General features: G+C 68.3%; 57 protein-coding genes (1 of these 57 only partly in view). 26 read left to right on the forward strand and 31 right to left on the reverse strand.

The window, feature by feature from the left end:
• The 7 genes from RM543_RS01415 to RM543_RS01445 all read left to right on the forward strand — a co-directional run.
• A protein-coding gene (locus tag RM543_RS01415) for an electron transfer flavoprotein-ubiquinone oxidoreductase (RefSeq protein ID WP_311688922.1) crosses the window boundary here: on the forward strand, positions 1-649 show its end. It extends 1004 nt beyond the left edge of the window; 649 of the gene's 1653 nt are visible here — the last part of the coding sequence; its start codon lies beyond the left edge, outside the window; it ends in the stop codon at positions 647-649.
• 232 nt (positions 650-881) lie between these two features.
• Positions 882-2594: a tetratricopeptide repeat protein gene (locus RM543_RS01420; RefSeq protein WP_311689839.1), complete on the forward strand. Its 1713-nt coding sequence runs from the start codon at positions 882-884 to the stop codon at positions 2592-2594.
• Complete coding sequence (locus RM543_RS01425; protein ID WP_311688924.1) at positions 2581-3426, forward strand: 4-(cytidine 5'-diphospho)-2-C-methyl-D-erythritol kinase; 846 nt, start codon at positions 2581-2583, stop codon at positions 3424-3426. Before RM543_RS01420 ends, RM543_RS01425 begins: the two co-directional genes overlap by 14 nt.
• Positions 3427-3606: 180 nt before the next feature.
• Positions 3607-3987, forward strand: coding sequence for a 4-carboxymuconolactone decarboxylase (pcaC, locus tag RM543_RS01430; protein WP_311688926.1), 381 nt, complete (start codon positions 3607-3609; stop codon positions 3985-3987).
• Entirely contained in the window at positions 3984-4823 is an 840-nt protein-coding gene (locus tag RM543_RS01435; RefSeq protein ID WP_311688928.1) for a 3-oxoadipate:acetyl-CoA acetyltransferase, read from the forward strand. The genes pcaC and RM543_RS01435 overlap by 4 nt, the downstream gene beginning before the upstream one ends.
• Positions 4820-5599, forward strand: a complete 780-nt coding sequence (gene pcaD, locus RM543_RS01440) for a 3-oxoadipate enol-lactonase (RefSeq protein WP_311688929.1) — start codon at positions 4820-4822, stop codon at positions 5597-5599. Before RM543_RS01435 ends, pcaD begins: the two co-directional genes overlap by 4 nt.
• Positions 5596-6639 carry a 3-carboxy-cis,cis-muconate cycloisomerase gene (locus RM543_RS01445; RefSeq protein WP_311688931.1) on the forward strand — a complete coding sequence of 348 codons (1044 nt, stop codon included), beginning with the start codon at positions 5596-5598 and terminating at the stop codon, positions 6637-6639. Before pcaD ends, RM543_RS01445 begins: the two co-directional genes overlap by 4 nt.
• Here RM543_RS01445 and RM543_RS01450 read toward each other — a convergent pair.
• Genes RM543_RS01450 through RM543_RS01460 form a run of 3 tightly spaced genes read right to left on the reverse strand, consistent with a single transcriptional unit; the run spans position 6636 to position 8976 of the window.
• Positions 6636-7499: an NAD(P)-dependent oxidoreductase gene (locus RM543_RS01450; protein ID WP_311688933.1), complete on the reverse strand. Its 864-nt coding sequence runs from the start codon at positions 7497-7499 to the stop codon at positions 6636-6638. The two genes, RM543_RS01445 and RM543_RS01450, sit on opposite strands and share 4 nt — an antisense overlap.
• 29 nt (positions 7500-7528) lie before the next feature.
• Positions 7529-8248 (reverse strand): GNAT family N-acetyltransferase, encoded by a 720-nt coding sequence (locus RM543_RS01455; RefSeq protein ID WP_311688935.1) that lies wholly within the window; start codon positions 8246-8248, stop codon positions 7529-7531.
• The gene (locus RM543_RS01460; protein WP_311688937.1) at positions 8245-8976 is read right to left on the reverse strand and encodes a competence/damage-inducible protein A; all 732 of its coding nucleotides are present in this window, start codon (positions 8974-8976) and stop codon (positions 8245-8247) included. Before RM543_RS01460 ends, RM543_RS01455 begins: the two co-directional genes overlap by 4 nt.
• Before the next feature lie 68 nt (positions 8977-9044).
• On the opposite strand from RM543_RS01460, the gene sfsA reads away from it, so the two are divergent.
• Together sfsA and map are read left to right on the forward strand one after the other, a co-directional pair.
• On the forward strand, positions 9045-9752 hold the full coding sequence (gene sfsA, locus RM543_RS01465; RefSeq protein ID WP_311688939.1) for a DNA/RNA nuclease SfsA: 708 nt from the start codon (positions 9045-9047) through the stop codon (positions 9750-9752).
• Positions 9753-9831: 79 nt separating this feature from the next.
• Complete coding sequence (gene map / locus RM543_RS01470) at positions 9832-10644, forward strand: type I methionyl aminopeptidase (RefSeq protein ID WP_311688941.1); 813 nt, start codon at positions 9832-9834, stop codon at positions 10642-10644.
• Positions 10645-10724: 80 nt separating this feature from the next.
• Here map and RM543_RS01475 read toward each other — a convergent pair whose 3' ends face one another.
• Positions 10725-11294 (reverse strand): transglycosylase SLT domain-containing protein, encoded by a 570-nt coding sequence (locus RM543_RS01475; RefSeq protein WP_311689840.1) that lies wholly within the window; start codon positions 11292-11294, stop codon positions 10725-10727.
• A 245-nt stretch (positions 11295-11539) separates the two neighbouring features.
• Between RM543_RS01475 and hspQ the strand changes: the two genes are divergently transcribed.
• The 4 genes from hspQ to RM543_RS01495 all read left to right on the forward strand — a co-directional run bounded on the left by hspQ (position 11540) and on the right by RM543_RS01495 (position 14423).
• Positions 11540-11866, forward strand: coding sequence for a heat shock protein HspQ (gene hspQ / locus RM543_RS01480; protein ID WP_311688943.1), 327 nt, complete (start codon positions 11540-11542; stop codon positions 11864-11866).
• 297 nt (positions 11867-12163) lie between these two features.
• Positions 12164-12394, forward strand: coding sequence for a DUF6732 family protein (locus tag RM543_RS01485; RefSeq protein ID WP_311688945.1), 231 nt, complete (start codon positions 12164-12166; stop codon positions 12392-12394).
• 977 nt (positions 12395-13371) lie between these two features.
• Positions 13372-13929: a precorrin-8X methylmutase gene (locus RM543_RS18920; protein WP_432280428.1), complete on the forward strand. Its 558-nt coding sequence runs from the start codon at positions 13372-13374 to the stop codon at positions 13927-13929.
• A gap of 143 nt (positions 13930-14072) precedes the next feature.
• Positions 14073-14423, forward strand: coding sequence for a hypothetical protein (locus RM543_RS01495; RefSeq protein WP_311688948.1), 351 nt, complete (start codon positions 14073-14075; stop codon positions 14421-14423).
• Between the two features lie 3 nt (positions 14424-14426).
• Here RM543_RS01495 and RM543_RS01500 read toward each other — a convergent pair whose 3' ends face one another.
• The 3 genes from RM543_RS01500 to RM543_RS01510 all read right to left on the reverse strand — a co-directional run bounded on the left by RM543_RS01500 (position 14427) and on the right by RM543_RS01510 (position 18138).
• On the reverse strand, positions 14427-15596 hold the full coding sequence (locus RM543_RS01500; RefSeq protein WP_311688950.1) for a MalY/PatB family protein: 1170 nt from the start codon (positions 15594-15596) through the stop codon (positions 14427-14429).
• A gap of 78 nt (positions 15597-15674) precedes the next feature.
• On the reverse strand, positions 15675-17729 hold the full coding sequence (recQ, locus tag RM543_RS01505) for a DNA helicase RecQ (RefSeq protein ID WP_311688951.1): 2055 nt from the start codon (positions 17727-17729) through the stop codon (positions 15675-15677).
• Positions 17730-17850: 121 nt separating this feature from the next.
• On the reverse strand, positions 17851-18138 hold the full coding sequence (locus RM543_RS01510; RefSeq protein WP_116085070.1) for a YggT family protein: 288 nt from the start codon (positions 18136-18138) through the stop codon (positions 17851-17853).
• 142 nt (positions 18139-18280) lie between these two features.
• Between RM543_RS01510 and RM543_RS01515 the strand changes: the two genes are divergently transcribed.
• Complete coding sequence (locus tag RM543_RS01515) at positions 18281-18814, forward strand: acyl-CoA thioesterase (RefSeq protein WP_311688954.1); 534 nt, start codon at positions 18281-18283, stop codon at positions 18812-18814.
• On the opposite strand, the gene RM543_RS01520 is transcribed toward RM543_RS01515, so the two are convergent.
• Together RM543_RS01520 and ribA are read right to left on the reverse strand one after the other, a co-directional pair.
• The gene (locus tag RM543_RS01520; protein WP_311688956.1) at positions 18811-19305 is read right to left on the reverse strand and encodes a L,D-transpeptidase family protein; all 495 of its coding nucleotides are present in this window, start codon (positions 19303-19305) and stop codon (positions 18811-18813) included. The two genes, RM543_RS01515 and RM543_RS01520, sit on opposite strands and share 4 nt — an antisense overlap.
• Positions 19302-20375 (reverse strand): GTP cyclohydrolase II, encoded by a 1074-nt coding sequence (gene ribA, locus RM543_RS01525; RefSeq protein ID WP_311688958.1) that lies wholly within the window; start codon positions 20373-20375, stop codon positions 19302-19304. Before ribA ends, RM543_RS01520 begins: the two co-directional genes overlap by 4 nt.
• A 172-nt stretch (positions 20376-20547) precedes the next feature.
• On the opposite strand from ribA, the gene RM543_RS01530 reads away from it, so the two are divergent.
• From RM543_RS01530 to RM543_RS01550, 5 genes are all read left to right on the forward strand, one after another.
• The gene (locus tag RM543_RS01530; RefSeq protein WP_116085063.1) at positions 20548-21234 is read left to right on the forward strand and encodes a response regulator transcription factor; all 687 of its coding nucleotides are present in this window, start codon (positions 20548-20550) and stop codon (positions 21232-21234) included.
• 212 nt (positions 21235-21446) lie between these two features.
• On the forward strand, positions 21447-22235 hold the full coding sequence (locus tag RM543_RS01535; RefSeq protein WP_311688961.1) for an exodeoxyribonuclease III: 789 nt from the start codon (positions 21447-21449) through the stop codon (positions 22233-22235).
• An 86-nt stretch (positions 22236-22321) separates the two neighbouring features.
• A complete protein-coding gene (trxA, locus tag RM543_RS01540) occupies positions 22322-23248 on the forward strand; it encodes a thioredoxin (protein WP_311688962.1) in 927 nt (308 codons plus the stop codon).
• Between the two features lie 26 nt (positions 23249-23274).
• On the forward strand, positions 23275-23922 hold the full coding sequence (locus tag RM543_RS01545) for an LON peptidase substrate-binding domain-containing protein (protein ID WP_311688964.1): 648 nt from the start codon (positions 23275-23277) through the stop codon (positions 23920-23922).
• A gap of 86 nt (positions 23923-24008) precedes the next feature.
• Positions 24009-24164 (forward strand): Trm112 family protein, encoded by a 156-nt coding sequence (locus RM543_RS01550; RefSeq protein ID WP_232830824.1) that lies wholly within the window; start codon positions 24009-24011, stop codon positions 24162-24164.
• Positions 24165-24276: 112 nt separating this feature from the next.
• Here the strand turns inward: RM543_RS01550 and RM543_RS01555 are convergent, their stop codons facing one another.
• The 4 genes from RM543_RS01555 to RM543_RS01570 all read right to left on the reverse strand — a co-directional run bounded on the left by RM543_RS01555 (position 24277) and on the right by RM543_RS01570 (position 27397).
• A complete protein-coding gene (locus RM543_RS01555; RefSeq protein ID WP_311688966.1) occupies positions 24277-24843 on the reverse strand; it encodes a L,D-transpeptidase in 567 nt (188 codons plus the stop codon).
• Positions 24844-24966: 123 nt separating this feature from the next.
• Positions 24967-26010, reverse strand: coding sequence for a succinylglutamate desuccinylase/aspartoacylase family protein (locus RM543_RS01560; RefSeq protein ID WP_311688968.1), 1044 nt, complete (start codon positions 26008-26010; stop codon positions 24967-24969).
• On the reverse strand, positions 26010-26915 hold the full coding sequence (gene rimK / locus RM543_RS01565; protein WP_116085052.1) for a 30S ribosomal protein S6--L-glutamate ligase: 906 nt from the start codon (positions 26913-26915) through the stop codon (positions 26010-26012). The genes RM543_RS01560 and rimK overlap by 1 nt, the downstream gene beginning before the upstream one ends.
• Entirely contained in the window at positions 26912-27397 is a 486-nt protein-coding gene (locus RM543_RS01570; RefSeq protein ID WP_311688971.1) for an ATP-dependent zinc protease family protein, read from the reverse strand. Before RM543_RS01570 ends, rimK begins: the two co-directional genes overlap by 4 nt.
• A gap of 161 nt (positions 27398-27558) precedes the next feature.
• On the opposite strand from RM543_RS01570, the gene RM543_RS01575 reads away from it, so the two are divergent.
• Positions 27559-28191, forward strand: coding sequence for a DedA family protein (locus tag RM543_RS01575; protein ID WP_311688973.1), 633 nt, complete (start codon positions 27559-27561; stop codon positions 28189-28191).
• Positions 28192-28228: 37 nt separating this feature from the next.
• Here the strand turns inward: RM543_RS01575 and RM543_RS01580 are convergent, their stop codons facing one another.
• Both RM543_RS01580 and RM543_RS01585 read right to left on the reverse strand, forming a co-directional pair.
• Positions 28229-28885: a peroxiredoxin gene (locus tag RM543_RS01580; protein WP_311688975.1), complete on the reverse strand. Its 657-nt coding sequence runs from the start codon at positions 28883-28885 to the stop codon at positions 28229-28231.
• Between the two features lie 225 nt (positions 28886-29110).
• Positions 29111-29782, reverse strand: a complete 672-nt coding sequence (locus RM543_RS01585) for an RluA family pseudouridine synthase (RefSeq protein ID WP_311688977.1) — start codon at positions 29780-29782, stop codon at positions 29111-29113.
• A gap of 298 nt (positions 29783-30080) precedes the next feature.
• On the opposite strand from RM543_RS01585, the gene RM543_RS01590 reads away from it, so the two are divergent.
• Positions 30081-31673, forward strand: coding sequence for an alpha-amylase family glycosyl hydrolase (locus tag RM543_RS01590; RefSeq protein ID WP_311688979.1), 1593 nt, complete (start codon positions 30081-30083; stop codon positions 31671-31673).
• Positions 31674-31732: 59 nt separating this feature from the next.
• Here the strand turns inward: RM543_RS01590 and RM543_RS01595 are convergent, their stop codons facing one another.
• Positions 31733-32203 (reverse strand): GAF domain-containing protein, encoded by a 471-nt coding sequence (locus RM543_RS01595; RefSeq protein WP_311688981.1) that lies wholly within the window; start codon positions 32201-32203, stop codon positions 31733-31735.
• 79 nt (positions 32204-32282) lie between these two features.
• Between RM543_RS01595 and RM543_RS01600 the strand changes: the two genes are divergently transcribed.
• Together RM543_RS01600 and RM543_RS01605 are read left to right on the forward strand one after the other, a co-directional pair.
• Entirely contained in the window at positions 32283-32642 is a 360-nt protein-coding gene (locus tag RM543_RS01600; protein WP_311688982.1) for an STAS domain-containing protein, read from the forward strand.
• Positions 32643-32646: 4 nt separating this feature from the next.
• Positions 32647-33156, forward strand: coding sequence for an ATP-binding protein (locus RM543_RS01605; protein ID WP_311688984.1), 510 nt, complete (start codon positions 32647-32649; stop codon positions 33154-33156).
• A 51-nt stretch (positions 33157-33207) separates the two neighbouring features.
• On the opposite strand, the gene RM543_RS01610 is transcribed toward RM543_RS01605, so the two are convergent.
• Positions 33208-33696, reverse strand: a complete 489-nt coding sequence (locus RM543_RS01610; RefSeq protein ID WP_311688986.1) for a peroxiredoxin — start codon at positions 33694-33696, stop codon at positions 33208-33210.
• Between the two features lie 80 nt (positions 33697-33776).
• Here RM543_RS01610 and RM543_RS01615 point away from each other — a divergent pair, with 80 nt between their 5' ends.
• A complete protein-coding gene (locus RM543_RS01615; RefSeq protein WP_311688988.1) occupies positions 33777-35000 on the forward strand; it encodes an NAD(P)/FAD-dependent oxidoreductase in 1224 nt (407 codons plus the stop codon).
• A gap of 4 nt (positions 35001-35004) precedes the next feature.
• The gene (locus RM543_RS01620; protein ID WP_311688989.1) at positions 35005-35574 is read left to right on the forward strand and encodes an RsmD family RNA methyltransferase; all 570 of its coding nucleotides are present in this window, start codon (positions 35005-35007) and stop codon (positions 35572-35574) included.
• 11 nt (positions 35575-35585) lie between these two features.
• Here the strand turns inward: RM543_RS01620 and RM543_RS01625 are convergent, their stop codons facing one another.
• The 5 genes from RM543_RS01625 to RM543_RS01645 all read right to left on the reverse strand — a co-directional run bounded on the left by RM543_RS01625 (position 35586) and on the right by RM543_RS01645 (position 43122).
• Entirely contained in the window at positions 35586-36608 is a 1023-nt protein-coding gene (locus RM543_RS01625) for a TRAP transporter substrate-binding protein (RefSeq protein ID WP_311688991.1), read from the reverse strand.
• Positions 36609-36780: 172 nt separating this feature from the next.
• Positions 36781-37395 carry a LolA family protein gene (locus RM543_RS01630; protein WP_311688993.1) on the reverse strand — a complete coding sequence of 205 codons (615 nt, stop codon included), beginning with the start codon at positions 37393-37395 and terminating at the stop codon, positions 36781-36783.
• 113 nt (positions 37396-37508) lie between these two features.
• Positions 37509-40433 carry a DNA translocase FtsK gene (locus RM543_RS01635; protein ID WP_311688995.1) on the reverse strand — a complete coding sequence of 975 codons (2925 nt, stop codon included), beginning with the start codon at positions 40431-40433 and terminating at the stop codon, positions 37509-37511.
• A gap of 14 nt (positions 40434-40447) precedes the next feature.
• The gene (locus RM543_RS01640) at positions 40448-41632 is read right to left on the reverse strand and encodes an aminotransferase class I/II-fold pyridoxal phosphate-dependent enzyme (protein WP_311688997.1); all 1185 of its coding nucleotides are present in this window, start codon (positions 41630-41632) and stop codon (positions 40448-40450) included.
• Positions 41633-41784: 152 nt separating this feature from the next.
• Entirely contained in the window at positions 41785-43122 is a 1338-nt protein-coding gene (locus RM543_RS01645; protein WP_311688999.1) for an amidase, read from the reverse strand.
• A 96-nt stretch (positions 43123-43218) separates the two neighbouring features.
• On the opposite strand from RM543_RS01645, the gene RM543_RS01650 reads away from it, so the two are divergent.
• A complete protein-coding gene (locus RM543_RS01650) occupies positions 43219-44439 on the forward strand; it encodes a UbiH/UbiF/VisC/COQ6 family ubiquinone biosynthesis hydroxylase (protein ID WP_311689002.1) in 1221 nt (406 codons plus the stop codon).
• Here RM543_RS01650 and RM543_RS01655 read toward each other — a convergent pair.
• The 9 genes from RM543_RS01655 to truB all read right to left on the reverse strand — a co-directional run bounded on the left by RM543_RS01655 (position 44436) and on the right by truB (position 54460).
• A complete protein-coding gene (locus tag RM543_RS01655; RefSeq protein WP_311689004.1) occupies positions 44436-45749 on the reverse strand; it encodes an FtsX-like permease family protein in 1314 nt (437 codons plus the stop codon). The genes RM543_RS01650 and RM543_RS01655 overlap by 4 nt on opposite strands.
• On the reverse strand, positions 45746-46423 hold the full coding sequence (locus RM543_RS01660; RefSeq protein WP_311689006.1) for an ATP-binding cassette domain-containing protein: 678 nt from the start codon (positions 46421-46423) through the stop codon (positions 45746-45748). Before RM543_RS01660 ends, RM543_RS01655 begins: the two co-directional genes overlap by 4 nt.
• A 4-nt stretch (positions 46424-46427) precedes the next feature.
• Positions 46428-46847 carry a hypothetical protein gene (locus tag RM543_RS01665; protein ID WP_311689008.1) on the reverse strand — a complete coding sequence of 140 codons (420 nt, stop codon included), beginning with the start codon at positions 46845-46847 and terminating at the stop codon, positions 46428-46430.
• A 106-nt stretch (positions 46848-46953) separates the two neighbouring features.
• The gene (locus tag RM543_RS01670; protein WP_311689010.1) at positions 46954-48528 is read right to left on the reverse strand and encodes an alkaline phosphatase; all 1575 of its coding nucleotides are present in this window, start codon (positions 48526-48528) and stop codon (positions 46954-46956) included.
• A gap of 224 nt (positions 48529-48752) precedes the next feature.
• Positions 48753-50885: a polyribonucleotide nucleotidyltransferase gene (gene pnp / locus RM543_RS01675; protein WP_311689012.1), complete on the reverse strand. Its 2133-nt coding sequence runs from the start codon at positions 50883-50885 to the stop codon at positions 48753-48755.
• Between the two features lie 267 nt (positions 50886-51152).
• Entirely contained in the window at positions 51153-51422 is a 270-nt protein-coding gene (gene rpsO / locus RM543_RS01680) for a 30S ribosomal protein S15 (protein WP_116085017.1), read from the reverse strand.
• A gap of 242 nt (positions 51423-51664) precedes the next feature.
• On the reverse strand, positions 51665-52915 hold the full coding sequence (locus RM543_RS01685; RefSeq protein WP_311689015.1) for a calcium-binding protein: 1251 nt from the start codon (positions 52913-52915) through the stop codon (positions 51665-51667).
• A 124-nt stretch (positions 52916-53039) separates the two neighbouring features.
• The gene (locus tag RM543_RS01690; RefSeq protein WP_311689017.1) at positions 53040-53558 is read right to left on the reverse strand and encodes a DUF1643 domain-containing protein; all 519 of its coding nucleotides are present in this window, start codon (positions 53556-53558) and stop codon (positions 53040-53042) included.
• Complete coding sequence (truB, locus tag RM543_RS01695) at positions 53555-54460, reverse strand: tRNA pseudouridine(55) synthase TruB (protein ID WP_311689841.1); 906 nt, start codon at positions 54458-54460, stop codon at positions 53555-53557. The genes RM543_RS01690 and truB overlap by 4 nt, the downstream gene beginning before the upstream one ends.
• Positions 54461-55265 lie beyond the last annotated feature (805 nt).

The raw sequence follows: 55265 nt of genomic DNA on the forward strand, positions 1-55265 counted from the left end.
GGGCAACCACAATGCCATGCTCTCGGGCAAGGCGGCGGCCGAGGCGGCCCATGCCGCGCTGAAGGAGGGTCGCGAGGGCGACGAGCTGACAGCGTACGACACCGAGCTTCGGGACGGCCCCGTCGGCAAGGACCTTCGCCGCGTGCGCAACGTGAAGCCGCTGTGGTCCCGCTACGGTCTCGCTGGCGGCCTCGCACTCGGCGGCATCGACATGTGGCTGAACAACATCTTCGGCGGCGGCATCTTCGGCACGCTGAAGCACGGCAAGTCCGATGCCGAATGCACCGGCGAGGCGAAGGACTTCGCGCCGATCGAGTATCCCAGGCCCGATGGCAAGCTCTCCTTCGACCGGCTCACCTCCGTCAGCTTCACCGCGACGAACCACGAGGAAAGCCAGCCCTGCCATCTCAAGCTGAAGGATCCCGCGCTCCCGGTGGAGGTGAACCTGCCGGTCTATGCCGGCCCCTCGGCGCGGTATTGCCCCGCCGGCGTCTACGAGTTCGTGGAGGAGGACGGCGCGGATCCCCGTTTCGTCATCAACTTCCAGAACTGCATCCACTGCAAGACCTGTGACATCAAGGATCCGCGGCAGAACATCGTCTGGACCGTGCCTCAGGGCGGCGACGGGCCGAACTACTCGGGGATGTGATCCGGGCGGCGCCCGCCCGGCCCTTTCGCCGGGCTGGCGGCTGCGCGCGGACCGCCCGCCTGCAAGGTCAGGGGCCGCCCTCCGGGACGCGCCCCCGACTGAAACGTCCCCGCCCGTCGTCACCATTTCGTGCGAACCGAACCGCCCGGACCCGGCCGTTATTGTTTCACAGCGGGTGCGGGGCTACGCTCTGCCCCGATCTGCTCGTCAAAGGACCGGTATTTTCGTGCCCATGTTTTCCGCGTCTCGCCTCCGCCCCGTGCTCGTAGCCGCCGCGCTCGGACTTTCCGCACTGCCGGCCTCCGCTCAGGAGGATCGTGGCCTTGCCGGCGCCTATCTCGCCGCGCGGCATGCCAGCGCCTTCAGCGATTTCGAGGCGGCGGCGACCTACTACACCCGCGCCCTGACCCGCGATCCCGGCAATGCCGAGCTGATCGAGAACGCGATGCTCGCCTATGTCGGCCTCGGGCAGGTGAACCGGGCCGTGCCACTCGCGCGCAAGCTTCAGGACGGCGGCACCGACAGCCAGATCGCCAGCATGATCCTGCTGACCGAACAGCTCGGCGAAGAGGATTACGAGGGCGCCCTCGCGGCGATCGAGGACGGCGCGACGGTCGGGCCGCTCGTGGACGGGCTCGTGACCGCGTGGGCACAGATCGGGACCGGTGATACGGACGCGGCCCTCCGGGCCTTCGACGAGGCGGCATCGACCACCGGACTGCAATCCTTCGGCCTCTACCACAAGGCGCTCGCCCTCGCCGTGACCGGCGACTTCGAAGCGGCGCAGACCATCCTGTCCGGCGAGGCGGGCAGCCCGCTGCGCCTGACCCGCCGCGGCGCGATGGCACAGGCCCAGATCCTGAGCCAGCTTGGACGGAACGCGGACGCGATCGAGTTGATCGACAGCGGCTTCGGCGACGATCTCGACCCCGGTCTCGCCGAGCTCCGGTCGAGGCTGGAGAACGACGATACGGTCCCGTTCACCCTCATCGGCGATGCGAAGGACGGTCTGGCCGAGGTCTTCTACACAGTTGCCGGCGCGCTCAACGGCGAGGCGACGGACAGTTACACCCTGCTCTACACCCGCATCGCGGAATTCCTCCGCCCCGATCATGTCGACGCGATCCTGCTCAGCGCCGCCCTCCTCGAAGCGCAGGACCGCCACGCGCTGGCTACCGCAGCATATGACCGCGTCCCGCGCGACGATCCGGCCTTCCACGCCGCCGAGATCGGCCGCGCGGCCGCGCTTTCGGCGCAGGGCAAGGCGGATGCGGCCATCGAGGTGCTGGAGCAGTTGTCCGAAACCCGTGGCGACCAGCCCCCGGTCTGGGTGACGCTGGGAGACTCGCTTCGCAGCGAGGAGCGCTACGCGGAGGCGGTCGAGGCCTATGACCGCGCGATCGAGCTGTTCGGCGAGCCGGAGCCCGCCCACTGGATCGTCTATTACGCCCGCGCCATTTCCTACGAGAGGATGGACGATTTCGCCTCCGCGGAGCCCGATTTCCGCATGGCGCTGGAGCTGAACCCCGGTCAGCCGCAGGTCCTCAACTATCTCGGTTATTCCTACATCGAGATGGACGAGAACCTCGACGAGGCGATGGACATGATCGAGGAGGCCGTCGCCGCGCGGCCGGAGGACGGCTACATCACCGACAGCCTTGGCTGGGGCCTCTTCCGCCTCGGCCGGTATGACGAGGCCGTCGGCCACATGGAGCGCGCCGCCGCCCTGACCCCGGTGGATCCGATCATCAACGACCACCTCGGGGACGTGTACTGGGCCGTCGGGCGGGAGATCGAGGCGCAGTTCCAGTGGCATCGCGCCCTGTCCTTCGATCCCGAGCCCGATGAGGCGGAGCGCATCCGCCGCAAGCTCGAGGTCGGCCTCGACGAGGTGCTGGAGGAAGAAGGCGCGGACCCGCTCGACATGGCCGATGGCGAGGATTGAGCGCCGCGCCCCGGCCAAGATCAACCTGACGCTGCACGTCACCGGCCGCCGGGATGACGGCTACCACCTTCTCGATTCGCTCGTCGCCTTCTGCTCGGTCGGGGACAGGGTGGAGGTCTCGGACGCGCCCGGCCTGTCCTTCGCGGTCAGAGGTGCGTTTGCAGGGGCCGTCCCTTCGGGCGGGGACAATCTCGTGCTGCGCGCCGCCGAACTGATGGCGGCGCGAGCACCGATGGCCGGCGCCGCGATCACCCTGACGAAGGACCTGCCCCCCGCCTCGGGCATCGGCGGCGGATCCTCCGATGCGGCGGCGACCCTGTCCGCGCTGTCGGCCCTCTGGTCCGTTCCGCTGCCGGGCCCGGACGAGATCCTCACGCTCGGCGCCGACGTCCCGGCCTGCCTCGAAGCCCGCGCGCTCCGGATGCGCGGCATCGGGGAGGAAATCGAGACGCTGCCCCCCTTGCCTGAAATTCATGCCGTCCTCGTCAATCCCGGCTGCGCCGTCTCGACGCCCGAGGTCTTCCGGGCGCTCGAGAATCGGGACAATGCGGGAATGGGCGCACTGCCCGCCTGGACCTCGGCCGAGGAGCTCGCGGACTGGCTGTCGGACGGGCGCAACGATCTTGAAGCCCCCGCCCTCTCGCTCGCGCCCGAGATCAGGGAGGTGCTCGCAGCCCTGACGGTCCAACGCGGTTGTCTCCTGGCGCGCATGTCCGGCTCCGGCGCGACCTGTTTCGGACTGTTCGCCGGGCAGGAGGACGCCGACGCCGCCGCCACCTCCCTCGGCGCGGCGCATCCCGAATGGTGGTGCCGAGCCGGCCGCCTCACCTGAGAAGAGCGCTCGCGCCTCGTTCCTGGAAAGACGTCCCTGCCGCAGACAGGCGCGGCCAGCGCGAGCCGAATTGTCGCCGCTCACGGCATGGGTGAAGGGATCGGCGCGAATTGGCCGCCAAGCTTGCCTCGGTCGTCCTGCGAGCTTAGCCAAGGTTCGTCAGACGAGGGGAGCGACGCCGTGAGCGAGCGACGGGATAGCGGGATGAAGGTCCGGCGCGAGGTTCTGGGCGACGCCCATGTGGACCGCGCGGAAGCGGCGAAGACGCCGTTCGACGCGCCCTTTCAGGACATGATCACCGAAGGCGCCTGGGGCACCGTCTGGGCGTCGGACGGGATCAGCCGACGGGAACGCTCGATGCTGACGATCGCGCTCCTCGCGGCGCTCGGAAACTGGGACGAGATCGCCATGCATGTCCGCGCGACCGCACGCACCGGAGCGAGCCCCGAGGACATCCGCGAGGCTTTGCAGCACGTCGCGATCTACGCGGGCGTGCCGCGGGCCAACCACGCGCTGAAGATCGCGAAGGAGACGTACAAGGACATGGGAGTGGATCTGTGACAGAGGGCCCTACACACCCCGCCATCATCTGCGTCGCGATCACCGGCTCCCTGCCCACGAAGGCCGACAATCCGGCCGTGCCGATCAGCATCCCCGAGCAGATCGAAAGCACGCATGCGGCGTTCGAGGCCGGGGCCGCCATCGCCCATTGCCATGTCAGGGACGACGACGGGAAACCGACCTCGGACCCCGAGCGCTTCGCCCGCCTCAAGGAGGGGATCGAGACGCATTGCCCCGGCATGATCGTCCAGCTGTCCACCGGAGGCCGCTCCGGCGCGGGCCGGGCGAGGGGCGGAATGCTGCCCCTGAAACCGGACATGGCCTCGCTCTCCGTCGGGTCGAACAACTTTCCGACCCGCGTCTACGAGAACCCGCCCGACCTCGTGGAGTGGCTCGCCGGCGAGATGCGCACCTACGGCGTGAAGCCCGAGATCGAAGCCTTCGACCTCAGCCACATCTACCAGGCCCGGGCGATGGCCGACCGGGGGGAGATCGAGGGAACACCTTACGTCCAGTTCGTCATGGGCGTGCAGAACGCGATGCCAGCCAACCGCCGCGTCTTCGACTTCTACGTGGACACGGTGAGGGAGCTCTTCGGTGACGCGCCGTGGTGCGCCGCCGGGATCGGGCGGCATCAGGCCGAGTTGAACCGCTGGGCCGTCGAGGCGGGCGGGCATCTCAGAACCGGGCTGGAGGACAACATCCGGATGGACAGAAACACCCTCGCCCCGTCGAACGCCGCCCTCGTGGCGCGCGCCGCAGACATCGTGGCCGAGGCGGGGCGCACAATCGCCACCCCGACCGAAGCGCGCGCGATCCTGGAGTTGGCTCGATGAGTTTCGCGCGGGTGAACGGAGCGGTCCTTCATTACCTTCATCGCGAGGGGACGGGGCGGGGCGTGGTCTTCCTCAACTCGCTCGGCACCGATCATCGGATCTGGGAGAGCACCGCGGGCCGCCTGCCGAAGGACATCCCCCTCCTCTTTCTCGACAAGCGCGGACATGGCCTGAGCGAAACCTCACCGGCGACGATGGAGACCTTTTCCGAGGATGTCGCCGCCCTCATGGATCGCTCCGCCATGGCGGACGCGCTGGTCTGCGGGGTGTCCATCGGCGGGCTGATCGCGCAGACGCTGGCGCTTCGGCGTCCGGACCTCGTGGGCGGGCTGGTCCTGTCGAATACCGGGCTGCGCATCGGCGACCGGGAGAGCTGGACCGCCCGGCTCGACGCTCTCGAAACGAGCGGGCTGGAGGGGATGGCAGACGGCGTTATGTCGCGGTGGTTCTCGGACGGGTTCCGGACGTCCAACCCCGACGAGGTGGAGGGCTATCGTGCCATGCTGACCCGCACGCCGAAGGACGGCTATACCGCCGCCTGCGAGGCACTACGGGACGCCGACCTGTCCGGCAGGGCGGCAGAGATCGCCGTGCCGACGCTCTGCATTGCCGGCGGCGCGGACATTGCGACGCCCCCGGACCTCGTGCGTGCGCTGGCAGATGCGATCCCCGGCGCGACGTACGAGGAACTGGACGGGGTCGGCCACCTGCCCTCCATCGAGAGCCCGGAGCGCGTGGCGGATCTCGTGCAGCGGATCTACGGGCGACTGGCGTGAGCGAGATATTCGGCCATCCGTGGCTCGGCAGCTTTTTCGGCGATGCGGCGTCGGCGGAGATCTGGTCCGGCGAGCGGCAGATGGTCCACATGCTGGCCTTCGAGGCCGCCTGGTCCCGTGCGCTCGGCGCATGCGGCCGCGTGTCCCCCGATGTGGCGGAACGTGCGGCTGCAGCGGCGGAGAGCTGGACGCCGGATGTCGCGGCGATCCGCGACGGCGTCGCGCTGGACGGCGTGCCAGTGCCTGCCCTGACCCACGCTCTGAGGGAGGCTGCCGGCTCCGCGGAGGGTGGCGTGCATCGGGGCGCGACCTCGCAGGACGTGATGGACAGCGCCCTCGCCCTCACGCTGAAGGACATGTCGGTCCTCTTGGGCCAGCGCCTTCGCGAGCTGGACGCCGCGCTGGCCGGCCTCGCGGACCGGTTCGGCGACACCGGGATCATGGGACGCACCCGGATGCAGGCGGCGATCCCGATCCGCGCAGGGCACCGAATCGCGGCCTGGGCCCAGCCGTTCTCCCGCCATCGCGCGCGGCTTGCGGATCTTCGCCCGAGGGTCGAGATCGTCCAGGTCGGCGGCGTCGTCGGGGATCGTCAGCAGCTTGAACCGGACGCGGAGACGATGGCCCGGCATGTCGCGGACGCACTTGGCCTTGCGAGCGGGCCCTGCTGGCACACCGCGCGCGACGGGATCGCCGAGTATGGCGGGCTTCTGTCCATGATCGCGGGAAGCTGCGGCAAGATCGGCACGGATATCTGCCTGATGGCGCAGCAGGGGATCTCGGAGATCGCGCTGCCCGGCGGCGGAGCCTCCTCCGGCATGCCGCACAAGCGAAACCCGGTGGATGCGGAACTCCTGATCACCCTTTCGGGATACGCCGCGACGCAGCTTCCCGCCCTTCATCACGCGCTTCGGCACGAGCAGGAGCGTTCGGGAAGCGCCTGGGCGCTCGAATGGATGGTGCTGCCCGGCCTCGCGCAGGCGAGCGCGCGCGCCCTCGCCGTCGCCACCCGGCTCGCGGAGAGTGCGACGCCCGCCTAGACGTCCTTCAGGCCGCGGATCGTGGCGCGCATGTCGCGGGAGCGGTCCCGCGTCCGCCGCGTCTCGGCGCCGTAGGGCGAGGTTGCGAGACGCTCCATCACCTCCGCCGCGGCGTCGTGGAATCCGGCAGGCTGGCCGGCGCGGGCATAGGTCTCGGCGATCTGCCGCATTTCCGCGACCCAGCGTCCGGCATCCGCTGGCAGAGACGGGATGCTGCTCTCGGCACGAGAAAACAGCTCCGGCTGGCTTTGGCCCAGTTCTTCGGCCAGATCGTCCAGCAGCTCGTGCGCCTCCGCCGTTTGGAAGGCAGCCAGGAGCAGCGCGTTCACCCCCTTCGTGATGCTGGCATAGCTCATCTTCAGGGCGGACGCCTTGCCGATATCTTCCCCGAGGGGCCGCAGATCGACCGCGACGCCGTCCAGCCTGCGAAGCGCAGGAACGTCGGGACCGGAGACGTAGAGCCTCGGACGGCGTCCCCCGGATGGCGGCATCCCGACCACGCCTGCATCGACGAAGGTGACCGCGGTCTCCTCGAAGCACGCAGCGACAGCGGCAGCGGTCTCGGGCGAGATCGCATTGCAATCGACATAGGCGAACGCGGCGCCGCTCCGGCCGGCGATCCCCGCGACCTGCGTCGCGAGACCGAGCGCATCCGCCGGGGGCAGGATCGAGAGAAAAAGGTCGCAGCCCGTGACCAGGTCCTCCAGCGGGACATCACGCAATCCCGCTTCGGCGGCGCGGTCCCGGGTCTCACCTCCCCGCCCCTCGAGGCAGGTGGCGACGGCATGGCCCTCGGCGGTCAGGGCGGCCCCGATGGCAGCTCCCATCTCTCCGGCTGACAGGATGGCGATGTGGGTCATGAGCTTCTCCCCCGAGCGGCTGACCGGGATCAGGCCGCTGGCTTGATCCGGTAGTGATAGTGCCCCGCCTCGGTCATCCCCAGCCCCTCGTATAGCGCATTCGCCGGGCCGTTGGCGCGGGTGACGAGGACGGCGAGCCGGTCCGCCCCCTGCTCCTCCGCCCAGATCGCGGCGGCTTCCATGATCTGTGCGGCGACGCCGCGGCGGCGATACTCCTGCGCGACTTCGAGGGCATGCACCACGGCGATGCCCTCGGCAGCGGCGATGTGGGCGGTGCCGGCCACGTCGTCCTCCACCCGCCCCATCAGGCTGGCACGGGGAGAGGCGGCGCGGGCCATGACGGCAAGGCGCGCCGCGCCGATCCCGCCGTCGGCCCAGATCTCCCGCTGGCGGGGCAGCGGCGCATCCTCGATGATGTAACGCCCGTCCGCCTCGCCGCCCGTCGGCAGCGCCGCAACGGCGGTGACGAGAAGGCGCGTCGGGTCCACGACTGCGTAACCGGCAGCGTCCAGCGCGGCATCGAGCGCATCCTCACCGCCTCTCACCTGCACGAGGGGCGTCTGACCGAGCGCGCCCTGCGCACGCTCCATCGCGGCAAGCTCCGGCACGGCACCGGGGGCGAGGGGCCGCGCCGAAGAGACCCGCTTGCCACCGCCCTGCCCGTCCGCCACCTGCCAGCCCTCGACGTCCAGCACCCGGGCGGGAGGCCAGGTCGCCGCCGCCGCACGCCAGAGGACCTCCGTGCTCATTCCGCGTCGCCGCCGAACGTATCGGACAGCCAGGTCATCGCATCGGCGATCTGTCCCGCATCGGTTCCGCGCACGACGACCTGCGCGCCGTGCACGCCGTCCTTCTGAAAGGGATACGAGCCGAAGGAGAGGTCCGGATGATCCGTCGCCATCTTCCGAAGCGGCCCGGCGATATCCCCCTCGCCGCGGTAGATCCGCAGCGACTGGGACATCAGCGGCGCACCGCCCGTCAGGCCGGGCAAGACCGAGGCGAGCATCGCCTGGAAGATGGCAGGGACGCCGGCCATCACGTGAACATTGCGCAGGATGAAGCCGGGCGCGGCGGAGACGGGGTTCTCGATCAGCGCGGCGCCGTCCGGGATGCGGGCCATGCGCAGCCGCGCCTCGTTCAACTCGGTCCCCCGCGCGTCGTAATGGGCCGTGAGAATCGCACGGGCATCCTCGCGCACATCGATCGCCGCGCCGAACGCATCGGCCACGGCATCGGCGGTGATATCGTCATGGGTCGGACCGATGCCGCCCGAGGTGAAGACGATGTCGTGGGCTTCGGACAGCGCGCGGACGGAGTCGCGGATCGTGGCGTGCACGTCAGGCACCGTGCGTGCCTCGACAAGATCGATCCCGCGGGCGGTCAGCTCCCCTGCGAGGTGATGCATGTTCGAATCGCGGGTCCGGCCGGAGAGGATCTCGTCCCCGATGACCAGCATTGCAGCGCGCGGATTGGCCATGACGAAAGCTCCCTCTTGGTCTGGCGCCGATTGGCGTGTCGGCCCCGCAGAGGTATAGGGCGCGCATCATGCGCTTTCAAAGCCCCCTCGTCCCCGCCCGCCTGATCCGCCGCTACAAGCGCTTCCTCGCGGATGTGCGCCTCGAGGAGACAGGGGAGGTGATCACCGCCCACTGTCCCAATCCGGGCGCGATGACCGGGCTTGCGGACGAAGGGATGCGCGTCTGGCTGGAGCCGAGCCGAAACCCCGGCGCGAAACTGTCCCACGGCTGGCGCCTCGTCGAGCTTGCGGACGGGCACTGGGCCGGGATCGACACCGCCGTGCCGAACCGTGTAGCGAAGGAAGCCCTGATGGCGGGGAGCGTTCCGGCGCTTGCCGCCTATACGGGGGTGCGGCCCGAAGTCCGGACCGGGGAGAAGAGCCGGATCGACTTCCTGCTGTCCGAGCCGGGCCTGCCGGACGCGTGGGTGGAGGTGAAGAACGTGCACCTTTCGCGGGACGGAACGCTGGCGGAGTTTCCCGACTGCGTCACGGCGCGGGGCGCCCGGCATCTGGATGAGCTTGCAGCTCTTGCCAGGACGGGCGCTCGCGCCGCGATGCTCTACATCGTGCAGCGGACGGATTGCGACGCCATGGCCCTCGCCCGGGACATAGATCCCGGCTACGGCGCCGCGTTCGACCGGGCGCGCGATGCGGGGGTGGAGATGCTCTGCCATGGCACGGCGATCAGCCCCGAAGGGGTCGAGTTCGGCCCCGCCCTTCCCGTCGAGCGCTGAGGCGACGCGCTGTCGGCTGGCAATCTGCGGCCTGCGGCCTTATCTTGCGACCGACCAATCAGCACCGACGAGGCCCGGCGTGGACGATCTCCGCACGACACTGACGAAGGACGGCATCCGCCTTTACGCGCCAGAAGATTTCGCTGGAATGCATGCGGCCGGGCGCCTTGCCGCCGATATCCTCGACCGCATCGCCCCGATGATCGAACCGGGCCAGACCACCGGCGCGATCGACGACGCGATCCGCGGCATGATCGAGGACGCCGGAGCGACCTCGGCCACCATCGGCTACAAGGGCTATCAGCACGCCTCCTGCATCTCGCTCAATCATGTCGTCTGTCACGGCATTCCGGGCGACAAGAAGCTGAAGGACGGGGATATCCTGAACGTCGACGTGACCGTGATCGTGGACGGCTGGTATGGCGATACGAGCCGGATGTACGTCGCGGGCAAGCTGTCACGGAAGGCGGAGCGGCTGGTCCAGATTACCCACGATGCGCTGATGATCGGGATCGAGGCGGCACGGCCGGGCAAGACCTTCGGCGATATCGGCCACGCGATCCAGACCTTCGTCGAGGGGCATCGCATGTCCGTGGTTCGCGACTTCTGCGGCCACGGCCTCGGGCGCGTGTTCCACGCCCCGCCGAACGTGCTGCATTACGGGCGTGCCGGCGTCGGCCCCGTGCTCGAGGAAGGCATGTTCTTCACGATCGAGCCGATGGTGAACCTCGGCCGCCCGGAGACCAAGGTTCTCGCGGACGACTGGACCGCGGTGACGCGGGACAAGTCCCTGTCGGCCCAGTTCGAGCATTCCATCGGGATAACGGCGGACGGCGCGGAGATATTCACCCTCTCGCCCGGCGGCCTCTTTCACCCGACCCGACCCGCCTGACGCGGCCTCCGGCCCCCGGGCCGGGACGAACCGTGGAGCGATGCGGCCGCCCCCTCGGGCAGCCGCGTGCAGTCACCGGTTCAGAGCTTGCCGCAGGAGGCGAGCTGACCGCGATACATGTAGGCGCGGGACTGGACCTTGTTCGCCACGCCCACGAGCCAGCCCTTGCTGTTGTAGGTCCCGCGGCGGAAGCCCGAATGGCCCTCGTGGTAGGCGAGGTACTGGTTGCGCGCGTCCGTCAGGGGGATGCCGTTCCGCTGCACGGTCTTGTTCATGTACCAGCCCATGAAGTCCGTCGCGTCCTGGATCTTGTCGCGCTTGGCCCGGCGTCGCCGCTCCTCTTCGCGGTACTCGTCCCACGTCCCGTCCAGCGCCTGGCTGTAGCCGTAGGCCGAGCTCTGCCGTCCCATCGGGATCACGCCGAGCGCCCACTGGTAGGGCGTCCGGGCATCGCCGTCGAACTTGCTTTCCTGGTGGATCACGGCCATCTGGACATAGACCGGAACGCCCCACTTGCGCTGCGTCGCGCGCATGGCCCTCAGGTAGGCGGGGCGCTCGGCGACGATTGCGCAGGCGTTGTCCAGCCGGCTCGGTGGTGTCTTGTCGCCGGCGCAGCCCGTCAGGACGAGCGCTGCGAGTATCGTCAGCATCGGAAGAAGTTTCATGTCTGCCCGCTCGTTGGCCCGCCTCGTTGGACGGGCATCGTCCGTTTATGATTGCCGGTGAGCTTAGCGCCAAACATCACACTTTGGAACGCCCTCCTCGCTCACGATTTTGACGGTCGCGCGCCGAAACCTGCCGAACCGCGCAAGCACATTGTTTTCGGCCGTCAAACGTGGTCGAATTATTGAACCGGTTTAATAAAGATCAACAGCGACCGGTGCAGAAGGGCACGATGGAACACAGCCGCGCGAAATATCATCTCGGGCAGATCGTCCGGCATCGCAAGCATCCCTTCCGCGGTGTGGTCTTCGACGTGGACCCGGAATTCTCGAACACCGAGGACTGGTACGACTCGATTCCCGAGGACAACCGTCCGAAGAAGGAACAGCCCTTCTACCACCTGCTCGCGGAGAACGATCAGAGCTACTACGTGGCCTATGTCTCGGAGCAGAACCTGGAGCCGGACAATTCCGGAGAACCCGTCGACCATCCCGACCTGCCCGAGCTTTTCGGGGACTTCGAGGACGGGATCTATCCGCTGCACTTCCAGCTGAACTGAGGTCTTGCGGGGAAGTCCTCGGCGCCGCGCACTGGGTGGGGGCTATAACGACGCGGCACCGAGGGAAGCCTTAGCAGCTACGTCCTCCTGTCTCTACGTCACCCCGGACCTTTTGATGCTCGCAATCGGGCAATGTCTGGGCAATTGCGTCCGCGACGGTGGTTAATCCATGCAGGCCCGCCCGAACTAAGGCGAAGCCGTTTGCGACCGCGACGGAGTTGTCGCAAGATCGGCTGGCCCGCCGCGCGCACGCGTTACCCCTCCCCCGTCGCCGCGGCTTCGCTCCAAGAGGATGCCATGATTCGCACGACACTCGCACTGCCCGCCGCCCTCCTTCTGCCGACCGCCGCCACGGCCCATCCGGGACATGTCGCCGAAACGGCCGCCGGGCATGACCACTGGGTCGCCGGCGCGGCCATCGGGATCGCGATTGTGTTGTTCGCCTTGGGCATCTGGCGGGAAGTGAAGGGACGACGCGCCAACGCGGCCAAGGCGTCCAGGAAGACCGCCGACAACCAGGGCGCGTGAGCCGGACCGGCGCAAGAGCCGGCACGATGCAGGTCTTCGGCGCCTACCTCATGGTCGACTGGTCCGCCGCAGCGCAACCTCGAACCGGGCCTGACAGCATCTGGATCGCCCGACTGAGAGCGGGCGAGGTCCGGCCTGAGCTGGAGAACCCCGCGACGCGGGCGGAGGCGACGGACCGGATCCTCGCCATGATCGCGGAGGAACGGCGCGCGGGCCGGCGCGTCCTCGCGGGATTCGATTTCGCGCTCGGCTACCCCGAAGGCTTCGCCGCACCGTTCGGCGGGGACTGGCGCGGCGTCTGGTCCGCCATCGCCGCAGGCCTGACCGACGGCCCCGCGAACGCGAACGACCGGTTCGACTTCGCCGCACGGCTGAACGGCGCCTTCGAGGGAGACGGGCCGTTCTGGGGAAACGGGCTCAAGCGCGATGTGGACGGGCTGCCGCGGACGCGCCCGAAACCTGGGCCGCTGCCGCGCCTGCGTCACGCCGAGGCACGCGCGACAGGCTCGCAGGAGGTCTGGAAGCTGAACGGTATCGGCTCCGTCGGCGGGCAAACCCTGACGGGAATCGCCGCGCTCGAGCGTATCCGGCTGGAGACGGGCGCCCTCGTCTGGCCGTTCGAGGAGGTGCCGGCGGACGGTCTGTCCGAGGCCGCGGGAGCCTCCGGCGGGGGTATTTCGGGAAAGATGAACGTCGCGGGCGAGGATCTCGCCCCTGTCTTCGTGGAAATCTACCCATCCATGGTGAAGGTGCCTGCGCTGACGGGTAGGCCCCTCGATGCGGCGCAGGTCGCCGCTCTCGCGCGCGGGTTCTCGCGGCTGGATCTCGAAGGGCGGCTGGCGCGCATGCTGGAAGAGCGCGCCGAGCTGCCGCAGAAAGCCCTTCGGGAGGAGGCGAGCATCCTCGGCTTGGGCCATGAGACGGCCCTGCAGACCGCCATCGACCGGCCGGCGCCCATTCCGGGACCTGCCGAGGGCGTGGCGGGGCGCTTTGACACCGATCCGGCGACGATCCGGGCGAAGAGCTTCTCCGCGATACGGTCGGAGGCGCGCCTGGACCGGTTCGGGGCCGACATGCAGGCCGTGGTCGTGCGCCTGATCGAGGCTTGCGGCATGGCGGAGGTGGCTGACCGGCTCGCCTTCTCGGGCGGTGCGGCGACGCGGGGGAGGGCGGCGATGACGGATCTCGCGCCGGTTTTCTGCGATTGCGAGATGGTGGCGGCCGGGATCAGCGCAGGGGTTGCAACGGCCCGTGTCCGCACCGGCATCGCGCCGGACCGGCTCGGCGGCGCCGTGGTCGCCATCGGCAGTGATCCAGTGGCGCTCTTCAAACTGCTCGAATCGCTGGATGCAGGAGCGCCGCGGCCCGCCGTCATCCTGGCCTTTCCGGCCGGGTTCGTCGGCGCGGCGGAAAGCAAGGCGGAGCTGGCGGCCCGGCCGAGGGGCTGCAACTTCATCACGTTGCGGGGCAGGCGGGGCGGAGCCGCGATGGCCGCCGCAGCGGTGATCGCGATGGGCCGCGGCCTGGACGGCTGACCGCGATCGCTTACCCTACGTATAGGCCCTCGTGTGAACCTTCCATGAAACCTGAAGGTGGACGCTTGACTCGAAAACCACGGCGCGCATTTTCGATAGGAGGAGCGGCGAAGCGGGCCGCGAATTCGGGGGGAGGTCACGCCATGAACGATATTCTTCCAGACGCAGTCCTGCGCGGGCTCGACGAGGCGCGGCGCGCGCGGTCACGGAAATCCTCCCGGATGCGGGTGAAGGCGGGCGACCGCACCTTCGTGATCCTGCGCCACTGGGATGGCGGGTTCTCCCTCGATGCGACGGATGCGCCTGGCCTGCGCGGCCATGTCGACCTCTATGACGGACAGGCCCACGTCCGGCGCGCGCTCGTGATGAGCAGCGCCGAGGTGGACGGAGAGCGCATCTTCGAGATCAAGTCCTCCACCACCGCCATGACCGCGCCGCCGGCCGATTTTGCCGATGCCCCGGAGCCGCCGGCGGGGCTTCTGCCCGCCTACTGAGGCTTACTGAAGGTCGGAGAACGCGCTCTTCAGTCGTTCCGCCGCCTCTTCGACAAGGGCGCGGCGGGTGGCGAAGTTGAATCGCAGGAAGCTGCCGCCGCCGGAGCCGAAGGTCGGCCCGTGATTCGCCGCGATGCGGGCCTGACCCTCGACGCGGGACGCGGCCTCCTCGGCGCTCATCCCGGCCCCGCCGAAATCCACCCAGGCGAGATAGGTTGCCTCGAGCGGCATCGAGGCGAGGCCGGGAATGTCCGCGATGGCGGCGTCGAAGATCTTCCGGTTGCCGTCGAGATACGCGATCAGCTCGTCGACCCAGGCCGCGCCCTCCGGGGTGTAGGCCGCTTCCGCCATGTGCAGGCCGAAGGAGTTGGGAGAGAGCCCGAGGCCGGCGAGCGTGCCCGACAGCTTGGCGCGCAGGGTGTCGTCCGCGACGATCAGGTTGCCGGTATGACTGCCGGCGATGTTGAACGTCTTGGTGGTCGCGGTCATGGTCACCAGCCGGTCCTCGATGCCCGGCAGCGTCGCCATCGGGATGTGCGTCCGGCCGGGGAAGACGAGGTCGTGATGGATCTCGTCGCTGATCAGGATGAGGTCATGCTTGCGGCAGAACTCCGCGATGGCCTCCAGCTCCTCCGCCGTCCAGACGCGGCCGCCGGGATTGTGGGGGGAGCAGAGGACGAACATCGTCTCCCGCCCGGTCAGCGCTGCCTCCCATTGGTCCGTATCGAAGGTGTAGCGCCCCTCCGTCAGCGTCATGTCGCATTCGGTGACACTGCGCCCCGCAGCCTCGATGACGCGGGCGAATGCGTGGTACACGGGCGTCATCAGAACGACGGCATCCCCCGGAGCGGTGAAGCTCTGGACGCAGATGCCGGTGCCGTTGACGAGGCCGTGTGTGGTGAGGATATGCGCGGGATCGACGGTCCAGCCGTGGCGCTCGCCCATCCACCAGACGATCGCGTCGCGGTAGGAGGCGTCATCCCCGTAATAGCCGAAGACGCCGTGATCGGCCATGTCGGCGACGGCCCGGCGGACACACTCGGGCGGGCGGAAATCCATGTCCGCGACCCACATCGGGATGCCGTCCGCCGGGGAAACGCCGTAGACCTTCTCCATCATGTCCCACTTCGCCGAATGGGTGCCGCGCCGCTCGATGGGATCGTCAAAGGACATGAGGGGTCTCCGTCTGCTCGTGCTGTCTGTTGGCGCCGGACCCTAGCGGACGGGGCGCCCGGCACAAGAGAGCGCCGCTCAGGCCCCGGCGTCGATCTCGGACAGAAGCGCGGCTCCGAAGCGCTCGGTCTTTGCGGCATCCATTCCGGGCACGCGCTCCAGATCATCGAGGCTCGCGGGCCGGCGCTCGGCGATGCGGCGCAGGATGGCGGGAGAAAGGGTCAGGTACTTGCCGGAGCCGTCCTCCCCGCGGGCGAGGCGAAGCTGAACGTCCTGGAGGCGGTCGAAGAGCTCCCCCTCGGGGCGGCCGGCCAGGCGCATGCGCTGGGGGTGGAGCGCATCGGGTGCCCCTTCGCCGGCGATGACGGACAGGAACTCCGCGCCGTAGCGTTCGAGTTTCTTCTCGCCCACACCGCCGATCCGGGCCATCGCGTCGAGACTCTCGGGCCGGCTCTGCGCCATCTCGATCAGGGTCCGGTCGTTGAAGACGACATAGGCCGGGACGCGCTGCGCCTCCGCCAGCGCACGACGCTTGGCCTTGAGGGCGGACAGCAGCGGCGCATCCTCATCGGCGACCAGCGCGCGCACGACGGGGCCGGAGGATTTGCGCTCCATGGCGTCCCGGCGGAGCGTGACGGGCGACTCGCCGCGCAGCACGGGCCGCGCCGCCTCGGTCATCCGCAGCGCGCCGTGGCGCGTGGGATCGGGGCGGACGAGGTCCCGACCCATCATCTGGCGGAAGACGGCGGTCCATTGCGGTTTGCCGAGGTCACGGCCGACGCCGAAGGTCGGGAGCGCGTCATGCTGACGCTGGCGGATCTTGTCGGTCTCGTTGCCGGTGAGGATGTCGATCAGGTGCCCCGCGCCGAAACTCTCGCCGGTGCGCAGGATCGCCGAGAGCGCCTTGCGGACGGCGTCGGTGCCGTCGAACGTCGCCGGAGGCTTGTCGCACAGATCGCAATTGCCGCAGGGCGCATCCACCTCCTCCCCGAAATAGCCGAGGAGCGTGCGGCGGCGGCATTCGAGCGCTTCGGCCAGGCCGAGCAGGGCATTGAGCCGCCCGTGATCGGCTTCCTTGCGTTCGGGCGGAGCGAGGCCCTCGTCGATCTGGCTGCGGCGGAGGCGGATGTCATCGGCGCCGAACAGCGTCAGGGTTTCGGCCGGCGCACCGTCCCGCCCGGCGCGGCCGATCTCCTGGTAATAAGCCTCGATGCTCTTCGGCAGGTCCGCGTGGGCGACCCAGCGGATGTCCGGTTTGTCCACGCCCATTCCGAAGGCGACCGTGGCGACGACGATCAGGCCGTCCTCCGTCTGGAACCGCTCCTCCACGTGGCGCCTGGGCTCCGCGTCCATCCCGCCATGGTAGCAGCAGGCCTCGTGGCCGGCCTCCCGCAGGGCCTGCGACAGGGATTCCGTCTTCGCACGGGTGCCGCAATAGACGATGCCGGCGCGCCCCGGTCGGGCGGCGGCGAAATCGAGGATCTGGCGACGGGGGCTGTTCTTGGCGGCGAAGGCGAGGTGGATGTTCGGCCGGTCGAAGCCGCGCAGGAACGTGACAGGCTCGATCCCGGCGAAGAGGCGGGTGACGATCTCCGCCCTTGTCTCGGCATCGGCGGTCGCGGTGAAGGCGGCGAGCGGAACGCCGAGGCTTTCGCGCAAGGTGCCGATGCGGAGGTAATCGGGGCGGAAATCGTGACCCCACTGGCTGACGCAATGCGCCTCGTCCACCGCGATGAGGGAGACGCCGGCGCGCCGGAGCATCCGCTCGGTCCCGGCCGAACCCAGGCGTTCGGGCGCGAGGTAGAGGAGCTTGAGCGTGCCCTCGTCCAGGCCGCGCCAGATCTCGTCCCGCTCCTCTTCCGTGCTCGCCGACGTGATCGCACCGGCCTCGACGCCGGCGGCCTTCAGCGCGCGGACCTGATCGCGCATGAGCGCGATGAGGGGGGAGACGACGACCGTTAGGCCGTCCCTGACGAGCGCGGGAAGCTGGTAGCAGAGGGATTTCCCGCCGCCCGTCGGCATGATCGCGAGGACGTTCTCCCCCTCCGCCACGGCGGTCACGATCTCCCCCTGCCCGGGGCGGAAATCGTCGAATCCGAAAACGGAACGGAGAAGCTCTGCTGTGCCGGTCATGCTATGGGGAGCCGGGATCTGGGAGGGGCGGGCCTTCTGTCACACGCGGGCACCGAAGGGGCAAGAGCGCCCCCGTCTGCGCGGCAGCGCCCCTCCGGAGTATTCCGCGAAAGACGGAACGTCAGCGCAGGCCGAAGGCGGCGGGCAGGATGATCGTGCGGAGCGCGATCACGATCAGGAAGGCGACGAGGGGCGCCAGGTCCAGCGGGCTGGTATCCGGAAGAACGCGGCGGATCGGCGTGTAGACCGGCTCGAGCAGCTTGTTCAGACCTGTCCAGATCGAGCCGACGAGGGGCTGGCGATAGTTCAGCACGTCGAAATTGAGCAGCCAGCTCATGATGATGTGGACGATCATGATGAAGTAGATCGCGCCGAGGATGAGCTGGAGAATCTCATAGATCGCGTACATGGGCAGGACGGCTCCTCGGGCATGGCATGTTCGGGCCGGTCGTAGGTAAGCCCGCGGGCCGTGTCGCGCAACAGCGGGACCTGCGCAATTCGACGCGTCGTCATGCTTGACCGCCCGCCGGGCTGAGGGACAGGTCGGTGACATGTATCCCATTGTCCGCCTTGCCAGAGAAGTTCTGCGCGCCCGCCGCATGCCGCCGCTCGGCGTGGACGGCATGCATGTCTCCCACCACATCGTGCTGCCGTGGGACATCGATCCCTGGAAGGAACTGAACAACGGGCGGACGCTGACGCTCTACGATCTCGGACGGATCGGATTGTTCACCCGGTCGGGCGCCGTGAAGCGGATGCGGGAGCATGGCTGGGGGGCTGCGATTGCCGGCGCCAGCGTGCGGTATCGCAAGCGGCTAACGATGTTCCAGAGGTTCGAACTGCGCTCCCGCGTGATCGGCTGGGACGCGCGGTTCCTCTATGTCGAGCAGGGCGCGTGGAGCCGGGGCGACTGCGCGAGCCACGCGCTCCTGCGGGTCGCCATCCTCGCAGGCGGGCGGATGAAGGCGGCGACGGAGGTGGCAAGCGAGCTCGGTCTCGGCGCCTCGCCGGAGCTGCCCGACTGGGTCGTGGCCTGGGGCGAAGCGGATGCCGCCCGGCCATGGCCGCCGACCATGGGCGCCTAGGGGACGATCAGCCGTGTGCCGGGACGGATGCGGCCGGCGATCTCGTGGAGATCCTTTCGCTCCAGCGCGATGCAGCCCTCCGTCGGATAGCCCGGACGCCTCCATTCATGGATGAAGATGGCGGAGCCGCCGCCGGGGACGGGTGCGGTCAGGTTCCAGTCCACGATCAGGACGAGATCGTAGAGCGGGTCCGCGCGGCGCAGTGTTTCATGTGAAGCACCGAAGGGCGCGCGTACCGGGCGGTTGTAGGCCGGGTGCCTCGGATCGTCGCACCAGAGGTCACGGGGACCGATCGGTCTCGACCAGTGCGCCGGGCGCGGAATGCGGTCCGGGCGATAGACCATGCCGACAACGCGGTGCGTGCCGCTGGGTGTTGCGCCGTCTCCCTCGCGCTTCTGTCCCGTGACGCCGCCCCTGCCGATGCTGCAGGGCCAGAGGCGTCCGGCGAAACGCAAACCCCGGGGCGTCAGGACGAGGTCGCGGGGGCTCACAAGAGGTGCCCAGACTTGGCGGCCTTCGTCGCGAGATAGGCCTTGTTCTCCGCCGTCGCGCCGCGGATCAGGGGGACGCGTTCGGTCACCGTCACGCCGCAATCCTCCATCATCCGCACCTTGGCGGGGTTGTTCGTCATCAGCCGCACCGCCGGGATCCCGAGGCGATCGAGGAGCGCCGCGCCGATGCGGAAGTCCCGCTCGTCGTCCTCGAAACCGAGGCGATGGTTCGCTTCAACGGTATCGAAGCCCTGGTCCTGAAGGGCGTAGGCCCTCATCTTGTTGGCCAGTCCGATGCCCCGGCCTTCCTGGTTGAGATAGAGCAGGATGCCCGCCCCCTCCTCTCCCATCGCGGCCAGCGCCCCGCGAAGCTGGGGACCGCAGTCGCATTTGAGGGAGCCGAGGAGATCGCCGGTGAAGCAGGCGGAGTGCAGGCGCGTGAGGACGGGCCGTGCGGGGTCCGGTTTTCCGACAGCGATGGCGTAGTGCTCCTCGCTGCCATCGGTCGGCCGGAAGACATGGAGGCGCCCTGCCCCGGCGAGGGCCATCGGAAGGCGCGCGGACACGACACGGTCGAAGTCCGGCGGGCCATGGCGGGCCGGAGCAACGTCGAGGTCGAGCAGCGTGACATCCTCGGGGGCCGCCCCCTTCAGCGGCAGGACGAGGGCGGAAGGCAACAGACGCGCTTCCTTCGCGAGGGCAATGGCGGCCCGGTGGAGCGCTGCTTCGCCGCCCCGCTCGGACGTGAACGGGCCCTTCATCGGCGTTTCGAGGTCGCCGGAGGGGTCGGCCACGGCGCGGGCCCAGGCGACGCCGGCCGTCCGCGGGACCGCGAGACGCGCGAGATCGCCGTCATAGGCACGGGCCTTCAGCGTTTCCGCCCGCCGTGCCGTGATCGCGAGCGTCGCGCCGCCGGTCTCCCGCATCCCCTCGAAGCGCGTCTCCGTGACCGTCTCCACCGCCGCGACGAGCGCGGTCTCTCCACCCGAGCGCAGGGCGACGGCGAGGCCGAGGCGCAGGTCGGCGCGGGCGCGGGCTCTGAGTTCCAGCGGGGTGGGATTGAGGCTCATGGCGACAGCTCATGTAGGGATCCTTGCGTCGCCGTCCTATGCCGATCCGAAACGATTTGAAACATTATCCACCTCTGCGACACATCGGTGTGAGATGGTTGCAGCATTTCTTGCCGGGTGCGCGCTTCACGCCGACATCACGATCATAACAGGGAAATGCGAGGCAGCAGTAATGGCACAGCTCAAGAAGATCCTGCTCGTCGACGACGACGAGGACCTGCGCGAGGCGCTGAGCGAGCAGCTCGTGTCGACCGAGGATTTCGACGTGTTCGAGGCCGCGGACGGCGCTCAGGCGATGGAAAAAGCGAAGGAGGGGCTCTACGATCTCGTGATCCTGGATGTCGGCCTTCCGGACACCGACGGCCGCGAACTGTGCCGCCGGATGCGCAAGCAGGGGGTGAAATGCCCGATCCTGATGCTCACCGGGCAGGACAGCGACGCGGACACGATCCTCGGTCTCGACGCCGGCGCGAACGACTACGTGACCAAGCCCTTCAAGTTCCCGGTGCTACTGGCTCGCATCCGGGCGCAGCTTCGGCAGCACGAGCAGTCCGAAGACGCGATCTTCCAGCTCGGGCCCTATTCCTTCCGTCCCTCGATGAAGGTCCTGACCGACGAGAACGACCGCAAGATCCGCCTGACGGAGAAAGAGACGAACATACTGAAGTTCCTCTACCGCTCCCCCGAGGGGGTGGTCCCGCGGGATGTCCTTCTGCACGAGGTCTGGGGCTACAATGCGGGGGTCACGACCCATACGCTCGAGACCCACATCTACCGCCTTCGCCAGAAGATCGAACCGGACCCGTCCAATGCCCGCCTCCTCGTGACCGAGAGCGGCGGATACCGCCTCGTCGCCTGAGACGGATCGAGGCCGATGACGACGTGCGTCGCCCTGAGAGGGCGGCGCGGTTCCTTTCAGGGCGGCGGCCGTCCTTGGCCGGCCGCTGCTCCGCCACCTTCCGCACGGGTCAGATCGGCGGGCGCCCCCGGGCCGACCCTCCCTTCGCCTAGACCTTTCCGCCCCAACGGGGATACGTAGCGCCTCCCGCCTTGCCAGAGGAGCGCGCGCCGATGTCCTTCACCCTCGCCACCTGGAACATCAATTCCGTCCGTCTGCGGGCCGCGCTGGTGTCGCGGCTGCTGACGGAGGAAGCGCCGGACATCCTGTGCCTGCAGGAGTGCAAGTCGCCGGTGGAGAAGATCCCGGCGGAGACGTTCCATGCGCTCGGCTACACCCACATGATCGCGCGGGGTCAGAAGGGATACAACGGCGTCGCCATCCTCTCGAAGCTGCCCATCGAGGATGCGGGGGACAAGGATTTCGCGTCGCTCGGCCATGCGCGGCACGTTGCCGGGCGGCTCGAGAACGGCGTGACGATCCACAACTTCTACGTCCCGGCGGGCGGCGACGTGCCGGACCGGGAGCGCAACGTGAAGTTCGGCCAGAAGCTCGACTACCTCACCGAGATGAGGGACTGGTTCCGCGCCGAACGTCCCGAGAAGGCGATCCTCGTCGGCGATCTGAACATCGCCCCGCGGGAAGACGACGTCTGGTCGCACAAGCAGCTCCTCAAGGTCGTCTCGCATACACCCATCGAGGTGGAGCATCTGGGACAGGCGCAGGAGGCCGGCGACTGGGTCGACGTCACGCGGGCGCATATTCCCGAGGGTCAGCTCTACTCGTGGTGGTCCTACCGCTCCCCGAACTGGGATGCGGCGGACAAGGGGCGCCGGCTCGATCACATCTGGGCCACCGCGGATATCGCCGGCGCTGCGCATTCGAGCCGCGTCCTGCGCGCGGTGCGCGGCTGGGAGCAGCCGTCGGACCATGCGCCCGTCTTTGCGAGTTTCGATCTCTGAGAGGGCAGCGAGCTGACGGGGCCGGGTTGCAAGACGGGGGTTGCTGCTCCATCTAATGCGGCGTTCAACGCCACGCGAGGATCCCCATGATCGGTTTCGGCAATTCGCCGCAGGATGCGGCCAACACGGCGGACGACGTCATCCGCGACGTCACCGAAGCAACCTTCATGGCGGAGGTGGTCGAGGCGAGCCAGACCATCCCCGTCATCGTCGATTTCTGGGCGCCGTGGTGCGGCCCCTGCAAGACGATGGGCCCGATGCTGGAAGAGGCCGTCCGCGCCGCCGGCGGCAAGGTCCGCATGGCCAAGGTTGACGTCGACCAGAACCAGCAGATCGCCGCGCAACTTCGCGTGCAGTCGATCCCCACGGTCTACGCGTTCTTCAAGGGGCAACCCGTGGACGGCTTCCAGGGCGCCGTGCAGCAATCCGAGATCCAGGACTTCGTGAAACGGCTCGTCGACATGGCGGGCGGCACCGAGGAGGGCGGCGGGCTGGCCGAGGCCGTCGAGGCTGCGGAGGCGATGCTGGCCGAAGGGGCCGCCGAGGATGCCGCGCAGACCTTCGCCGCCGTGCTCGGCGAGGAGCCGGAGAACGCCGAGGCCCATGGCGGCCTTGCCCGCGCGCATCTGGCGATGGGCGATATCGACAAGGCCGAGGGGGTTCTGTCCACCGCGCCCGACGCGATCTTCAAGTCCGCCCCGCTCGAAGCGGCCCGCGCACAGGTGGCCCTCGCGCGGCAGGCCGAGAATGCCGGTCCGGTCGCCGACCTGCGCGCCAAGGTGGACGCGAACCCCGATGACCACCAGGCCCGCTATGACCTCGCGACGGCGCTACAGGCCGGCGGCGAGACCGAGGCGGCCGTGGAGGAGCTCCTCGAGCTGTTCCGGCGCGATCGGGAGTGGAACGACGGCGCCGCGAAGACGCAGCTCTTCACCATCTTCGACAGCCTCAAGCCCACGGATCCCTTGGTGCAGAAGGGCCGACGGCGCCTCTCTTCGATGATATTTGCCTGACGCCTTTGCCCCGCTAGGTCTGAGCCATGCTTTCAGCCAGCGACCTTCCAAAGACGATCCCGATCTTCCCGCTCCCGGGCGCGCTCTTGCTGCCGCGCGCCCGGTTGCCGCTCCATATTTTCGAGCCGCGCTACCTGCAGATGCTCGAGGATACGATGAAGACGTCCCACCGTCTCATCGGCATGGTCCAGCCCCGCGAGGTGCCCGGCGGTGAGGCGCGCAAGCTCCACCGGATCGGCTGCTCGGGGCGCCTGACCGGCTTCTCGGAAACGGAGGACGGGCGCTACATGATCACGCTGACCGGCGTCTCGCGCTTCCGCATCCTGTCCGAGAACGACAGTTTCGCGCCCTACCTCACGGCCGATGTCGAGTGGACGCCATTCGCCCGCGACCTTGGCCACGCCGAGACGGATTCGCGCTTTTCGCGCACCGACTTCATGACAAAGCTCAATCGATTCTTCGATGCCCGCGGTCTTTCGACGGACTGGGACAGCCTGAAGGACGCCGAGGACGAGCTTCTGATCAATTCGCTCTCCATGCTCTGCCCCTTCGACGTGGAGGAGAAGCAGGCCCTTCTGGAGGCTCCGACACTGGCGACGCGCCGGGAAACTCTGGTCACGCTGATGGAATTTGCGCTACGGCGGGGCGACGGTGGCGAGGAGATGCTGCAATGACGACCGAAATCAGGGGGCCCGAGGCGGGCCCGGTGATCGACGGGGCCGAAGAGGGCGACGTTCCCAGCCCCGACTTCGACCGCAAGATGCTGGAAGCGCTGGTATGCCCCCAGACCGGGGCGCAGCTTGCATGGCATGCGGAAACGATGGAGCTCGTCTCCAAGAATGCGGGCCTCGCCTATCCCGTGCGCAACGGCATTCCGATCATGCTGGTCGACGAAGCCCGACGGCTCGACGACTGAGCTGCAGGGCGCCGAGCCTGGCCGCATGGCCGGCGACCTGACTGCACGGAAGACCTCATGAAAAAAGGCCGGGAGATGTCCCGGCCTTCTTCAGTCTGACGGCCAACCGCTCTTACGAGTGAATGGTCACTTTCGTTCCCACCGGCACCCGCTCGTAGAGATCTTCGATATGCGCGTTGACGAGGCGAACGCAGCCGGAGCTTACGGACTGACCGATGGACCACGGCTGCGGCGTTCCGTGAACGCGGTACATCGTGTCGCGGCCGTTGCGATAGAGATAGAGCGCGCGCGCGCCGAGCGGGTTCTCGGGACCACCCGGCATTCCGCCGGCGAACTGGGCGTACTTGTTTGGCTCGCGGCGGATCATGTTCGCTGTCGGCGTCCAGCTCGGCCATTCCGCCTTGCGACCGACCGTGACGGTGCCGCTGAGATTGCGGCCCTGCTCGCCCACGGCCACACCGTACCGGATCGCCTGACGCTCGCCCGTGATCCAGTAGATCACCTTGTTCCGCACATCGACATGCAGCGTGCCGGGGCGGAACTCGGGAAGAACCTCCACGACCTGAGCCTTGTACACATCCGGCAGGGTGAAGCCCTGGGAGGTGGCGGCGCGTGCGGCGGCGGGAAGGGTCGTCGCGGCAGCGGCCGCAGTAGCGAGGAAATGTCGGCGGGGGATCATCACATGTCTCCGGGCAGATCGAATGACAGAGTCTGGCAGCTCTTTGAATTGTTAATGCCGGAGGGTCCACAAAGTTCCCGAAACCGATCTTGACACGGCGGACACTCGCCTGATCACGGCATCTCAGATGATCTCGTCCTCGTCGAAGAGGGGGTCCGCCTCGAGTTGGGCGGAGTATTGCTCCATCGCGCTTTCGGCCCGGGCGAAGGAGTGCATCTCGGCGAGATGGAAGATCGCGTCCCCCTCGTTGACGATGGGCATGTTGGCCCGACCGACGATTATTCCCTCCCGCGGCGCGAGGATCTCGCTCTCCACGGTGCCGAACGGGTCGGCGACCGCGGCGATCACGTCCCCCTCCCCCACGATATCCCCCGTGGTGCGGAATGCCCGCAGAAGGCCGCCACGCGGCGCCCTCAGCCACTCGGACTTGCGGCAGCGCAGCGGCGCGGAGCGCGGCTTCGAGACACCCCGGCTTCCGACCATCCCGATCTTGTGCATCACCCGCAAGATGCCGCGCATGCCGGCGCGCGCGCCCATCTCGTCGAAGCGCAGGCCCTCCCCCGCCTCGTAGAGCAGGATCGGGCGGCCCCGCTTCGCCGCCTCCGCGCGAAGGGAGCCGTCCCGCAGGCCGGACGTCAGGATCACCGGCGCGCCGAAGGTCTCGGCCAGCTCCATCAGTTGCTCGTCCTGTCCGGCGATGCGGATCTGCGGCAGGTTCATCCGGTGGATCGCGGCGGAATGCAGGTCGATCCCGATATCGGAGCGCATCACCACCTCGGTCAGGAACAGGTGCGCCAGCCGTGCGGCCAGCGAACCGCCGGCGGATCCGGGAAAGGAGCGGTTGAGGTCGCGCCGGTCGGGAAGGTAGCGCGAGTGGTTGAGGAAGCCGAACGTGTTCACGATGGGCACCGCCAGGATCGTCCCGGCGATCGACCCGAGCTGACGGAGCTTCAGCAGTCGCCGCACGATCTCGACGCCGATCACCTCGTCGCCGTGGATCGCGGCGGAGACGAAGATCACCGGGCCGGGCCTCCGCCCATGGACGACATGGACGGACATCGTCACCGGCGTATGGTCGGACATCACCGCCACGGGCAGCTCCACCGTCGCCCGCGTTCCGGGGGCGACGGAGTGACCCGCGATGACGAAATCTTCCCGTTTGGGCATCATCCGCGACCCTTCGTGCGCGTCTTGCCCTCCTTCGCGGTGCGTTCGATGAAGTCGATGATCTTGCCGGCGATATCGAGGCCGGTGGCCTTCTCGACACCTTCGAGACCGGGGGAGGAGTTCACCTCCATCACGACCGGGCCGTGATTCGAGCGCAGCATGTCCACGCCGCAGACATTCAGGCCCATCGTCTTGGCCGCGCGGATCGCGGTCGAGCGCTCCTCCGGGCTGATCTTGACCTGCGCAGCGCTGCCGCCGCGGTGGAGGTTGGAGCGGAACTCGCCTTCGGCCCCGGTCCGCTTCATCGCGGCGACGACCTTGCCGCCGACCACGAGGGCCCGGATGTCGGTGCCGCCGGCCTCCTTGATGAATTCCTGAACGAGAATGTTCACCCCGGCGCCGCGGAACGCCTCGATCACGGATTTCGCGGAGCGGTCGGTATCGGCGAGGACCACGCCGATCCCTTGCGTGCCTTCGAGAAGCTTGATGACCATGGGCGCGCCGCCGGCGAGCTTCAGCACCTCCTCGGTCTGCTTCGGATCATGGGCGAAGAGCGTCACCGGAAGGCCGATCCCGTCCCGCGCAAGGAGCTGCATGGAGCGCAGCTTGTCCCGGCTGCGCCCGATGGCGACGCTTTCGTTGAGGGGAAAGACGCCCTGCATCTCGAACTGCCGCAGGACGGCCGTGCCGTAGTAGGTGACCGAGGCGCCGATCCGCGGGATCACCGCGTCGAAGCGGGGCAGCTTCTCCCCGTTGTACCAGACCTCCGGACGCCGCGACGCGATGTTCATGTAACAGCGCAGCGTGTTGATCACCTGGATTTCGTGCCCCCGCGCCTCTGCTGCCTCGACGAGGCGCGTATGGGAGTAAAGCTTGGGGTTAACGGCCATCATGGCGAGCTTCATATCGCGTCCTTCGCGTCGGAGGGTGACTTGGCTTTGTGTGTCGGGCGGGGACGGGTCATGAAAGACCGGCCGGCATCCACGAGGATGTTCCGCTTCCGGATCGCGGTCCGACCGAGAATGATCGGATGCCGCATCCCGCCGCGATGGGCAAGGGACAGCTCTATCTTCCACCGCCGGCCTGCGATGACGAGCCCTGTCGAGATGACATGGCGGAGCTCAGGCTTTCCCGACGTATTGGTGATTTCGCGCTGCCCCAGCAACACCGCTTCGCAATCGAAGGCGCGCGGCAGGCCGGCATGGGGCACGTGGAAGCGCACCCAGCTTTCGCCGTCCTTCTCGAAGGGAACGATGCGGGTCGCGTGGATCGCCGATGTCCTGGCGCCGGTGTCGATCTTGGCGACGAGTTCGGGGATGTCGAGATCCGGCAGTCCGGCGCGCTCGCGCCAGCCGATCACGGTCGGGGTGGTCGGTCGTGTCGGCATGGGGCCGTCTGTCCTTTCGCACGTCCCCCGTTCGTCGGAGGGCATCGCAACGATAGCGTATCGGGAGCGCGCGCCAAGCTTGCCCGGAACTGACAGCCTTCTTGAGCGGTTGCCCTGAAATACAGCGGCACCGCCCGCATCACGAACAGGACGGGGCGAACGTGTTCGACTGGATCTCGAGTATCATCAATGCGGTCGGCTCGTTCGGCGTCGCGGTCCTCATGTTCGTGGAGAACGTCTTTCCGCCGATCCCGTCCGAGCTCGTCATGCCACTTGCGGGCTTCAACGCGGCGCGGGGAGATATGTCCATCGTTGCCGTGATCATCATGGGCTCGCTCGGCTCGCTGGCGGGGGCTTGGCTCTGGTACTGGATCGGCCAGAAGATCGGGATGGACCGGCTGAAGTCACTGACCCGGAAGCACGGTCGCTGGCTCACGATCAGCCCGGACGAGCTCGACCAGGCCAATGACTGGTTCGCGCGGCATGGCGGCGAGGCGGTCCTGATCGGACGCCTGATCCCCACGGTACGGACCTTCATCAGCGTGCCCGCCGGCGTGTCCGGGATGCCGCTGCCGAGGTTCCTCGCCTACTCCGCCGTCGGCACGGTGGCGTGGACGTCGCTCCTCGCAGTGGCGGGGTACATGCTGGAAACGCAGTACGAACGCGTCTCTGCCTGGCTGAACCCCGTCTCGACCGGCGTGGTCGTCATCATCGTGGCGATCTACCTCTACCGGGTGGCCACCTACCGCCGCCGGGTCCCCCTCTCCCGAACGCAAGGCGGCGCGGAGGACTGATCCTCCGCGCCGCGCGCCTAACAGGTCCCGGGGCCGCTCAGGCCGGGAGTTTGGTCTTGCGCAGGTAGGGCAGGACGGCGTCGAAGCTGCCGAACTTGGCCTTCGCGTCCTCGTCGTTCACGGCCGGCGGGATGATCACGTCTTGTCCCACGGTCCAGTCTGCCGGCGTCGCGACGCCGTGCTTCGCGGTGGCCTGAAGGGCGTCGAGAGCGCGGACGATCTCGCCGAAGTTGCGGCCGACGGTCATCGGGTAGGTCATCGACAGCTTCAGCTTCCGGTCCGGCCCGATGATGAAGACGGAGCGCACGGTGGCGCTGTCGTTCGGGGTACGGCCATCGGGCAGGTAGGCTTCGGCGGGAAGCATGTCGAAGGCCTTGGAGACCTCGAGCCCGGTATCGGCCACGATCGGGAAGGAGACCGACCCGCCGGACGATTCCTCGATATCGCCGATCCACTTGCGGTGGTCGTCGACGCCATCGACCGAAACGCCGATCACCTTCGTGCCGCGCTTCTCCCATTCGTCCTTCAGGGTCGCCACGGCACCGAACTCGGTGGTGCAGACGGGCGTGAAGTCCTTCGGGTGGGAGAAGAGGATCGCCCAGCTGTCGCCGATCCAGTCGTGGAAGCTCTCGATCCGGCCCTCGTTGGTCTCGAAGGCGAGGTCGGGAACGGTGTCGTTGATGCGCAATGCCATGATGCTTGGCCCTTCGTCGTGTGATGTCTCGCCCGGCAAGATATGCCGGCGCGCCGGGGAAGAAAGGGTGCGCGCTGTCCCGCCCCTCCTTTCGACGGGAACGACGGCGGCGGGAGGCGGGCGGCCGGGGGGCGGCGCGTTTCGCGGGGGTGCGCCGGGGCGAAACGCGCGTTCGGCTGCCGCGATCAGGGCGGAAGGCTGTTCTTTTATGGGGAAGACGGCCGATCACCCGCTTTGGGCGAACCCGGGCCCCCAGGGCGCCGTGAGACAGAGCCGCTCCTTCGTCACCGGATGCGTCAGCCTCAGTCGCCATGCATGCAGCATCAGGCGCGGGGCGGCGGCTCCGCCGTAGAGCGGGTCGCCGTCAATGGGACAGCCGATTGCAGCGAGGTGGACGCGGAGCTGGTGGGTGCGGCCGGTCTCCGGCCTGAGCGCGAGGAGGGTTCCGCCTCCGCTCGTGCCGAGGGTCCGGAACCGGGTGACCGCCCGCCGCCCCTCGGGGTGCACCATCTGCTTCGGCCGGTTCGGCCAGTCGGACCGCATGGGCCTGTCGATGATGCCGGACCGGTGGGCGGGCGGCGCCGAAGTGACCGCGAGATAGGTCTTCGACACGCTCCGCCCCTCGAACTGGGCGCTCAGGTCGCGCTGCGCGGACGGGGTGCGGGCGAAGACCATGACGCCCGAGGTGTCGCGGTCCAGTCGGTGCACGATCAGGGTGCGGGGGCGTAGCGCGAACAGTCGGGAGAGGAGGCAATCCTCGAGGTCCGGCGTTTTCCCCGGCACGGAGAGCAGCCCGGGCGGCTTGGAAACGGCGAGGAGCGCGGCATCGTCGTGGAGGATATGGATCGGGCCGTGGGGCGGCGCGTAGCTCCCCCCGCCAGGCGGCGCGATCCTCATCCCGGGCGTCGCGCGGGCCCGATGGCGGGGCGTCCCTTGGTATCCATGTCTCACATCTCCGAAATGGCGGTTTGCCGAGCCTGCGGGACCGGGCCCATGTCGGGCCGGTATCGGGCGTCGAGGCCGTGCGCGCAAGCGCGCGTCCCGCGCCGCGTCGAGGCTTCAAGCCACGAGCCTCCGCCCGCCGCCGCCCCCCGGTCAATCGGTCGCGGGACGCGCAGGTCTCGCGCGCTAGATGAGCCGGGCCGGCGGGTCAGGGCCCGATCCGGCAAACGAGCAGTGCAAGACCAGGGGCAAGATGTCAGAGCGTTACACACCGAAGCGGGACGGGTGGCCGAGCAACCCCCTGATCTACGAAATCTACCCGCGATCCTTCTATGACAGCACCGGCTCCGGCGAAGGGGATCTGAAGGGGATCACCGAGAAGCTGCCCTACGTCGCCTCCCTTGGCGTGGACGCGATCTGGGTCGCACCGTTCTACTGCTCGCCCATGGATGACGGCGGTTACGACATCTCGGACCACCTCGCCGTCGATCCCCGGTTCGGCACCCTCGAGGACTTCGACGAGATGGTGGAGACGGCTCACGGTCTGGGCCTGAAGGTGATGATCGATCAGGTTCTGAACCATGTGAGCTCCGAGCATCCCTGGTTCCAGAAATCGGTCGAGGGGGAGGACCAGTACGCCGACTGGTTCGTCTGGCGCGACCCGAAGTCCGACGGCACGGCGCCCAACAACTGGGTGACGATCTTCGGCCGCCCCGCCTGGACGTGGAGCCCGTACCGCCGCCAGTACTACCTGCACCAATACGCGGAATCGCAGCCTTCGCTGAACCTCGAGCATGACGAGGTGAAGGAGCAGCAGAACGAGGTCGTCCGCTTCTGGGCCGCCCGCGGCATCGACGGGTTCCGCTTCGACGCGCTCGGCTCGTTCATCACGGACCCCGAGCTGAAGGACAACCCGCCAGCCACGGAAGAGCAGCGCGCCTCCATGCAGGTCGGTCTCGAGAATGTCTTCGCCTGGCAGCTCCACGAGTGGGACATGCTGCCCCAGCGCGGACAGGACGTTGCCCGTCGCCTGCGCAAGGCCGCGGGGCCCGAGATGTACATGCTCGGCGAGATGAACAGCCTGATCCGCGGCGTCGAACTCTGCGAGCTTCATTCCGGCGAGGAGAAGATGGATGCCTGTTACGGCGTCGAGTTCAGCGCCGGCGGGATCAGTTCGAAGAACATCGCGAAGGTCCTGAAAGAACGGCAGATGGACAGTGCCTACGCCTTCTGCTTCGGCTGCCACGACACCCCCCGGATCGTGACGGCTCAGGGCGATGGCTCCATCGGAGACGCCAAGTTCCTCGGCCTCGTGGCCGCCGCGATGCCCGGGCCGTGGATTCTCTGGCAGGGGGACGAGCTCGGGCTGCCGCAGGCGGACCTGACCCGGAACGAGATCATCGACCTCTACGACCGGTTCTTCTACCCCGTCCATCCCGGCCGGGACGGCACCCGCGTCCCGATGCCCTGGGACGACGACAAGACGCATCACGGGTTCACCGAGGGAACGCCCTGGCTCTCCATGGTTCGCCGTGCCGGCATCCCGGTGCAGCAGCAGGAGGACGACCCCGTCTCCGCCCTGTCCTTCTTCCGGCGACTGATCGAGTTCCGCAAGCGCCCCGCACTGCGCGGTTCGGGCTGCACGGTGGAGAAGGCAACCGATCAGGCCCTGATCCTGCGCCGCTCAGGGGAGAAGGACGGCGTCAAGGAAAGCATGCTCTGCGTCTTCAACTTCGGCCCCGGCGAGCTCGAGACCCCCATCGACCGCGTCCCGGATATCGCGTCGGGCCCCGTCACCGGCAACCTGCCCGCGCGCACCGGCGCGATCTGGGTCGAGGAGGATTGAGGCAGGCGCGGGCGGGGGCCCCTCATGTGGGCGGCGGCGTCCTCGAATAGGGGGCGCCCTCAGGTCAGCGCCCGCCCCCCGAACACCGAGCCCAGAATGGCAGACAGCGCCTCGGCATCGGCCGCGTCGAAGGCGGACGGCCGGTCGCTGTCTATATCGAGCACCGCGATCAGCCGCCCTGCCCCGTCCGTCACCGGAAGGACGATCTCCGAACGGGTGGAGGACGCGCAGGCGATGTGGCCCGCAAAGGCGTCCACGTCCTCGACCAGCTGAACCTCCCCGGTGCGCGCGGCAGCGCCGCAGACGCCGCGTTCGAACGGGATCACGAGGCAGCCATGGCCGCCCTGGTACGGCCCGATCTTGAGAAGGCCGGGTTCGGTGACGCGGTAGAACCCGGTCCAGTCGAAGCGCTCGTCCGAATGGTGGATCTCGCAGGCGAGCGTCGCCATCAGCGCGACCTCGTCGGTCTCGCCCTCCGTCAGGGCCGCGATGCGTTTACCAAGGTCGTCATAATCGCAACGATCGTCCATCCTGCCCGTCTCCTGCTTACCGGTTCTTCACGGCTCATGCCCTAGGCTCTGCGCGACGTCCATCGCACAGGAGAATGACATGGACCTGCAGATCAATTCAGGCGCGGTGCCCTATACCGTCGCCTGTACCTGCGAGCGCCTCGATGCTCCGGTCGCCATCGGCTTCAAGGACAGGATGCGGGAAATCCTGTCCGCAGCACCGCGCGAGGTCCTGCTGGATCTGTCCTCCGTCCGCTTTCTCGACAGTTCGGGCCTCGGCGCGCTCGTCGCGGTGCTGAAGCTCGCGCAGCCGGACCGCCGGTTGATGCTGTCGGGGATGACCCCCGCCGTCGAAAAGGTTTTCCGGCTCACGCGCATGGATACCGTGTTCGAAATCGTGACCCCGTTCCCCGACGCGGGCCGCGCGCGCGATACGGCCCGCGCGACGGACGCGGCTTGAGCCGATGGTCCCCAGTCGAGCATCGACGGTTCTGCACCGGACGGATGAGGAGGCGCGCCTGCCCCCGGTGATCGCCGTCCTCCGCAGCGGCCTCTTGAGCGCGCGTCTCCCCAGTCATCCCCCCGCCGTGCGGGATTTTCTCGTCGCCCTCGGAAGGCGGATGGATCGCTCGGACGTCTGCGAAGGGCTCAGAACCTCGACGGAGCTTGTCCTCGCCGAAGTGCTGAACAACATCGTGGAACACGCCCGGCCGGACTTCGCGGCGCCCATAGACGTGACGGTGAGGACGGGATGCGATGTGAGATGCCGGGTGATCGACCGCGGCACTCCCATGCCGGGCCTCGCCCCGCCGCCCGGCCACCGGCAGAGCGTCGATTGCCCGCTCGAGGAGTTGTCCGAAGGGGGCTACGGATGGTTTCTCATCCGCAGCCTGACCCGGGATCTCAGCTACGAAAGGAGAAGCGGCAGGAACCGCCTTCTCTTCACCGTCGCCGCGACGGGGAATGCGGAATGATCCCGGCCGGGCGCTGAAGCCGCCCGGCGGTCCGGACGGCCTGCCGTCGCATCAGAGTTCGGCGAGAAGCGCCTCACCTGCCGTCGCCTCGCAGGTACCGGGGCTCTCCTCGACATGGAGCGCCGTGACCCTGCCGTCGTCGACAAGCATCGCGTAGCGCCGGGAGCGTCCGATCAGGCCCGCCGCGGCGGCGGTGAAATCCATGCCGATCGCCGCGGTATAGGCCCCTTCGGGATCCGCCAGCACCTCTATCCCTGCCTCACTTGCACCGGTCGTCTCCGCCCAGGCCTGTGCCACGAAGGGATCGTTGACGCAGATGCACAGGACATCGGCGACGCCCTTCTCGGCGAACTGCTCCCTGGTTCGGATGAAGCTCGGCATGTGCGCGGTGGTGCAGACGCCGGTAAACGCGCCCGGCACCGCGAAGATCGCGACCTTGCGGCCCTTCAGCTTCTCCTCGAGCCGGACCGTCTCCGGCCCCTCCTCGCCAAGCTTCAAGAGCGCCGCTCCGGGCAGGCTGTCGCCAGTGGTGATGGCCATGTCGAAAGGTCCCATTGTTGTTCTCGAACGGGGGGGCATGTAGGGTCCTGCTCTTCACGCGCCAGCAGGGAAGAGGCGTCATGCAGGACATCGTGGTCATCGGAGCGGGTCAGGCCGGCGCCGCCCTCGTGGCGAAGCTCCGCGCCGAGGGGTATGACGGCCGTCTCACGCTCGTCGGCGAGGAACCCGCCCCGCCCTACCAACGCCCGCCGCTGTCCAAGGGCTACCTTCTCGGCAAGCTCGAGCGGGACCGGCTCTTCCTGCGGCCCGAAAGCTATTACGCCGACAAGGACATCGACCTGCGCATGAGCACGCGGGTCGTCACCATCGACAGGGAGGCCCGGCACGTCGTGCTCGAAGACGGCGAACGCCTCCCCTACGACGCACTCGCGCTGACCACCGGGTCGACACCGAAGACTCTGCCGGAGGCGATGGGCGGCCGGATCCCCGGTGTGCTCACCATGCGCAGCCTCGCCGATGCGGACGCGCTGGCGCAGGCGTTGCGGCCGGGCGGGCACCTACTCGTCGTCGGCGGCGGCTATATCGGGCTCGAAGCGGCGGCGGTCGCCCGCACCCTCGGCATGGACGTGACGCTCCTCGAGGCCGGTGCGCGGATCCTCGGACGCGTGGCCTGCGAGGAAACCTCCGAGTACGTCCGCAAGCTGCACAAGGATGCCGGCGTGCACATCCTCGAAAATGCCGGTCTGGACCGCCTGTACGAAGAAGCGGGCCGGGTTGCGGGGGCGCGGATCGTCAGCGGAAACGAACTTGCGGACGCGACCGAAATCCCCGTGGACGCCGTCGTGGTCGGCATCGGCATCACCCCCGGCACCGCGCTGGCCGAGGCGGCCGGCCTCGAGATCGAGAACGGCATCGCGGTGGACGCGGAGGGCCGGACGTCCGACCCCGCGATCTGGTCCGCCGGGGATTGCGCATCCTTCCCGTGGCGCGGGCGCCGCATCCGCCTCGAAAGCGTGCAGAATGCCATCGACCAGGCGGAGGCCGCGGCGCAGAACATGCTAGGCGCCGGCACTCCCTACGATCCGATGCCGTGGTTCTGGTCCGACCAGTTCGACACCAAGCTGCAGATCGTGGGCCTCGGCGGCGGGCACGACCGGGTCGTCGTGCGCAATGGTGCAGGCCTGTCGCACTGGTACTTCTCGGGGGACACGCTCCTGTCGGTCGAGGCGATGAACGACCCGCGCGCCTACATGGTCGGCAAACGTCTGCTGGAGGCGGGCAGAAGCCCCGCGCCGGATGCGGTGGCGGACCCCTCCACCGACCTCAAGACCCTGATGGCCTGACGGGATGCGCATCGTCGCGGGACGGTTCAGGGGGACGGCGCTGACCGGCCCGGGCAAGGGCGCGGCGGAAGCGTTGCGGCTCCGCCCGACGCCGGACCGTGTGCGGGAGGCCCTCTTCTCCATGCTCTTCGCAGGCCACGACGCGCCGCAGAAGGGCAGCACCGTGCTCGATCTCTTTGCCGGGACGGGTGCGATGGGGTTCGAGGCGCTGTCCCGCGGGGCAGCCCGGACGATCTTCGTGGAGAAGGGGCGCGAGGCGCTCGGCCTGATCCGGCGGAACGCGGAAAAGCTGCGGCTCGGCGAGGACGCGGAGATCGTCGCACGGGATGCGCTGAGGCTCGGGCCCCGCACCGGCCCCGCCGCCTCCCTCGTCTTTCTCGATCCGCCCTACGGAAAGGACCTCGGCGCTAAGGCCCTTCAAGCCGCCCTCGCAGGCGGCTGGATCGCCGAAGGCGCGCTCGTGTCATGGGAGGAGGATGCCGCGATGGACGCGCCCCCGGGATGGGAGTTGCTCGACACCCGCAGCTGGGGCACCACGCATGTCACGATCCTGAGGGCACCGGGCGGGGCCTGATCCCCCTCGGCCTACTCGGCCTCGGACGCGTCCATCAGCCGTCTTGCATCGGCGACGAGACCGGCCCCATCGAGCCCTCGCCCGGTCGCATCCTCGATCCAGGCGCCCGTCACCTCGCGGCCGAGCTCGCGCAGAACTTCCGTCTCCGCCTCGCCAAGTTCGGCGACGGTGTTGCCAGCGGCCTCCAGCATGGCACGGGCTTCGATATCCCCCTGGTCATAGGCCCGTCCGGCCCATTCGCTGGCCATCAGACCGGAATTGGCATCAATCACGGCCTTCAGGTCCTCCGGGAGAGACTGGTACCAGTCCTCGTTCAGCGCCCAGATGAAGAACAGGTTGTAGAAGGAGCGATCCCCGGCGACGTCGGTGTGGCTGTCCGCCAACTCGTCGAGCTTGAGGGAGGGCGCCATTTCCCACGTGATCACACCCCCGTCGAGAACGCCGCGCGCCAGCGCTTCGGGGAAGGCCGGAACCGGCATTCCGATCGGCACGGCGCCCAGTTTCTCGAGCAGGAGCGTCGCCGGGCGTGACGGGCCGCGCAGCTTCAGACCGTCGAAATCCTCAGCGGTCTCCAGCGCGCCGCCCCTTTTGTGAACGATACCGGGGCCATGCATGTGCGCCGCGATCAGGCGCACGTCGGCGAAGTCGTCCATCAGGTGCTCTTCGGCAAAGCGCCAGGCCGCGCGGCTCGCGACCTCGGCGCTCTTCGGCGTGAGAAATGGCAGCTCCAGCGCTTCGGCCTCCGGGAAGCGGCCCGGCTGATAGCTCGGAACGACCCACCCCGCATCGATGGCTCCGTCGCGGACCAGATCGTACTGGCTCTGCGCCTTTCCGCCGAGCTGCATGAGCGGGTAGATCTCCACGTCGATCCGGCCGCCCGACTCCGCCTCGATCTTCTCCGCCCAGGGGATGAGGAAGTACTTCGGATTGGACGAGCTGTTGGAGACGAAATGCTGGATCCGCAGGGTGAACTCCTGCGCGCAGGCAAGGCCGGGGAGCGCAAGAAACGCGGCGGCTGCGAGAATGGCTTTCATGGGGCAGACGGTCTCCAGGGATCGATTGCCCCTTTCTAGGCGAGGGGAGAGCTTTCGGGCAATTGCGGGATGCGGCACGGGGGGCGTCTTAACCGACCCTTGGACGCCCCGCTGCCACGAAAAAGGCCCGCGACGCGGAGCCGCGAGCCTCTCGTCATCTTGCAGACGCGTCTTAACCGCGGAAGCCGCGTTTCTGGGCTTCCTGGACGATGTTGAAGAGCGACGGGCGCAGATCGCCGACCTTGTTCAGACCGCCGAGGATCACCGTCGTCTTGGCGCCGGAGCTGTCGGTGATGATCCACTGGCGCAACTCGACGGGGCTGTCGGTGAACTTCAGCTCGATCGTGCCGTATTCGGGGCGCTGCGGATCCTGGGCCAGAACCGTGGTCGTCGTCGCGTCGGAGGTATGCGAGCGGACCATGTTGGCGCGGCCGAGATCGACGTTCCGCGCCAGAATGAGGTTCAGCGGCGTCTGGGACAGCGGATACTGTTCGGGCGGCTGGTTCGATTTGGGATCGAACACAGCGACCTGACCGCCGCCAGCCATCACGAGGCTCGGCGTCGGCGGCGCATATTCGAACCGAACCCGGCCCGGACGCTTGATATAGATCTGACCGGTGGAGATCGTCCCATCCGGATTGACCTGCGTGAATTCCCCGGTCGCGCTCTGGATAGAGTTCAGGTAGCGCGACAGCTCTCCCAGCGACGCCTTGGCGGCGGCGGGGACGGCCGACCCGACTGCAACGGCAGCAGCGAAGGCGGCAGTGATCAACATGCGTCTGTTCATGAGCCCCAAACTACGCAGGTCGCTCCTGGGTTTCATCCCACATCTCTTCACGGTCCGCTCAATTCCGCGCGCGTCCCGCAGGGGAGGGGGCCCCGCGAGGGGGCCTGCCCCTTCTACTGCTGCTCGGGGACGAGGATCTCGCGCTTGCCGACATGGTTCGAGGCGGAGACGACACCCTCGTCTTCCATCTGCTCAACGAGACGGGCGGCCTTGTTGTATCCGATGGCCAGCTTGCGCTGGATGTAGGAGGTGGAGCACTTCCGGTCCTTGATGACGATGGCGACGGCCTGGTCGTAGAGCGCGTCCTCGCCGTCCGTGTTGCCGCCGGTGGACAGCCCGAGCACCGCGTCGATGTCGCTTTCCTTGTCGTCGGCCGGTCCCTCGACCACGCCGCCGACATAGGAGGGCGGTCCGAAGCTCTTGAGATGATTGACGATCTCCTCGACCTCCTCGTCCGAGACGAAGGGACCGTGCACGCGGGTGATGCGGCTGCCGCCGGCCATGTAGAGCATGTCCCCCATGCCGAGGAGCTGCTCCGCCCCCATCTCTCCGAGGATGGTCCGGCTGTCGATCTTGGACGTGACCTGGAAGGAGATCCGGGTCGGGAAGTTGGCCTTGATCGTGCCGGTGATCACGTCGACCGACGGGCGCTGCGTCGCCATGATGAGGTGGATGCCCGAGGCCCGCGCCATCTGCGCAAGGCGCTGGATGCAGGCTTCGATCTCCTTGCCGGCGACCATCATCAGGTCCGCCATCTCGTCCACGACGACGACGATGAAGGGGATCGTCTCGGGCTGGAATTCCTCGGTCTGGAAGACGGGTTCTCCGGTCTCGTCATCGAAGCCCGTCTGCACGGTGCGGGAGAACAGCTCGCCCTTGGACAGCGCCTCGCGGACGCGGCTGTTGTAGCCCTCGATGTTCCGCACGCCCATCTTGGACATCTTGCGATAGCGGTCCTCCATCTCCGCCACGACCCATTTCAGCGCCACGACGGCCTTCTTGGGATCGGTGACGACCGGGGAGAGCAGGTGAGGGATGCCGTCATAGACGCTGAGTTCCAGCATCTTGGGGTCGATCATGATCAGGCGGCATTCTTCGGGGCTGAGCCGGTAGAGCAGCGACAGGATCATGGTGTTGATGGCCACGGACTTGCCCGAGCCCGTGGTCCCCGCGATCAGCAGGTGAGGCATCTTGGCCAGGTTCGCGACGATGGAGCGACCGCCGATATCCTTGCCGAGCGCGAGCGGCAGGCTCTGGGAGCTGTCGCCGTAATCCCGCGCGGACAGGATCTCCCGCAGGACCACCTTCTCGCGGTTGGCATTCGGCAGCTCGATGCCGATGACGGAGCGGCCGGGCACGGTGGAGACCCGCGCGGAGAGGGCTGACATGGAGCGGGCGATATCGTCCGCGAGACCGATGACGCGGGAGGCCTTGAGACCGGGTGCGGGCTCCAGCTCGTACATGGTGACAACGGGGCCGGGGCTGACCGAGACGATTTCCCCCTTCACGCCGTAATCGTCGAGCACGTTCTCCAGCATCCGGGCGTTTTCCTGAAGCGCCTCCTCGGACAGGTGATGCCGCGCGATGGTGTCCGGGTTGGTCAGGAGGGAGAGCGGCGGCACCTCGTACTCGTCCGCATTGTCCTCGAAGGAGAGGGAGGGCTGCGCCTCGGCGCGCGCGCGGGTGGAGGCCTGAACGGGCTTGCGGACCGGATGCTGAACCACGGAGCGGGTCTCGGGGGGCGCGGCGCGGGGCACGACGGTTGTCTGGCGCGGCGCGGTCTCCGCGAGGGGCATCGAGGCCGGTGCTGCTTCCAGCGGATCGAACTGGTCGCCCTCATCCGTCTCGACAACGGCATCGGCGCGGGTCTCGGCCACGGGCTGCGGGGCGGAGTAGGGCGCCGCGACCGGGGCCGGCGCGACGAGCGGTCCGGGGGCCTCGAGATCCGGCACTTCGACTTCGGCCATGGGCGCTGACGGCACCGCGCCCGGCACCTTGGAGACGAGGAGCGGCTCGCGGCGATGCTTGCGGCCACCCGTCAGGCCGCCCTGTGCCGCGCCTTCGGACGCGCCGGGCGAGAGAACGCGCCGGGCACCGCGCGCGCGAAGGCGGATCGCGTCGTTGATGCGTTCCTTGATGCGGTCTTCCTCGGGCGCTTCGACGCCATCGTAATCGGGTAGTTCGGGATCGACGATCTCCGGCTCCGGCTCCGGGGTCCGCTCCGCCGGACGGCGCACCAGCGTCGAGACGGAGGAGAGCAGGCCGACCTTCGGCGCCGGCGCGTCGTCCGTGTCCTCGCTGTCGATCAGATCGTCGGAGACGGCCCCGGCGGGGACCGCCAGCTTCGCCTCGCGCCGGCGCTGCGCCGCGGCGCGCGCCGCGCCCGCCGCGCTGCCGGCACCGCGACCGAGGAGTTTCACGATCCCGGCGTAGATCAGGATGATGCCCAGGGTGACGTAATGCCAGAAGCGGCGCGCCTCGGCCCGCGTCACACCGCAGACGAAGAGCAGCGCGGTCAGCGCAAGCAGTCCCAGGGGAACGGCGAGCAGGCGGACGACCAGCGGGGCCCAGTCCGGCACCAGCGTGATCAGCGCGCCGAGGACCGTATCCCCGAAAAGCCCGCCATAGCCGAAGGAATGCGACCAGGACGGCATCAGCGTCGCGGCATAGACGGACGCCGTCGCCAGCGCGAGGGGCGTGAAGATGGCCCGGCCGAGCGCATGATCCGTGCTGCGATGCAGGATCGTCCGCATGCCCCAGGCGAAGGCGGCGATGACGGCGACCCAGGCGCCCTGCCCCACCACGATCATCAGCGCCGCCGAGACGGAGGCGCCCGCGCGGCCCAGCCAGTTCTGCGCCGGCGCATCGATGGAGGACATCCACGACGGATCGTCGGGGGCGTAGCTGAAGAGCATGGCGGCGCCGGCGAGGGCGAGCCCGATCAGCACCAGACCGACGAGCTCACGGCCGCGCCGCTCGATGGCTTCCTGCATCGTGCTGTCGAACAGCGGATCGCGGTGTTTTGCCTGATAAGCCATTGCCGTCCCTCGATTCAGTCGTAGAGCACGTCGCGCAGCCGGTGCAGCGCGCCGCGAAGGTCATCGACCGGGGCGACCATCGCCACCCTGACCCGGCCGGTGCCCGGAAGCACGTCGTCCGCATCGCCCCGCGCGAAATACGCGCCCGGAAGAATGCGCAGTCCCTGGCCTTCCCACGCCCGGATCGCGGCGTCTTCGCCATCGTCCACCGGAAGCCAGAGGAAGAAGCCGGCCTCCGGCGGAGAGTAGCCCGGAACCTCGCCGAAGATCTCGTCCGCAAGGTCGTATTTCTGCCTGTAGAGGAGCCGGTTTCCCTCCACATGCGTCTCGTCCGACCAGGCGCGCGCGGCGACGGCCTGGATCGGGCCGGGCAGCGGCGCACCGCCCCAGGCGCGCAAAAGCTTCATGCGCGCGATGGCGTCCTTGCCGCCAGCGGCGAAGCCCGCGCGCAGGCCCGGCAGGTTCGACCGCTTGGAGAGCGAATTGAAGACGACGAGTCGCTCGGGATCGGTCCCGGCCCGCTGCAGCGCCTCGAACGCGCCGGGGGGCGGCACGTCGCGATAGATCTCGGAATAGCACTCGTCCGCCAGCACGGTGAAGCCATGGCGCTCCGCTAGGCCGAGAAGCGCCTCCCAGTACTCCATGCTCGCCACCGCGCCATGCGGGTTGGAGGGCGATCCGACATAGACGAGCGCCGTGCGCTGCAGGAGCTCCTCGGGCAGCTCATCGAAGCGCGGAAGGTAGCCGGTTTCCTCGGTTGCGGAGACGAAATGCAGATCCGCGCCGAGCACCGGAGCCCCGAGCGTGTAGGCGCCGTAGAACGGATTGGGCGTCAGGATCGCGGGGCGCTGGCCGGCCTTTTCCTCCGGGCAGAGCGCGAGGGCGGCGTGGAAAAGGCCTTCGCGGGAGCCATTGAGGCTGATGATCTGGCTATCGGGGTCGAGGGCCGCGCCGTAGCGCCGCCCGAGCCAGCCCGCGATCGCCTCACGGAGGGCCTCGGTGCCTTCGTTCTTCGGATAGCGCGCAAAGCCGCCGATCTCCTCGGCCATGATCTCCGCGACGAAATCGGGCATCCCGTGGCGCGGCTCGCCGATGGTCATGTCGAACGGCTCGGCGCCGGGCTCACGTCCGTCGAGGAGCTTCCGCAACCGCGGAAACACGTAATCCGGCAAGCTTGAGAAGCGCCCGGGGAAGGTCATGCGCTATACTGCGTCACTGCTGTCTGCCTCATGCGGGATCGTTCGCGCCCCGCTCTTTGCGAGGAAAGTAACCGGGCGGGGGGCGCCGGTCCAGAATTGTGGCGCCCCCGCGATAAGATTGTTGCTTTCGGGCCGACTGGCCGGGGTCCGGATCAGCGCGCGCCGATGGCCCGTTCCGCCCCGGCACCAAGCCTCAGGAGCCGCGCTTCGCTGCCCGGCGGCATCAGCAGCGAGACCCCGGTCATCGCGGGGCCCGCAGGCAGGGTGAGGCTGCAGGATCCCGTCAGGTTGCCGATCCGGGTATTTCTGAGGCTCAGCTGGTTGCGTTCCGCGAAAGCCTCCTCATCGGCGAGCATGTCTTGCAGCAGGGGCGGCAGAATCGGAACGGTGGGCAGGATCACGGCGTCGTATCCGGCCGTCGCGGCCGTCCATTCGGCGCGGATCCGGTCCAGCTGTCGCCAGGCATCGACGTACTCCGCCGCCGGCAAATCCCGCCCGCCGCGGAAGCGCTCGAGGATCGGCGGGTACATCGCGCCCGGATCGGCCTCAATCGCGTCTTTCCAGACCCCGTAGGCCTCCGGCGCGAACAGCTTGGACGAAAGGCCGGCAGCCTCTCGCACGAAGGGCAGCTCTCCCTCCGCGACCCGGGCTCCGGCGGCCTCGAAGGCGCGCCGGGCGTGGTCGAACCCCTCCGCCGGTCCATCCTCTATTCCGTCGAAGGCCACCTCCCTGCAGATCAGGAGGCGCACGCCCGAGAGGCTCGCCCCGCCGAGATCAGGCGCCTTCCGGCCGGAGAGAAGTGACAGGATCGCAGCCGCATCCTCCACCGACTGTGCGAGCGGACCGATGCTGTCGAACCGGGGCGCGAGGGGCAGGACGCCCTCCATGGGCAGCGCTCCCACGGACGTTTTCAGCCCCACGAGGCCGTTGAACGCCGCCGGCGCGCGAACCGAGCCGCCGGTATCGGAGCCGATGGCGCCCGGCGCGAGCCCGAGCGCCACTGAAACGGCGGCGCCGGAGGACGACCCGCCGGAGACGCGGTCGGGATCGAGCGCATTCGGCGGGGATGCCGTCGAGGGGTTCACGCCGAGCCCGGAAAAGGCGAGCTCGGTCTGGTGGGTCTTGCCGAGGCAGACGGATCCACCTGCCGTTGCCGTGGCCAGAACCTGCGCATCCCGCTCCGGCACGCGGCCTTTCAGAAGCGCGCTTCCGCCCTCCGTGCCCGTCCCGGCACTGTCGAACAGATCCTTCCAACTGAGCGGGATGCCGTCGAGGAGGTGCCGCCTGACCCCCTGCCGCGCCCGCAGGCCCGCGGCCTCCGCTTCGGCGCGGGCGCGCTCCGGCGTGAGGCGGGCGTAGATGCGCGACCCTTCGGGATGCGATTCGATGGCGGACAGGTACATCTCCGTCAGCTCCACCGGATCGATCTGGCCCGCCTCGATCCCGCGTCCGAGCCCCGATGCGGTCATGTCCTGCCAGTTCGCCGCCATGCGCCCGTGTTCTCCCTGCTTCTGTTCACGAGGGTCTGACGGTAGCGGCGCCCGGGTGCATGGACAATCCCGGCACCCGGCGTAGGTATCACCGCCATGAACACCGACTCGGATCTCATCATCGTCGGCGGTGGCCTGAACGGTCCCGCCCTCGCCCTCGCCGCCGCCGATGCGGGGCTGACCGTCACCCTGATCGACCGGGAGGCGAATCCCCGTCAGGCCGGGGCGAACCCACGTGCCTACGCGCTCGCGCATGGATCGGTGAACGTGCTGCGCGCCACCGGCGTCTGGTCCCGCACCGGCGACGGCCAGCAGCCCATCCTCGGCGTCCGCGCCAGCGACGGGCGCGCCGGCGAGGGCGCCTCTCCCCTCGCGCTCATCCTTGATTCGGGAGAACTGGAGGAGGGCCCCTTCGGCGCCATGGTGGAGGATGCGGTCCTGCGCCGGGCGCTCTGGGAGGCCATCGACGCGGCTGAGGGCATCGAGGTCATCACCGGCATCGAGATCAGCTCCCAGACGACGGAGGGCACCCGCGCCACGGTGACGCTCGCGGACGGGCGGACGCTCTCCTCCGCGCTTCTCGTCGGCGCCGATGGCGGCAGGAGCGGCGTCGCGTCACGCGCGAAGATCAGCCGCACCGGATGGCGCTATCGCCAGATGGCCCTCGTCGCCACCATCGCGCACGAGAGGGACCACGAGGGCATCGCGCACCAGTTCTTCATGCCCGGCGGGCCGCTCGCGATCCTGCCCCTGACCGGACGGCGGAGCGCCATCGTCTGGTCGGAGGCGGAGGGGATCGCGAAGCACTACGCTTCGCTGGACGAGCCGGGCTTTCTCGCCGCGCTTCGTCCCCGCGTCGGCGGGTTCCTCGGCGAGCTGTCGATCGAAGGCGCGCGGGCCGCGTTCCCGCTGGCGCTGTCGCTGGCGAACCGGATCGTGGAGCCGCGGCTGGCGCTGATCGGGGAGGCCGCGCAATCGGTTCACCCCATTGCCGGGCAGGGCCTGAACCAGGGCCTGCGGGACGTGGCCACACTGGTCGAGGTGATCGCTGAGGCGCGGAGGCGTGGCGAGGATATCGGCGCGGCGGACGTGCTGGAACGGCACCGGCGCTGGCGCTCCTTCGACCGGGCCGCGCTCGCGACGGCCACCGACGCCTTCGTGCGCCTGTTCTCCAACGACGATCCGTTCCTGCGCGCGTTCCGCGACCTCGGCATGGAAGCGGTCACGCGGGTGCCGGGCCTGCGCCGCGCGGTGATGCGGGAGGCGGCCGGCCTCTCGGGCGACCGCCCCCGCCTGATGCAGGGCCTGTCCGCCTAGCCCCTGAGGGATGCGGCGACGGGTTGGCGCAGCACCGCCCAGGCGGGCAGGAGCGCCACGAGCGAGACAAGCGACAGAAAGCCCGCGACGAGGTGCAGCTCCGGCCAGCCGATCCCCGCGGCCATCGCGACATCCGTGCGCGCCGCGACGATGGCGGAGAGCACCTGCGCCGCAGCGACGCCCAGGGCCAGACCTATGAGCGCGCCCGCAAGGATGAGCGCCGCACCGAAGCACCAGACGACCGCCAGGATGAAACGCGACGGCGCACCGAGCGCCCTGAGGAGCGCGACCTGCCGGCGGAAGAGCCGCGACAGGATGAAGAGCCCGAGGAGGATCGACGCCGCGACGAGCGCCTGGGTCGTCACCGCCATCAGGGACATCGCCCGCCGCACGTCCCCCATGATCGCATAGAGCCGGGTCAGCACCGCGCCCGGGAAGAACGCCATCGTGTCGTCCTGGTTGTCGAAGGTCTGCCGCAATCCGTAGGCGGAGGCCAGGTCCGCGGCATGAACGACGATGGCCGGCGTTCCGGGAAAGCTCTCGGGGTCGAAGGGCGGGCCTAAGTGCGTCTCCCCGATGGCGTGGCCGTTGACGAGGCCGTGCGTCTCCCAGACCTGCTCCACGGGCACGAGGATCGCGGTATCCCACGGGGAGCCGGACGGCGGCAGTAGCCCGGTCACGACGATCTCGACGCCTGCATGGGCCTCCGAATCGGCCGCGGCACCGTGGCCGTGGGACGGCACGACGATATCGCCGACGGACAGGCCCGAGCGGGCCCCCGCCAGCGCTTCGGGCACATCTTGCCACATCCGCCCCTCCGCCAGCGCGCCATCCGCGAGGTAGAGCGCGAAATCCTCCGTCGTGCCGACGATGGGCGCGCCCCTGAAGCTGTCGCCAAAGGCCAGAGGCGCCGCGATCTCGGCTCTGGGGTGTGTGGCGACGCGGTCATACGCCTCCCCGCCGATCAGGCCGATATCGGACGGCTGGAGATAGACGGCAGCCAGAAGCGCCGTGATCTCGCTGCCCGGGCGCGCGACGATGATGTCGAACTTGTCGGCCGCTGCGGCGAGGCCGGTGCGGAGGCTGCGCTCCTGAGAGGTGAGGCCGGTGCCCATCCCGACCGAGACCGCGATGAGCAGGACGAAGGCGAGGGACACCCAGCGGAACCGCCCGATCATCGCCCGAACCAGGGGACCGGGGGCGAAGCCGGCGCAGAGGACGGCACCCGTGAGAATCGCCGGCAGAAGAAGCGCCACGAGGATCAGCAGATCCTGCGCGAAGGCGGGAAGGGAAAGCCACAGATCGTTCATCGCACCGTCTCCAGGATCCGGCCGTGCTCGATCGTGATCACACGGTCCATCGCATCCAGGAGGGCGAGATCATGGGACACGGCGATCAGCGTCGCCCCCCTCTCCCGCGCGGCATGGAGCAGGTCCTGGGTCAGCTTCACCGAGGCCTCTCGCGGCAGGCTGGCGGTCGGCTCGTCCGCGAGCAGGATCGACGGTGCCCCGGCGAGGGCGCGGGCCACGGCCACGCGCTGACGCTCGCCGCCTGAGAACGTCTCCACTTTGCGAGCGCCCTCCGGAACAGCCAGACGACGGAGTGCAGCGGACGCGCGCTCGCGGCGCGCCGCCCTTTCAGCTCGCGGCGCAAAGGCCCCGGCAATGGCGGCGTTTGCGTCCGGTCCCAGTTCCTCGAAGAGGAGGTGGTCCTGAAAGATCATGCCGACATGGCTTCGCCGGAACGCGGCGGCGCGGGCGGGCCTCATCGCTGCGATGTTCTCGGTGCCCCAGCGCACCTCCCCCTCGACGAACGGAGAAAGCCCGGCGAGCGCGAACAGAAGCGATGACTTCCCGGCGCCGGACGGCCCGCGCACCCCCACCGCTTCACCGGCGGCGATACTGAGGTGAGGCACGTGGACCAGTTCGCGCCCGCCTCGCCGCCCCCGGACGACAAGGTCATTGATCTCTAGGGAAAGTGGCATGGGGTCAGGCGTTCCACGCAGCATCTGCAAGGCGGACGCGGCTGACGAAGCCGGTCTCCTCGTCCCTCATCGCACCGAGTTCGAGCACGCCGCTCGCCGCGATGTTGACGGTGAAATAGACCGGGTTGACGATGCGCTTGGTATAGACGGCGAGAATGTCGTCCGGCCATTCCGCTTCGCTTTCGCAGAACGGGCAAACCGCCATCGGCCGCTTGGTCAGGACGAAGAACTGCGAGTTGGCCTTGAGAGGCGGGGCCATGAATCCCTCTACCGTCACCCGTTTGCCCTCGTGGGACAGGGCGAGATCCGTGAAACTGCCGTCCTTCTCGTAGAGATCCCTCAGCTTCACGACCTCGGCGGCAAGGGCGAGGCGTGGCATGGCAAGGGTCGCGATGCCGCTGGCGAGGAGGGTTCTGCGATGCATGTCGGGATCCTCTTGGGTTGCGGGAAGTAAGTGCCCGGAACGAAAAACGGAGGAGGACCGCGCGCGGCGCCCCTCCCCCTCGTGTCGTCACGCCGGAGCGGCGTGGTTACTGATCGGCGCCCATCGCGGCGTGATGCATGACGTGGAAGATGTAGTTCTGCTCCACGGTGCCGTCGATCAGGTGCGCCCAGGGGCCCTTGGCGTAGATTGCCACGTCCTCGCCCGAGTGGCTCTCGGAGGATTTGGGGATCAGCGCCTGCTGGAGGTAGTCGATATCCGTCACATCCTCCTGCGTCAGCTCACCGCGGGAGCCGGAGAAGACCGGAACCTGGGGCTCTTCGGCTTCGGCTTCGTCGGTGGGCTGGCTCGCCTGAACGTCGGCGGCGGTCTCGGTCTCGGAGCCGGCGTCGGCGTCCATCTCCGGCTTCAGCACGGAGCCCGGGCCGTTGAGGTAGCCGATGACCGTGTAGGGCAGGCCGTCATCGGCGAGCACGGGCTCGCCCGAATGCTCGACCTGGCCCGCCGCGATGTCCATGCAGAGGCCGAGGATCGGCGTGCCGCGGCCGCAATAGCCGTTGAACGCGATGGAGTGCTCGTGGTCTGCGGTGACGATGATGAGCGTATCGGAGTCGTCCGTCATCTCGTCGGCCAGCGCCACGGCATTCGCGAATTCGACGCCGTCGGTCAGTGCGCGATAGGCATTGCCGGCGTGGTTGGCATGGTCGACGCGGCCGGATTCGATCTCGAGGTAGAAACCGTCTTCGTTATTCGAGAGGTACTCGATCGCGGTTTCGACCATGTTCACGAGGGACGGCTCGCTTTCGGGGCGGTCCGCTTCGTAGGACATGTGGGAGGCGCCGAACAGGCCCAGGACCGGGGCACCCTCTTCGAGGTTGATCGCCTGGAGCGTCTCGAGATTGTAGGCGTAGGCGGCACCGGCCTCCTTCGCCATCGCGACGAGATCGACGTCGTCCCCGCGGCTGCCCAGCATGCCGTCACCGAGATCCGTGCCCTCGGGGGCGAAGGCGCGGGCACCACCGCCGAGCGCGATGTCGACCACGCCGGACTGCATGGATTCCAGGAGCTGCGTCGCGATGTCGGTGCAGCCTTCGGCGGCCTCGCCTTCCCAGTTGCGGTTCGCCGTCTTGGCATAGACCGCGGCGGGGGTTGCGTGCGTGATGCGCGCCGAGGTCACGATCCCGACCGACTTGCCGGCGTCCGAGGCCAGCTCGGCGAAGGTCGTCAGCTTGTTGCCCTCTTCGGACGCGCACTGGTCGTGAACGCCCTCTTCGCTCAGGTTGATCGTGTTGAAGACCTGCTTGACGCCGGTGTTCATCGCGCCGGCGGTCGGCGCGGAATCGGGCGTCTGGGCGTTGATGTTGTAGGTCTTGGCGAGGGCGAGGTTCGGGTAGGCCTCGTAGGGGAGGACGTGCTCCTCGCCGAGCTTGCCTTCTTCCTGACCGGCGAAGATGCGCGTGGCGTAGTTGGTGCCGACGCCGTTGCCGTCCGCCACGAAGAGGATCACGTTGAGCGCGCGGTTCGTGTTCTGCTGGCGCTCGATCATGTCGTTCAGGACGCCCTGGGCGTCGGTGTACCACTGGCTGTCGGCCTGCGGCAGATCCTGCGCGCCGGCAGCAGTGGCAGCCAGGACAGTGGCCATGGCGGTGAGTGTCGCTTTCATCGGAAGTCCCCCGGATATGCGGCGATTGTTGTCGGCGCCGGGATAGGGCCGCGATGTGACACTGCCATGAAGGCGCGAATGACCGTCCGACTTTTTCCAGTGAGCTCAATAAGTTACAGTATATCGTAACGGAGCATCAAGAGAAGGCCTTTCCGAACGGACATACGAAAAAGGCCCCGGCATCGCTGCCGGGGCCTTCCTGGATTCGATGGGAAGAGAACGCCTTACTCGGCGGTCTCCTCGCTCTTCGTCTCTTCGCCGGTCTCCTGATCGATCATCTTCATCGACAGGCGAACCTTGCCGCGATCATCGAAGCCGAGCAGCTTGACCCAGACTTCCTGACCCTCTTTCAGAACGTCGGAGGGGTGGTTCAGGCGGCGGTTCTCGATCTGGCTGACATGCACGAGACCGTCGCGCTTGCCGAAGAAGTTCACGAAGGCGCCGAAGTCGACGATCTTCACGACCTTGCCCTTGTAGACCTTGCCCTCTTCCGGCTCGGCCACGATCGAATAGATCATGTCGTAGGCCTTCTGGATGGCCTCGCCGTTCGGGGACGCGATCTTGACGATGCCGTCATCGTTGATGTCGACCTTGGCGCCGGAGACCTCGACGATCTCCCGGATGACCTTGCCGCCCGAGCCGATCACTTCACGGATCTTGTCGGTCGGAACCTGCATCGTCTCGATGCGCGGCGCGTGGACGGAGAAGTCCTGCGCTTCGGTCAGGGCCTTGGCCATCTCGCCGAGGATGTGCATGCGGCCGTTCTTCGCCTGGGCAAGGGCGGCCTTCATGATCTCGGGCGTGATGCCCGCGACCTTGATGTCCATCTGCAGCGAGGTGATGCCGCTCTCGGTCCCGGCGACCTTGAAGTCCATGTCGCCGAGGTGATCCTCGTCACCGAGGATGTCCGTCAGGATCGCGTATTCGCCGTCATCCTCGAGCACGAGACCCATCGCGACACCGGCGACCGGCGCCTTGAGCGGAACGCCCGCATCCATCATCGACAGCGAACCGCCGCAGACGGAAGCCATCGAGGAAGAGCCGTTCGACTCGGTGATCTCGGAGACGAGACGGATCGTGTAGGGGAAATCCGTCGCCGCCGGGAGAACCGCCTGAAGCGCGCGCCAGGCCAGCTTCCCGTGGCCGATCTCGCGGCGTCCCGGAGGGCCGAACCGGCCGACCTCGCCCACCGAGTAGGGGGGGAAGTTGTAGTGCAGCAGGAAGTTGGAGCGGTAGTTGGCGTGCAGCGCGTCGATGATCTGCTCGTCGTCGCCGGTGCCGAGGGTCGAGACCACGAGGGCCTGCGTCTCGCCGCGGGTGAAGAGGGCGGAGCCATGGGTGCGCGGAAGGAACCCTGTCTCGGAGACGATCGGGCGCACCTCGTCGAGGGCCCGGCCGTCGATCCGGCGACCGTTGCGGACGACGTCGCCGCGCAGGACAGCGGATTCGAGCTTCTTCAGGGCGGAGCCGAGGTTCGGATCCTCGAGCTGCTCTTCGGTGAGCCCCGCACGGATATCCTCGCGCGCGGCGGACACGGCGGCCACACGTTGCTGCTTGTCCGTGATCCCGTAGGCCGCACGCATCTTCTCTTCGCCAGCTGACCGGACGGTCTCGTAGAGCGCGCCGTACTCGGGCGGCTGGAAGTCGAACGGCTCTTTCGCGGCATCCTCGGCGAGATCCACGATCAGGTCGATGACCGGCTGGATCTGCTCGTGCGCGAAGGTCACGGCGCCCAGCATCTCGTCCTCGGACAGCTCGTAGGCCTCCGACTCGACCATCATCACCGCATCCTTCGTACCGGCGACCACGAGGTCAAGCCGCTGCTCGGGATTGTTGCGCAGCTGGTCCATGTCGGCGACGTCGGGGTTCAGAACGTAGTTGCCGTTCGAGAAGCCGACGCGGGCTGCGGCGATCGGGCCGAGGAACGGCGCACCGGAGATCGTCAGGGCCGCGGAGGCCGCGATCATGGCGACGATGTCGGGATCGTTGACGAGGTCGTGGCTGAGGACGGTGCAGATGACCAGGACCTCATGCTTGAAGCCCGACACGAACAGCGGCCGGATCGGACGGTCGATCAGGCGGGAGGTCAGCGTTTCCTTCTCGGTCGGCCGGGCCTCGCGCTTGAAGAAACCACCGGGGACCTTGCCCGCGGCGTAGTACTTTTCCTGGTAGTGAACGGTCAGGGGGAAGAAGTCCTGACCGGGCTTCGGCTCCTTGGCGAACGTGACGTTCGCCATGACGGAGGTCTCGCCCAGCGTGGCGATGACGGAGCCGTCGGCCTGGCGGGCGACCTTGCCCGTTTCGAGCGTGAGGGTCTCGTCGCCCCACTGCATGGATTTCTTGCTAACGTTAAACATCTCGTATCCTTGTTCCGGCCGCCGGGGCGTATCCCCGCCGCGGCCGTATCACGTCCGCGCGCCGCACCTTGCGGATCGCGCGAGGCCCCCTCCTCGTGGCACCCGCGCCGCGGGGCCCGGCGGCTGGGCGTGTCGTTCGGCTCCCCTGCAAGAGGGGGGCTCATACGGCACGGGCGCCCGCAGGGCGCCCGACACCAGAATATCACATGGGGCGGCGCTGGGCCCGGCCGCTCAGCGGCCCTGCCATACCGGTCGCCCCGCCCGCCATCAGCGGCGCAGTCCGAGGCGCTTGATCAGGTCCTGATAGCGCTCGGGGCTCTTCGCGTTCAGGTAGTCCAGGAGCTTGCGGCGCTGGGCCACGAGCTTCAGAAGACCACGACGCGAGTGGTTGTCCTTCTTGTGCGTCTTGAAGTGCTCGGTCAGCGTAACGATACGGCTGGTGAGGATCGCGACCTGGACCTCGGGAGAGCCGGTGTCGCCCTCCTTGGTCGCGTATTCGGTCATGACGCGCTGCTTTTCTTCGACAGTGATCGACATCGGGGGCTCCTTCGTGAGTTCGTGTGAATGGCGCGAGCCGGGATGTCGTCCAGCAAGGCCCATGGAGAATGACCGCCGATCCCGCGAACCGGGAGCGCGGCGGATGGGGGCGTATAGGGGAAAACTGGCGAAAAGGAAAGCGGGATCGCTGTCACTTGAAACGCGATGCGCCGGCCCGGAGATGACCAGACCGGCGTGAGGTCAGAGAGCCGATGTGGCGCTCGAGGCACCGCACCTCCGTGTCAGCTTACGGTTCCGACCAGCATGATGTCCTCCAGCGAGAGCGCCCCGCCTTCGACACGAGCAAGAGGAACGCCATCCGCCTCCACGACAGTTGCACCGCCGTCTTCCGAAAGGCTCAGTTCCGGCAGGGTGCCGCCCATGACGTCGTAGACCACGACGATGTTGTCCTCGCCCGGGGTCCAGTCGATGATCTCCATCACGTCGCCATCCGATTCCGCTTCCATCTCGAAGACATCGGCACCGTCGCCGCCGGTCGCGACGTCCCCCGCGCCGAGGACGAGGGTGTCGTTCCCACTCCCGCCGTTGAGGAAGTCCACGATCTGGGCGCTTCCGGTTTCCTCGCCCATGAGCAGGTCATCCCCGTCGCCGCCGGAGATCATGTCCATCCCGGCGCCGCCGTCGAGAACGTCATCCCCGTGATTGCCGGACAGGTTGTCGTTGCCGTCGCCACCTTCCAGCTGATCGTCGCCGGCGCCGCCCCTCATGGTATCCGCACCCGCGCCGCCTTCGAGGTGGTCGTCCCCGAAGCCGCCCTTGAGCGAATCCTTCCCGGTCCCGCCGATGACCGTGTCGTCACCGTCGCCGCCGTCGAGGAAATCGTCGCCCTCGTCGCCGAGGATCGTGTCGTCACCCTCGTCACCATGGAGCGAATCGCGGCCGGCGCCGCCATGGATCTCGTCCGCCCCCATGCCGCCATCGATGCTGTCGGCACCGTCCGTGCCCACCATGACATCGGCCGTTCCGGGATCCTCCGGCGCGCCGTCCTCGTCCCAGATCGGATCGAGGACGGCTTCGGGGTCGATGCTCCCGCTGTCGTCACCGAAGTCATCACCGGTATCGACCGGCGTCGCATCCTCGAACGAGGTCGGATCGAGACCGACCGGGATATCATCGGCGGCGCCCTCATCCGGATCGGTCGTACCGATGGAGATCACACCTGAAACGGGTCCGTCCTCCGCCGCCGAGGTCGGGTCGAGACCGGCGACGTCGAGCTCATCCCCGAGCATGTCGAGATCGTCGTCCGTTCCTGCCGGACTTGCCGCGAGATCGCCCCGCGCCTCCGGGCCTTCGAGGCTGTCCAGAAGGTCGCCACCGCCAGAGCCGCCGTCCGTCTCATCGCCCGGAATGCCGCCGGACCGGACCTGCACCTCATCGGTGTCGGTCTCGTCCTCATCATCGTCTCCGCCGAACGCCAGGGGGACGAAAGCCCCCGCGACGAGCGCGCTCATTGCACCGAATAGCGCCAGCATCTGCCCGCTCCTTCTGCTGTAGCCCCCTCGACAACGATGCGCAGACGAATCTGAATCCGAAGTTGCCGTTCACGGGACTATGGCGCCGTTCCCCTCCGACATCCGCTCTATTCGGGAGAGATAGTTAACGGCGCCAGGGCGCGGGGCGGACAGAATAGGCCACGTAGAGCGGGTGCCTCGGCGCGCCCGCCTTGGTCTCCCCGAGGGCGAGAAGCGGTCGGCCGCATGTCGCGAGAAGCTGCGCGACTTCGTCCCCGCGACCCAGATGGGCGCCATGCGCGCCCCAGCCGCACAGCACGTCGTCCGCCCAGGCCGCTCCCGCACGCAATGCCGCATCCGCAGCCGCGCCGCCGACGGGATCGCCATGCGCCTTGAGATCCTGCGGTCGGGTGGCGCGAAGGGCGAAGAGATTGCAGATGCGGATCGCGCCGTAGCTCGACGCCCGCGCCCGGCGGACGCAGCGCTCGATGGTCGGGTCGTTCTTCGTTTCGGTCGCAGTCGAGGGGTTCAGCAGGACAGCGCAGAGCCGCCGCCCCTCCGCCCAGCGCCGCTCCAGGTGGTAGCGGTACAGCTCGCAGGGGGAATAGGACGCCTCGCTCTCGACACCGTCCGCGACGAAGCGCCTGACAACGACGCCGTTCATTCTCCGGGCTGGTTGAGGACGCGCGTGGGATGCAGCATCCCGCCCCGGAACTCGCCAATGGCCAGGCAGCGACCGTCATAAGAGGCCCAGGCCGTATCCCCGTACTCCGCATCGCCCGGAAGGACGGCGCCGGGATTGCCGTTGCGCAACCGAACAGCGCCTTCGGCCGTCGCCCGGAGCTCGGGAATGTCGTCCAGCGCAGCTTCGGGCGGCAGGAGCAGGGACGCGGGATCCTCCGCGGCCTCGATCTCTTCCAGCGTCAGGGCGTCCTCCTCGGCGAAGGGGCCCGCCTCCTCCCGACGGAGCCACAGGACATGGCCGAGGCAGCCGAGATCATGCCCCAGGTCGCGGGCGATGGCGCGGACGTAGCCGCCCTTGCCGCAGACCATGCGCAGGATGACATGATCCGGATCGGGCCGCTCCAGGAGGGACAGCTCCTCGATCCAGAGCGGGCGCGGCGCGAGGTCCACCTCGCCGCCGCCGCGGGCGACGGCATAGGCGCGCTCGCCTTCGACCTTCACCGCAGAATAGGCGGGCGGGATCTGCATGATCTCCCCCTCGTAGCCCCTCAGAGCCTCGGCGATGGCCTCGACGGAAGGACGCGAGGACGAGCTGTCGATGATCCGGCCCTCCGCATCGTCGGTCTCGGTGCGCGCCCCGAAGCGGACGCAGAAGCGGTAGGTCTTGTCAGCATCGGCAACGAACGGCAGCGTCTTCGTCGCTTCGCCGAACGCGATGGCCTGGATCCCGGTCGCGGCGGGATCGAGCGTGCCGGCATGTCCGGCCTTCTTGGCGTCGAGACGGCGGCGAAGACGGTTCGTCACGTCGGTCGAGGTGGGGCCGGCGGGCTTGTCCACCACCAGCCAACCGGAGATATCGCGTCCCTTGCGTCGACGTGCCATGACACCTTCCCTTGCAGATTGGAGCGGCGGCGATAGCGCGGCGGGCGGTGCGTGGTCAATCTCCGGCAGGTCGCGGTCCGGCATCGCGCCACGGTTCGCGGGCGGCTCCGGGGATGGCCGATATCGCCCGGTGATCGCGATGCCCGCCTCCGACGCCATCGGCGTCGCGGGCCCGTGGTGGACGTTCGAGCGGGTCTTCCCCGGGCGAAGGTTCAGAAGTCGAAGGCGTCGGTCCGGTTCGCGGCTGCGAGAAGGAACGCGTCGGCGGCGAGCTGAAGCGGGCGGACGTCCACGTCCACGCGGCGTTCGGCAAGGACGGCGGCGAAGGACGCGTAGAGCGCATGATACTCTTGGTCCTCTCCCTTTTTCGACCAGCGTCTTTCCGTCCGCCTGAAGCGCGTGGCCGCCATCCGGTAGAACGAGCGTGCCGCGATCGGTCTCGATCTCGATCCGGAAGATGCGCTCGCCCTCGTGGCGCCAGTCCGCCTTGAGTGCGACCGGGGCATCCCCCGCTTCCATCTCGAGATCGGTGCGGATCGGCTGCGAGCGGTTCTCGGGGATCTCGTGGGTCGCGGACGTGACGCACAGGGCATCCGGCAGCAGGATGGTCATCAGTGAGAACGCGTTGGTCACGTTGTCGTAGATTCCGAAGCCGCCTGCCTCGAACACCCAGTCCTGCCCCGGATGGGTCTTGCGCACGTCCTCCGACCACTCGACGTCGACGCGCCGGATCCGCCGTCCGGAGAGCCAGCGCTGCGCCTCGAGCACCGCGATGCCGTGGCGCATGTGCCAGCTCCCGAGGAGC

This window comes from Tropicimonas omnivorans, from assembly GCF_031846565.1.
Classification (GTDB): Bacteria; Pseudomonadota; Alphaproteobacteria; order Rhodobacterales; family Rhodobacteraceae; genus Tropicimonas_B; species Tropicimonas_B omnivorans.

Bases quoted from the DNA above. Each gene is read 5' to 3' on its own strand.
- RM543_RS01420 (WP_311689839.1), top strand. From the start codon at position 882: ATGTTTTCCGCGTCTCGCCTCCGCCCCGTGCTCGTAGCCGCCGCGCTC.
- RM543_RS01425 (WP_311688924.1), top strand. From the start codon at position 2,581: ATGGCGAGGATTGAGCGCCGCGCCCCGGCCAAGATCAACCTGACGCTG.
- pcaD (WP_311688929.1), top strand. From the start codon at position 4,820: ATGAGTTTCGCGCGGGTGAACGGAGCGGTCCTTCATTACCTTCATCGC.
- RM543_RS01450 (WP_311688933.1), bottom strand. From the start codon at position 7,499: ATGACCCACATCGCCATCCTGTCAGCCGGAGAGATGGGAGCTGCCATC.
- RM543_RS01455 (WP_311688935.1), bottom strand. From the start codon at position 8,248: ATGAGCACGGAGGTCCTCTGGCGTGCGGCGGCGGCGACCTGGCCTCCC.
- RM543_RS01460 (WP_311688937.1), bottom strand. From the start codon at position 8,976: ATGGCCAATCCGCGCGCTGCAATGCTGGTCATCGGGGACGAGATCCTC.
- sfsA (WP_311688939.1), top strand. From the start codon at position 9,045: ATGCGCTTTCAAAGCCCCCTCGTCCCCGCCCGCCTGATCCGCCGCTAC.
- RM543_RS01475 (WP_311689840.1), bottom strand. From the start codon at position 11,294: ATGCTGACGATACTCGCAGCGCTCGTCCTGACGGGCTGCGCCGGCGAC.
- hspQ (WP_311688943.1), top strand. From the start codon at position 11,540: ATGGAACACAGCCGCGCGAAATATCATCTCGGGCAGATCGTCCGGCAT.
- RM543_RS01485 (WP_311688945.1), top strand. From the start codon at position 12,164: ATGATTCGCACGACACTCGCACTGCCCGCCGCCCTCCTTCTGCCGACC.
- RM543_RS01495 (WP_311688948.1), top strand. From the start codon at position 14,073: ATGAACGATATTCTTCCAGACGCAGTCCTGCGCGGGCTCGACGAGGCG.
- RM543_RS01500 (WP_311688950.1), bottom strand. From the start codon at position 15,596: ATGTCCTTTGACGATCCCATCGAGCGGCGCGGCACCCATTCGGCGAAG.
- recQ (WP_311688951.1), bottom strand. From the start codon at position 17,729: ATGACCGGCACAGCAGAGCTTCTCCGTTCCGTTTTCGGATTCGACGAT.
- RM543_RS01510 (WP_116085070.1), bottom strand. From the start codon at position 18,138: ATGTACGCGATCTATGAGATTCTCCAGCTCATCCTCGGCGCGATCTAC.
- RM543_RS01515 (WP_311688954.1), top strand. From the start codon at position 18,281: ATGTATCCCATTGTCCGCCTTGCCAGAGAAGTTCTGCGCGCCCGCCGC.
- ribA (WP_311688958.1), bottom strand. From the start codon at position 20,375: ATGAGCCTCAATCCCACCCCGCTGGAACTCAGAGCCCGCGCCCGCGCC.
- RM543_RS01530 (WP_116085063.1), top strand. From the start codon at position 20,548: ATGGCACAGCTCAAGAAGATCCTGCTCGTCGACGACGACGAGGACCTG.
- RM543_RS01535 (WP_311688961.1), top strand. From the start codon at position 21,447: ATGTCCTTCACCCTCGCCACCTGGAACATCAATTCCGTCCGTCTGCGG.
- trxA (WP_311688962.1), top strand. From the start codon at position 22,322: ATGATCGGTTTCGGCAATTCGCCGCAGGATGCGGCCAACACGGCGGAC.
- RM543_RS01545 (WP_311688964.1), top strand. From the start codon at position 23,275: ATGCTTTCAGCCAGCGACCTTCCAAAGACGATCCCGATCTTCCCGCTC.
- RM543_RS01550 (WP_232830824.1), top strand. From the start codon at position 24,009: ATGCTGGAAGCGCTGGTATGCCCCCAGACCGGGGCGCAGCTTGCATGG.
- RM543_RS01555 (WP_311688966.1), bottom strand. From the start codon at position 24,843: ATGATCCCCCGCCGACATTTCCTCGCTACTGCGGCCGCTGCCGCGACG.
- RM543_RS01560 (WP_311688968.1), bottom strand. From the start codon at position 26,010: ATGCCCAAACGGGAAGATTTCGTCATCGCGGGTCACTCCGTCGCCCCC.
- rimK (WP_116085052.1), bottom strand. From the start codon at position 26,915: ATGAAGCTCGCCATGATGGCCGTTAACCCCAAGCTTTACTCCCATACG.
- RM543_RS01570 (WP_311688971.1), bottom strand. From the start codon at position 27,397: ATGCCGACACGACCGACCACCCCGACCGTGATCGGCTGGCGCGAGCGC.
- RM543_RS01580 (WP_311688975.1), bottom strand. From the start codon at position 28,885: ATGGCATTGCGCATCAACGACACCGTTCCCGACCTCGCCTTCGAGACC.
- RM543_RS01585 (WP_311688977.1), bottom strand. From the start codon at position 29,782: ATGAGGATCGCGCCGCCTGGCGGGGGGAGCTACGCGCCGCCCCACGGC.
- RM543_RS01590 (WP_311688979.1), top strand. From the start codon at position 30,081: ATGTCAGAGCGTTACACACCGAAGCGGGACGGGTGGCCGAGCAACCCC.
- RM543_RS01595 (WP_311688981.1), bottom strand. From the start codon at position 32,203: ATGGACGATCGTTGCGATTATGACGACCTTGGTAAACGCATCGCGGCC.
- RM543_RS01600 (WP_311688982.1), top strand. From the start codon at position 32,283: ATGGACCTGCAGATCAATTCAGGCGCGGTGCCCTATACCGTCGCCTGT.
- RM543_RS01605 (WP_311688984.1), top strand. From the start codon at position 32,647: ATGGTCCCCAGTCGAGCATCGACGGTTCTGCACCGGACGGATGAGGAG.
- RM543_RS01610 (WP_311688986.1), bottom strand. From the start codon at position 33,696: ATGGCCATCACCACTGGCGACAGCCTGCCCGGAGCGGCGCTCTTGAAG.
- RM543_RS01615 (WP_311688988.1), top strand. From the start codon at position 33,777: ATGCAGGACATCGTGGTCATCGGAGCGGGTCAGGCCGGCGCCGCCCTC.
- RM543_RS01620 (WP_311688989.1), top strand. From the start codon at position 35,005: ATGCGCATCGTCGCGGGACGGTTCAGGGGGACGGCGCTGACCGGCCCG.
- RM543_RS01625 (WP_311688991.1), bottom strand. From the start codon at position 36,608: ATGAAAGCCATTCTCGCAGCCGCCGCGTTTCTTGCGCTCCCCGGCCTT.
- RM543_RS01630 (WP_311688993.1), bottom strand. From the start codon at position 37,395: ATGAACAGACGCATGTTGATCACTGCCGCCTTCGCTGCTGCCGTTGCA.
- RM543_RS01635 (WP_311688995.1), bottom strand. From the start codon at position 40,433: ATGGCTTATCAGGCAAAACACCGCGATCCGCTGTTCGACAGCACGATG.
- RM543_RS01640 (WP_311688997.1), bottom strand. From the start codon at position 41,632: ATGACCTTCCCCGGGCGCTTCTCAAGCTTGCCGGATTACGTGTTTCCG.
- RM543_RS01645 (WP_311688999.1), bottom strand. From the start codon at position 43,122: ATGGCGGCGAACTGGCAGGACATGACCGCATCGGGGCTCGGACGCGGG.
- RM543_RS01650 (WP_311689002.1), top strand. From the start codon at position 43,219: ATGAACACCGACTCGGATCTCATCATCGTCGGCGGTGGCCTGAACGGT.
- RM543_RS01655 (WP_311689004.1), bottom strand. From the start codon at position 45,749: ATGAACGATCTGTGGCTTTCCCTTCCCGCCTTCGCGCAGGATCTGCTG.
- RM543_RS01660 (WP_311689006.1), bottom strand. From the start codon at position 46,423: ATGCCACTTTCCCTAGAGATCAATGACCTTGTCGTCCGGGGGCGGCGA.
- RM543_RS01665 (WP_311689008.1), bottom strand. From the start codon at position 46,847: ATGCATCGCAGAACCCTCCTCGCCAGCGGCATCGCGACCCTTGCCATG.
- RM543_RS01670 (WP_311689010.1), bottom strand. From the start codon at position 48,528: ATGAAAGCGACACTCACCGCCATGGCCACTGTCCTGGCTGCCACTGCT.
- pnp (WP_311689012.1), bottom strand. From the start codon at position 50,885: ATGTTTAACGTTAGCAAGAAATCCATGCAGTGGGGCGACGAGACCCTC.
- rpsO (WP_116085017.1), bottom strand. From the start codon at position 51,422: ATGTCGATCACTGTCGAAGAAAAGCAGCGCGTCATGACCGAATACGCG.
- RM543_RS01685 (WP_311689015.1), bottom strand. From the start codon at position 52,915: ATGCTGGCGCTATTCGGTGCAATGAGCGCGCTCGTCGCGGGGGCTTTC.
- RM543_RS01690 (WP_311689017.1), bottom strand. From the start codon at position 53,558: ATGAACGGCGTCGTTGTCAGGCGCTTCGTCGCGGACGGTGTCGAGAGC.
- truB (WP_311689841.1), bottom strand. From the start codon at position 54,460: ATGGCACGTCGACGCAAGGGACGCGATATCTCCGGTTGGCTGGTGGTG.